Source organism: Mycolicibacter arupensis, assembly GCF_002086515.1.
Lineage (GTDB): Bacteria > Actinomycetota > Actinomycetes > Mycobacteriales > Mycobacteriaceae > Mycobacterium > Mycobacterium arupense.
Genome location: NZ_MVHH01000029.1, coordinates 1 through 56,105 on the forward strand (window position 1 = coordinate 1; position 56,105 = coordinate 56,105).

The 56,105-nt window shown below is 66.9% G+C and carries 51 protein-coding genes and 1 tRNA gene; 15 read left to right on the top strand and 37 right to left on the bottom strand.

The annotated features are described in order from the left end of the window. Positions 1–276 precede the first annotated feature (276 nt). Positions 277–1,530 (bottom strand): UDP-N-acetylglucosamine 1-carboxyvinyltransferase, encoded by a 1,254-nt coding sequence (murA, locus tag BST15_RS13760; protein WP_046188801.1) that lies wholly within the window; start codon positions 1,528–1,530, stop codon positions 277–279. A gap of 100 nt (positions 1,531–1,630) precedes the next feature. Here murA and BST15_RS13765 point away from each other — a divergent pair, with 100 nt between their 5' ends. Further along, positions 1,631–2,221 (top strand): cob(I)yrinic acid a,c-diamide adenosyltransferase, encoded by a 591-nt coding sequence (locus tag BST15_RS13765; RefSeq protein WP_046188802.1) that lies wholly within the window; start codon positions 1,631–1,633, stop codon positions 2,219–2,221. A 24-nt stretch (positions 2,222–2,245) separates the two neighbouring features. On the opposite strand, the gene BST15_RS13770 is transcribed toward BST15_RS13765, so the two are convergent. From BST15_RS13770 to argS, 21 genes are all read right to left on the bottom strand, one after another. Beyond that, entirely contained in the window at positions 2,246–2,689 is a 444-nt protein-coding gene (locus BST15_RS13770; protein ID WP_046188803.1) for a DUF2550 domain-containing protein, read from the bottom strand. A gap of 13 nt (positions 2,690–2,702) precedes the next feature. Then, positions 2,703–3,068, bottom strand: a complete 366-nt coding sequence (locus BST15_RS13775; RefSeq protein ID WP_046188804.1) for a F0F1 ATP synthase subunit epsilon — start codon at positions 3,066–3,068, stop codon at positions 2,703–2,705. A gap of 34 nt (positions 3,069–3,102) precedes the next feature. Further along, complete coding sequence (gene atpD, locus BST15_RS13780) at positions 3,103–4,533, bottom strand: F0F1 ATP synthase subunit beta (RefSeq protein WP_046188805.1); 1,431 nt, start codon at positions 4,531–4,533, stop codon at positions 3,103–3,105. A 34-nt stretch (positions 4,534–4,567) separates the two neighbouring features. Next, a complete protein-coding gene (locus BST15_RS13785) occupies positions 4,568–5,491 on the bottom strand; it encodes a F0F1 ATP synthase subunit gamma (RefSeq protein WP_046188806.1) in 924 nt (307 codons plus the stop codon). 7 nt (positions 5,492–5,498) lie between these two features. After that, complete coding sequence (atpA, locus tag BST15_RS13790; RefSeq protein ID WP_046188807.1) at positions 5,499–7,148, bottom strand: F0F1 ATP synthase subunit alpha; 1,650 nt, start codon at positions 7,146–7,148, stop codon at positions 5,499–5,501. 69 nt (positions 7,149–7,217) lie between these two features. Beyond that, on the bottom strand, positions 7,218–8,555 hold the full coding sequence (locus BST15_RS13795) for a F0F1 ATP synthase subunit B/delta (protein WP_046188808.1): 1,338 nt from the start codon (positions 8,553–8,555) through the stop codon (positions 7,218–7,220). An 8-nt stretch (positions 8,556–8,563) separates the two neighbouring features. Continuing rightward, the gene (locus BST15_RS13800) at positions 8,564–9,085 is read right to left on the bottom strand and encodes a F0F1 ATP synthase subunit B (protein WP_046188809.1); all 522 of its coding nucleotides are present in this window, start codon (positions 9,083–9,085) and stop codon (positions 8,564–8,566) included. Between the two features lie 9 nt (positions 9,086–9,094). After that, complete coding sequence (locus BST15_RS13805; protein ID WP_019735417.1) at positions 9,095–9,355, bottom strand: F0F1 ATP synthase subunit C; 261 nt, start codon at positions 9,353–9,355, stop codon at positions 9,095–9,097. 61 nt (positions 9,356–9,416) lie between these two features. After that, positions 9,417–10,172: a F0F1 ATP synthase subunit A gene (gene atpB / locus BST15_RS13810; RefSeq protein WP_046188810.1), complete on the bottom strand. Its 756-nt coding sequence runs from the start codon at positions 10,170–10,172 to the stop codon at positions 9,417–9,419. Beyond that, entirely contained in the window at positions 10,165–10,611 is a 447-nt protein-coding gene (locus BST15_RS13815; protein ID WP_046188811.1) for an ATP synthase subunit I, read from the bottom strand. The genes atpB and BST15_RS13815 overlap by 8 nt, the downstream gene beginning before the upstream one ends. Before the next feature lie 121 nt (positions 10,612–10,732). Next, positions 10,733–11,911 carry a glycosyltransferase family 4 protein gene (locus BST15_RS13820; protein ID WP_046686394.1) on the bottom strand — a complete coding sequence of 393 codons (1,179 nt, stop codon included), beginning with the start codon at positions 11,909–11,911 and terminating at the stop codon, positions 10,733–10,735. Then, complete coding sequence (locus tag BST15_RS13825) at positions 11,908–12,567, bottom strand: L-threonylcarbamoyladenylate synthase (protein ID WP_046188812.1); 660 nt, start codon at positions 12,565–12,567, stop codon at positions 11,908–11,910. Before BST15_RS13825 ends, BST15_RS13820 begins: the two co-directional genes overlap by 4 nt. After that, complete coding sequence (gene prmC, locus BST15_RS13830; protein ID WP_046188842.1) at positions 12,564–13,436, bottom strand: peptide chain release factor N(5)-glutamine methyltransferase; 873 nt, start codon at positions 13,434–13,436, stop codon at positions 12,564–12,566. The genes BST15_RS13825 and prmC overlap by 4 nt, the downstream gene beginning before the upstream one ends. 32 nt (positions 13,437–13,468) lie before the next feature. Further along, positions 13,469–14,545: a peptide chain release factor 1 gene (prfA, locus tag BST15_RS13835; protein WP_046188813.1), complete on the bottom strand. Its 1,077-nt coding sequence runs from the start codon at positions 14,543–14,545 to the stop codon at positions 13,469–13,471. Positions 14,546–14,617: 72 nt separating this feature from the next. Then, positions 14,618–14,851, bottom strand: a complete 234-nt coding sequence (rpmE, locus tag BST15_RS13840) for a 50S ribosomal protein L31 (protein WP_046188814.1) — start codon at positions 14,849–14,851, stop codon at positions 14,618–14,620. Positions 14,852–15,074: 223 nt separating this feature from the next. Beyond that, positions 15,075–17,111, bottom strand: coding sequence for a transcription termination factor Rho (rho, locus tag BST15_RS13845; RefSeq protein ID WP_046188815.1), 2,037 nt, complete (start codon positions 17,109–17,111; stop codon positions 15,075–15,077). A 266-nt stretch (positions 17,112–17,377) separates the two neighbouring features. Continuing rightward, positions 17,378–18,325: a homoserine kinase gene (gene thrB, locus BST15_RS13850; protein WP_046188816.1), complete on the bottom strand. Its 948-nt coding sequence runs from the start codon at positions 18,323–18,325 to the stop codon at positions 17,378–17,380. Beyond that, entirely contained in the window at positions 18,325–19,407 is a 1,083-nt protein-coding gene (gene thrC, locus BST15_RS13855) for a threonine synthase (protein ID WP_046188817.1), read from the bottom strand. The genes thrB and thrC overlap by 1 nt, the downstream gene beginning before the upstream one ends. After that, positions 19,404–20,738: a homoserine dehydrogenase gene (locus BST15_RS13860; RefSeq protein WP_409366512.1), complete on the bottom strand. Its 1,335-nt coding sequence runs from the start codon at positions 20,736–20,738 to the stop codon at positions 19,404–19,406. Before BST15_RS13860 ends, thrC begins: the two co-directional genes overlap by 4 nt. Continuing rightward, positions 20,738–22,168: a diaminopimelate decarboxylase gene (gene lysA / locus BST15_RS13865; RefSeq protein ID WP_046188818.1), complete on the bottom strand. Its 1,431-nt coding sequence runs from the start codon at positions 22,166–22,168 to the stop codon at positions 20,738–20,740. Before lysA ends, BST15_RS13860 begins: the two co-directional genes overlap by 1 nt. Continuing rightward, entirely contained in the window at positions 22,165–23,811 is a 1,647-nt protein-coding gene (argS, locus tag BST15_RS13870; RefSeq protein ID WP_046188819.1) for an arginine--tRNA ligase, read from the bottom strand. Before argS ends, lysA begins: the two co-directional genes overlap by 4 nt. Before the next feature lie 112 nt (positions 23,812–23,923). On the opposite strand from argS, the gene BST15_RS13875 reads away from it, so the two are divergent. From BST15_RS13875 to BST15_RS13890, 5 genes are all read left to right on the top strand, one after another. Next, positions 23,924–23,996, top strand: a tRNA-Arg gene (locus tag BST15_RS13875). Positions 23,997–24,291: 295 nt separating this feature from the next. Further along, positions 24,292–24,696: a DUF732 domain-containing protein gene (locus BST15_RS13880; RefSeq protein WP_046188820.1), complete on the top strand. Its 405-nt coding sequence runs from the start codon at positions 24,292–24,294 to the stop codon at positions 24,694–24,696. Positions 24,697–24,782: 86 nt separating this feature from the next. Then, positions 24,783–25,142 (top strand): hypothetical protein, encoded by a 360-nt coding sequence (locus BST15_RS21790; protein ID WP_131701190.1) that lies wholly within the window; start codon positions 24,783–24,785, stop codon positions 25,140–25,142. A 6-nt stretch (positions 25,143–25,148) separates the two neighbouring features. Beyond that, positions 25,149–26,546 carry a hypothetical protein gene (locus tag BST15_RS13885; RefSeq protein WP_052751426.1) on the top strand — a complete coding sequence of 466 codons (1,398 nt, stop codon included), beginning with the start codon at positions 25,149–25,151 and terminating at the stop codon, positions 26,544–26,546. A 191-nt stretch (positions 26,547–26,737) separates the two neighbouring features. After that, entirely contained in the window at positions 26,738–27,238 is a 501-nt protein-coding gene (locus tag BST15_RS13890) for a hypothetical protein (protein ID WP_052751425.1), read from the top strand. A 128-nt stretch (positions 27,239–27,366) separates the two neighbouring features. Here the strand turns inward: BST15_RS13890 and BST15_RS13895 are convergent, their stop codons facing one another. Further along, the gene (locus BST15_RS13895) at positions 27,367–29,316 is read right to left on the bottom strand and encodes a M48 family metallopeptidase (RefSeq protein WP_046188821.1); all 1,950 of its coding nucleotides are present in this window, start codon (positions 29,314–29,316) and stop codon (positions 27,367–27,369) included. A 13-nt stretch (positions 29,317–29,329) separates the two neighbouring features. Further along, positions 29,330–29,878 (bottom strand): LemA family protein, encoded by a 549-nt coding sequence (locus BST15_RS13900; protein WP_234708254.1) that lies wholly within the window; start codon positions 29,876–29,878, stop codon positions 29,330–29,332. Between the two features lie 242 nt (positions 29,879–30,120). Here BST15_RS13900 and BST15_RS13905 point away from each other — a divergent pair, with 242 nt between their 5' ends. Further along, a complete protein-coding gene (locus BST15_RS13905; protein WP_046188823.1) occupies positions 30,121–31,038 on the top strand; it encodes an LLM class F420-dependent oxidoreductase in 918 nt (305 codons plus the stop codon). A gap of 3 nt (positions 31,039–31,041) precedes the next feature. Here BST15_RS13905 and BST15_RS13910 read toward each other — a convergent pair whose 3' ends face one another. The 7 genes from BST15_RS13910 to BST15_RS13940 form a co-directional block, all read right to left on the bottom strand. Then, positions 31,042–32,481: a DUF4185 domain-containing protein gene (locus tag BST15_RS13910; RefSeq protein ID WP_046188824.1), complete on the bottom strand. Its 1,440-nt coding sequence runs from the start codon at positions 32,479–32,481 to the stop codon at positions 31,042–31,044. A 131-nt stretch (positions 32,482–32,612) separates the two neighbouring features. Continuing rightward, positions 32,613–33,503 (bottom strand): LLM class flavin-dependent oxidoreductase, encoded by an 891-nt coding sequence (locus BST15_RS13915; RefSeq protein ID WP_046188846.1) that lies wholly within the window; start codon positions 33,501–33,503, stop codon positions 32,613–32,615. Between the two features lie 56 nt (positions 33,504–33,559). Further along, complete coding sequence (locus BST15_RS13920) at positions 33,560–34,036, bottom strand: Rrf2 family transcriptional regulator (RefSeq protein WP_046188825.1); 477 nt, start codon at positions 34,034–34,036, stop codon at positions 33,560–33,562. A gap of 25 nt (positions 34,037–34,061) precedes the next feature. Further along, positions 34,062–34,790, bottom strand: a complete 729-nt coding sequence (locus tag BST15_RS13925; RefSeq protein WP_046188826.1) for a 3'(2'),5'-bisphosphate nucleotidase CysQ — start codon at positions 34,788–34,790, stop codon at positions 34,062–34,064. Beyond that, positions 34,787–36,640, bottom strand: a complete 1,854-nt coding sequence (gene cysC, locus BST15_RS13930; protein ID WP_046188827.1) for an adenylyl-sulfate kinase — start codon at positions 36,638–36,640, stop codon at positions 34,787–34,789. Before cysC ends, BST15_RS13925 begins: the two co-directional genes overlap by 4 nt. Next, positions 36,640–37,578: a sulfate adenylyltransferase subunit CysD gene (gene cysD, locus BST15_RS13935; RefSeq protein ID WP_046188828.1), complete on the bottom strand. Its 939-nt coding sequence runs from the start codon at positions 37,576–37,578 to the stop codon at positions 36,640–36,642. The genes cysC and cysD overlap by 1 nt, the downstream gene beginning before the upstream one ends. A 218-nt stretch (positions 37,579–37,796) precedes the next feature. Beyond that, a complete protein-coding gene (locus BST15_RS13940; protein WP_046188829.1) occupies positions 37,797–38,288 on the bottom strand; it encodes a beta-class carbonic anhydrase in 492 nt (163 codons plus the stop codon). Positions 38,289–38,450: 162 nt separating this feature from the next. On the opposite strand from BST15_RS13940, the gene BST15_RS13945 reads away from it, so the two are divergent. The 4 genes from BST15_RS13945 to BST15_RS13960 all read left to right on the top strand — a co-directional run bounded on the left by BST15_RS13945 (position 38,451) and on the right by BST15_RS13960 (position 43,862). Next, a complete protein-coding gene (locus BST15_RS13945) occupies positions 38,451–39,428 on the top strand; it encodes an ABC transporter permease (protein ID WP_046188830.1) in 978 nt (325 codons plus the stop codon). Continuing rightward, a complete protein-coding gene (locus BST15_RS13950) occupies positions 39,425–40,303 on the top strand; it encodes an ABC transporter permease (protein WP_046188831.1) in 879 nt (292 codons plus the stop codon). The genes BST15_RS13945 and BST15_RS13950 overlap by 4 nt, the downstream gene beginning before the upstream one ends. Then, on the top strand, positions 40,300–42,129 hold the full coding sequence (locus BST15_RS13955; protein WP_046188832.1) for a dipeptide ABC transporter ATP-binding protein: 1,830 nt from the start codon (positions 40,300–40,302) through the stop codon (positions 42,127–42,129). Before BST15_RS13950 ends, BST15_RS13955 begins: the two co-directional genes overlap by 4 nt. Positions 42,130–42,215: 86 nt before the next feature. Further along, the gene (locus BST15_RS13960; protein WP_046188847.1) at positions 42,216–43,862 is read left to right on the top strand and encodes an ABC transporter family substrate-binding protein; all 1,647 of its coding nucleotides are present in this window, start codon (positions 42,216–42,218) and stop codon (positions 43,860–43,862) included. 26 nt (positions 43,863–43,888) lie between these two features. Here BST15_RS13960 and BST15_RS13965 read toward each other — a convergent pair whose 3' ends face one another. Together BST15_RS13965 and BST15_RS13970 are read right to left on the bottom strand one after the other, a co-directional pair. Continuing rightward, positions 43,889–46,504 (bottom strand): AAA family ATPase, encoded by a 2,616-nt coding sequence (locus tag BST15_RS13965; protein ID WP_083071004.1) that lies wholly within the window; start codon positions 46,502–46,504, stop codon positions 43,889–43,891. Then, complete coding sequence (locus BST15_RS13970; RefSeq protein WP_046188834.1) at positions 46,501–47,646, bottom strand: metallophosphoesterase family protein; 1,146 nt, start codon at positions 47,644–47,646, stop codon at positions 46,501–46,503. Before BST15_RS13970 ends, BST15_RS13965 begins: the two co-directional genes overlap by 4 nt. Before the next feature lie 184 nt (positions 47,647–47,830). Here BST15_RS13970 and BST15_RS13975 point away from each other — a divergent pair, with 184 nt between their 5' ends. Then, entirely contained in the window at positions 47,831–48,331 is a 501-nt protein-coding gene (locus BST15_RS13975) for a SixA phosphatase family protein (RefSeq protein ID WP_046188835.1), read from the top strand. A gap of 106 nt (positions 48,332–48,437) precedes the next feature. On the opposite strand, the gene BST15_RS13980 is transcribed toward BST15_RS13975, so the two are convergent. Further along, positions 48,438–49,613, bottom strand: a complete 1,176-nt coding sequence (locus BST15_RS13980; protein WP_046188836.1) for an acyl-CoA dehydrogenase family protein — start codon at positions 49,611–49,613, stop codon at positions 48,438–48,440. Between the two features lie 139 nt (positions 49,614–49,752). Here BST15_RS13980 and BST15_RS13985 point away from each other — a divergent pair, with 139 nt between their 5' ends. After that, a complete protein-coding gene (locus BST15_RS13985) occupies positions 49,753–50,289 on the top strand; it encodes a TetR/AcrR family transcriptional regulator (protein ID WP_046188837.1) in 537 nt (178 codons plus the stop codon). A gap of 172 nt (positions 50,290–50,461) precedes the next feature. Here the strand turns inward: BST15_RS13985 and BST15_RS13990 are convergent, their stop codons facing one another. The 3 genes from BST15_RS13990 to BST15_RS14000 form a co-directional block, all read right to left on the bottom strand. After that, positions 50,462–50,968: a MarR family winged helix-turn-helix transcriptional regulator gene (locus BST15_RS13990; protein WP_046188848.1), complete on the bottom strand. Its 507-nt coding sequence runs from the start codon at positions 50,966–50,968 to the stop codon at positions 50,462–50,464. A 215-nt stretch (positions 50,969–51,183) separates the two neighbouring features. Continuing rightward, on the bottom strand, positions 51,184–51,729 hold the full coding sequence (locus BST15_RS13995; protein ID WP_046188838.1) for a DUF3558 domain-containing protein: 546 nt from the start codon (positions 51,727–51,729) through the stop codon (positions 51,184–51,186). Beyond that, positions 51,726–52,226, bottom strand: coding sequence for a DUF3558 domain-containing protein (locus tag BST15_RS14000; protein ID WP_046188849.1), 501 nt, complete (start codon positions 52,224–52,226; stop codon positions 51,726–51,728). Before BST15_RS14000 ends, BST15_RS13995 begins: the two co-directional genes overlap by 4 nt. A gap of 172 nt (positions 52,227–52,398) precedes the next feature. Between BST15_RS14000 and BST15_RS14005 the strand changes: the two genes are divergently transcribed. Together BST15_RS14005 and BST15_RS14010 are read left to right on the top strand one after the other, a co-directional pair. Next, the gene (locus tag BST15_RS14005) at positions 52,399–54,141 is read left to right on the top strand and encodes an ABC transporter ATP-binding protein (protein WP_046188839.1); all 1,743 of its coding nucleotides are present in this window, start codon (positions 52,399–52,401) and stop codon (positions 54,139–54,141) included. Beyond that, the gene (locus BST15_RS14010; protein WP_046188840.1) at positions 54,138–56,006 is read left to right on the top strand and encodes an ABC transporter ATP-binding protein; all 1,869 of its coding nucleotides are present in this window, start codon (positions 54,138–54,140) and stop codon (positions 56,004–56,006) included. The genes BST15_RS14005 and BST15_RS14010 overlap by 4 nt, the downstream gene beginning before the upstream one ends. Positions 56,007–56,105 lie beyond the last annotated feature (99 nt).

Consider the following 56,105-nt stretch of genomic DNA (forward strand, 5'->3'; position numbering starts at 1 on the left):
AACAACAACAAAAAATTTCACCAAACACACTATTGAGTTCTCAAACAACACGCCTGCCTGGCTTCAGGCAACCCCGCCACTATACTCTTGAGTTGACGCTGAGTCAACTCCGAGTTTTTCGGGGCTTCCAGAAGGAGTTCCAGTCTTGCTACCTGGCTTCAGGCAGCCCCGCTACTATACTCTTTGGCTGACTTGAAGTCAACTCCGAGTTTTTCGGGGCTTCCAGAAGGAGTTCCAGGCTGCTGGCTGTTCCGCTCTGCGGCCCGCCTGCTCGACCTATATTACACGTTCTATCTCAGCACCCAAATCGCCTAGATACTCAACGAACAACGGGTACCCGCGATCGATGTGGAAAACGTCGTGGACCTCGGTCTCTCCGTCTGCGACCAGGCCCGCAAGGACCAGCCCGGCGCCGGCACGGATATCGGAGGCCCACACCGGTGCACTCGACAGCTGCGGCAAACCACGAATCACCGCGTGGTGGCCGTCGGTTCGAGCATCGGCCCCCAGCCGGATCATCTCTTCGACGAACCGGAACCTGGCTTCGAAGACGTTCTCGGTGATCATCGAGGTGCCGTCGGCGACGGCCGCGAGGCCGATCGCCATCGGCTGCAGATCGGTCGGAAATCCTGGAAACGGCAGGGTCGCGACGTTGACGGCCTTGGGCCGCTCGTACTGGACGACTCGGAAACCGTTATCGGACTGTGTCACGGTGGCCCCGGCGTCGTGCAGCTTGTGCAGGACAAGCTGCAGGTGCGACGGGTCCACACCAGTGACTGAGATGTCGCCGCGGGTCATCACCGCGGCGATCGCCCACGTAGCGGCGACGATCCGATCGCCGATCACTTCGTGTTCGGTGGGATGCAGGCGCGGTACACCCGTGATCTTCAGGGTCGGAGTGCCCGCACCCTCGACCTGCGCCCCCATCTGATTGAGCATCGTGCACAGGTCCGCGACGTCGGGCTCACGTGCCGCGTTGTGGATTGTGGTGACGCCTTCGGCCAAGACCGCGGCCATCAAGATGTTCTCGGTGGCTCCGACCGAGGGAAACTCCAGCTGGATCTCCGCGCCCCGCAGCTTGTCGGCATGTGCCACCACACACCCGTGCTCGATGTTGCAGGTGGCACCCAACTGGCGCAGGCCGGCCTGGTGCATATCCAGGGGTCGCGAGCCGATCGCATCGCCGCCCGGCAGCGCGACCTTCGCCCGCAGGCAGCGGCCCACCAGCGGCCCGAGCACACACACCGAGGCCCGGAACTGCCGCACCGCGGCGAAATCCGCGTCGTACTTGGGCTCATCCGGCGAGGTGATGCGCACCGTGGTGCCGTCGAGCTCGACGTTGGCGCCCAAACCGCGCAACACCTCGGCCATGAGGGGAACGTCGAGGATGTCCGGGCAATTGGTGATCGTGCTGGTCCCCTCGGCCAACAAGGCCGCGGCCATCAGCTTCAGGACGCTGTTCTTCGCCCCACCGACGGCGACCTCACCGGACAACCGGCTGCCCCCGGTCACAACAAAACGCTCTCCCACTCGGGTCAGTGTAGTGACGACAGGGGGGTGATCCCGACCAATCGCGACTCCGGTGAACTCCGGCCTCCCCCGGGCCTCGCTCGGAGCTAATCTAGGACCTATGTCCGTACACATCACTCGCGTCTACACCCGTACCGGCGACGACGGAACGACCGGCCTCAGCGACTTCTCCCGCGTGCCCAAGACCGATGCCCGGCTGGTGGCCTACGCCGACGTCGAGGAAGCCAACGCGGCCATCGGCGTCGCGGTGGCGCTCGGCAAGCCCGCTGATTCCGTGCGCGCCACCCTGCTGCAGATCCAGAACGACCTGTTCGACACGGGCGCGGACCTGGCTACGCCGGTTGCCGAGAACCCCGAGTACCCGCCTCTGCGGATCACCGCGGAATACGTCACCCGGGTGGAAGCACTGTGTGACGAATACAACGCGCAGTTGCCCGCGCTCGACTCGTTCATCCTGCCGGGCGGCTCTGCCCTGTCGGCACTGCTGCATGTCGCCCGCACCGCGGTGCGTCGGGCCGAGCGTTCGGCCTGGGCCGCGCTCGAGGCCTACCCCGATGGGGTCTCGATCGTCCCGGCCAAGTACCTGAATCGGTTGTCGGACTTGATGTTTGTGCTGTGCCGAGTGGCGAACACCGAAGGCGATGTGCTCTGGATGCCCGGTGGCGATCGCACTGACCGTCCCCAAAGCTAGTCCAGGCCAACAGTTTCGGACCGATCAATAACTCTGACGTCGGGTCCGCGGCGACGGACGCGCCTCCAGCCACGACAGGAACGCGGTCCGTGCGCCGCGGTCCATGGCTATCTCGAAGCCCGCTCGCCGGTCCTGAGTGACGTCGCAGAGCTCCAGAACCACGATCTCGTCGGTCATGATGTCGAACTCATCCCCGCGGGGTGCGCGGCGCGATACCACCTCGACACCTCGTCGACTCAGTCTGCGGTCCGGCCACAGCCGGACGCTGGAGAGACGATAGAAGGCGGCCTCTCCGCCTCGATAGCGGACGACACCATGGCGCCAGCCGTGTCCACCGACCGCCGGCAGGTCGCGCATGATCGCCGCCGTGCCTCCTTGCCGCAGCTTCCACAAGCGGTAGCTGAGCGCCACTACGGCGCTGAGGAGAACGACGACGAGCACGACCATGCAGATCATGGGCGTGCTCATCGGTTCACGCCTATTAGTCGATCACACCCAGGGCACGCAGCCGGGCCCGTCCCTGTGCGCTCGTCTTCGGGTCGCTGGACTGGGCCTCGTGCCGTGCGGTCGCCTCGTCGATCTCCGCGGCGAAGTCGACCGCCTCGGCCAGGATGCTGACACCCTCGTCGGTCACCGACAGGAAGCCGCCATGAACGGCCAGCCGCAGCTCGCCCTCCTCGACGCGGTCCACCCGGACCATGGCGTCGTCAACGAGCTCGGCAACCACCGGGATGTGGCCCGGTAGGATGCCGATCTCACCGACGGTGGTCCGAGTGAAGATGAATGTGGCCTTGCCCGACCACACCTTGCGGTCGACCGCGACGATGTCAACGTCAAGCTCTGCCATTACCCACCGCCTTTCGCCGTCACTGGATTCTTGGTCACAGCTTGGCGCCCAGGCTCTCAGCCTTCTTCGCCAGGTCGTCGAGACCACCGATCAGGAAGAACGCCTGCTCGGGCAGGTGGTCAAAGTCGCCCTTGGTCAGCCGGTCGAAGGCCTCGATGGTCTCCTTCAGCGGAACCGTGGAACCGGGCTGTCCGGTGAACTGCTCGGCCGCCATCATGTTCTGGCTCAGGAAACGCTCGATACGCCGCGCCCGGCCGACCAGCTGCTTGTCCTCTTCGGACAGCTCGTCGATACCGAGGATGGCGATGATGTCCTGCAGGTCCTTGTAACGCTGCAGGACCCGGATGACCTCTTGGGCGACGCGGTAGTGCTCGTCGCCGACGATGGCCGGGTCCAGAATGGTCGAGCTGGAGGCCAGCGGGTCCACCGCCGGGAAGATGCCCTTGGAGAACACCGCACGCGAAAGCTCGGTGGTGGCGTCCAAGTGCGCGAACGTGGTTGCCGGCGCCGGGTCGGTGTAGTCGTCAGCGGGCACGTACACGGCCTGCATCGAGGTGATGGAGCGACCGCGGGTCGAGGTGATCCGCTCCTGCAGCTCGCCCATCTCGTCGGCCAGCGTGGGCTGGTAACCGACGGCCGACGGCATACGGCCCAGCAGTGTCGAGACCTCGGAACCGGCCTGGGTGAAACGGAAGATGTTGTCGATGAACAGCAGCACGTCCTGGCCTGCCTCGTCGCGGAACCACTCGGCCATGGTCAGCGCCGACAGGGCGACCCGCATACGCGTGCCCGGCGGCTCGTCCATCTGGCCGAACACCAGGGCGGTGTCCTTGAGGACGTTGGCGTCCTCAAGCTCGACCCACAGGTCGTTGCCCTCACGAGTGCGCTCGCCGACGCCGGCGAACACCGAGGTACCACCGAAGTTGCGGGCAATACGGTTGATCATCTCCTGGATGAGCACGGTCTTACCCACGCCGGCACCACCGAACAGGGCGATCTTGCCGCCACGCACGTACGGGGTGAGCAGGTCGACGACCTTCAGACCGGTCTCGAGCATCTCGGTGCGCGGCTCGAGCTCGTTGAAGGCCGGGGGCTTGCGGTGGATGCCCCAGTGCTCGAAGTCTTCGCCGTAGCCTGGCTTGTCCAGGCAGTTGCCCAGGGCGTTGAACACGTGGCCCTTGACCTCGTGACCCACCGGCACCGAGATCGCCGCACCGGTGTCGGTGACCTCGGTGCCACGCACCAGGCCGTCGGTGGGCTGCATCGAGATGGTGCGAACCAGGTTGTCACCCAGGTGCTGGGCGACCTCGAGGGTCAGCGTCTTGGCCAGCTCCGAGAAGGAGATCTCCGCGTGCAGAGCGTTGAACAGCTCGGGCACCGCGCCCCGGGGGAACTCGACGTCGACGACGGGGCCGGTTACGCGCACCACGCGGCCGGCGGTTGTCTTGTCAGCGGTAACAGTCATTATCTTCTTCGCTTCCTAGTACTTACCGGGGGGCTTACCGAGACGCGTCGGCGAGGGCATTCGCACCGCCGACGATTTCGCTGATTTCCTGGGTGATCTGAGCCTGGCGCTCGCGGTTGGCCTCGAGGGTCAACGCCTTGATCAAGTCGTCGGCGTTGTCGGTCGCCGACTTCATCGCGCGCTGGCGCGAGGCCAGCTCCGAGGCCGCCGAGTCGAGCAGCGCGGCATACACGCGGGTGGTCAGATACCGCGGCAACAGCGAGTCGAACAGGGTGGTGGCATCCGGCTCGAAGGAGTAGAGCGTCTTCGGGCCGGTCTCCTCGCCCACATACTCCACCAGCATCGGGGCGATCCGGCGTGCCTCCGCCGACTGCGACAGCATCGACCGGAAATCGGTGGACACGATGTGCAACTCGTCGACCCCCAGCACCCCGTCCGCGCCGGGGTGAGTGCCGTCGTCGTCGACGCCGGCCAGGAACGCCTCAACCAGGGTCGAGGCGATCGTGGCAGCGTTCTCGTACGTCGGCTGCTCGGAGAAACCGGTCCAGGAGTCGGTGACCTCCCAGTTCCGGAAGGAGTAGTAGGCCAGCGCCTTGCGGCCCACGACGTAGAGCACCGGCTCCTTGCCCTCCGAACGCAGCAGAGCGAACAGCTCCTCTGCCCGGCGGAAGACGTTGGCGTTGTAGCCGCCACACAGACCACGGTCGGACGAGACGACCAGCACACCCGCCCGCCTGGGTTCGCTGCGCTCAACCAGCAACGGGTGGTCCAAGGCCGCCTCGGCGGCCAGGGTGGTCAGCAACCGGGTGATCTCGGCGGCGTACGGCCGTGCCGTTTCGAGGCGGGCCTGCGCCCGGCCGATACGCGAGGTGGCGATCAGCTCCTGGGCCTTGGTGATCTTCTTGATCGACCCGGCAGAGCGGATGCGCCCGCGTAGTTCGCGAAGTGTGGCTGCCATAGCGGCGTTACTTCTTCTTCGCCGGCGCGGGCTTGTGGACCTGCACCGATTCCTTGCCGAGCTTGTCCTCGTCCAGCGCCTCGACGTGCGACTCGGGCACCACCGAGCTGCCGTCAGTGGCGGCGAAGCCCTTCTTGAACTGGTTGATCACTCCGACCAGCTGCTCGTTGGCCTCATCGGAGAGCTTCTTGGACTCGCGGATGCCGGTCAGGATGTCGTTCGCCGAAGCCCGGATGTGGTCCAGGAGCTCGGTCTCGAAGCGGCCCACGTCCTCGACCGGGACCGAGTCCAGGTGTCCTTCGGTACCGAGGAAGATCGAGACCACCTGCTCCTCGACGGGCAACGGTGCGTACTGCGGCTGCTTGAGCAGCTCCACCAGGCGCGCTCCACGCTCAAGCTGAGCCTTCGACGTGGCGTCCAGGTCCGAGGCGAAGGCGGCGAAGGCCTCCAGCTCGCGGTACTGCGACAGGTCCAGACGCAGCGAACCGGCCACTTCCTTCATGGCCTTGATCTGGGCGGCGCCACCGACACGAGACACCGACACACCGACGTTGATGGCCGGCCGAACACCCTGGTTGAACAGGTCGCTCTCCAGGAAGCACTGGCCGTCAGTGATCGAGATGACGTTGGTGGGGATGTAAGCCGAGATGTCGTTGGCCTTGGTCTCGATGATCGGCAGACCGGTCAGCGAACCGCCACCCAGCTCGTCGGAGAGCTTCGCGCAACGCTCCAGCAGGCGCGAGTGCAGGTAGAAGACGTCACCCGGGTATGCCTCGCGGCCCGGCGGGCGGCGCAGCAGCAGCGAGATGGCGCGGTAGGCCTCGGCCTGCTTGGTCAGGTCGTCGAACACGATCAGCACGTGCTTGCCCGCGTACATCCAGTGCTGGGCGATGGCCGAGCCGGTGTAGGGGGCCAACCACTTGAAGCCGGCGGAGTCCGATGCCGGCGCGGCGACGATGGTGGTGTAGTCCATGGCGCCGCCCTCTTCCAGGGCGCGGCGCACGCTGGCGATGGTGGTGCCCTTCTGGCCGATCGCGACGTACACGCAGCGAACCTGCTGGTTCGGGTCGCCGGTCTCCCAGTTCTTGCGCTGGTTGAGGATGGTGTCCACGCACAGGGCGGTCTTACCGGTCTTGCGGTCGCCGATGATCAGCTGGCGCTGGCCGCGGCCGATCGGGGTCATGGCGTCGACGGCCTTGATACCGGTCTGCAGCGGCTCACTGACGCTCTGGCGCTGAACCACCGAGGGCGCCTGCATCTCCAGCGGACGGCGGGTCTCGGCCTCGATCTCGCCGCGTGCGTCGATGGGCTGGCCCAGCGGGTTCACCACGCGGCCCAGGAAGCCGTCGCCGACCGGCACCGAGAGCACCTCGCCGGTGCGCTTGACCTGCTGGCCCTGCTCGATGTTCTCGAAGTTACCCAGGATGACCGCACCGACGTTGTGCTCGTCGAGGTTCAGGGCCACACCCAGCACGCCACCGGGGAACTCGAGAAGTTCCTGGGTCATCACCGAAGGCAGACCCTCGACGTGTGCGATGCCGTCGCCGGCGTCGATGACGGTGCCGACCTCCTCGCGCGCGGTTTCGGCGCTGAAGGAGCTCACGTACTCCTCGATCGCCCCCTGAATGTCGTCAGAGGAGATTGTCAACTCTGCCATGGCTTTTCGTCTTCCTGCCTTCGAGTGGTTATTGGGCTCTGAGACCGGGTAGGTCCGGGTTGGTCTTGATCAGTCGGGCAATTGCGTCTTGGCGGCCGCGAGACGCGACGACAGCGTGCCGTCGATCACCTCGTCGCCGACCGAGATCGTCAACCCGCCCAGCAGTGCCGGGTCGAGGCCGACCTGCACCCGAACCGGGTGGCTGTAGATCCGGCTCAACACGGTGTTCAGCCGGGTGCGCTGGGCTTCACTGAGTTCCGCGGCAGCACCGACCTGCGCCACCAGCTCACCGCGGCGGGCCACGGCGATCTGCGCGAGCTCGGTGATCGCTTGGTGCGCGGACTGACCGCGCAGCAGTCGTACCGTCTGCTCCAGCAGGGCTGCCGTGATCGCGTTGGCGCCGCCGGCACCGCCCACGACATTGCGCAGCAGACCGACCCGGCGTTCGGCGGGGGTAACAGTGTCGCCGAGCAGGATGTCCAGGCGCGGCTGGGCGTCCAGCAGGCGCGAGAACCGGAACAGCTGGTCCTCCACCTCGTCCACAGTGCCCGCGCCCTCGGCCGACAGCAGCAGCGCCTGCCGAGCCACGTGCTCGACTGCGGTCACCACGTCGGCGCCATTGGACCACCGGGCCGAAGCCGCCTCGGTCACCAGCGCCAGGGCCGGAGCACCGATCTTGTCGGCAAACAGCCGCTGCACCAGGCGCACCTTCGGTGAGGCGTCCTCGGTCGGCTCGGTCAGGTGGCGCGTGACCACACTCTCGCGGCCCAGCAGTTCGGCAACCGCAGTCAGGTCACCGGCCAGCGCGGCCAGGCCCTGCTGGTCCAGCCCACCGGCCACCTCACCGAACTTGTCCAGCAGGCCGGCCAGCGCCTGACGGCTGGCCGAGCGCATCCGGACCAGGATCGGGGATTCGACCTCGACGGACTTGGGCGCCATGGCCTCAAGCTCGTCCAGGAATCGGTCCACCGTGGCCGACTGCCGTTGCGGGTCGGCCACGTGGGCGCGAACCAGCTCGGCCGCCCGCTCCACCGACTCAGCACCGAGGCCCGACCGCAGCTCGCGGACGACCTGGGCCCGCATCAGACCGACCTGCTGTCCGCCGGTGGTCTTGACCCGTTCCGCCTCGACCGCGGCCTGCGCACGCAACTGCTCGGCAATGCGCTCGGCATCCGAGCTGGCCTCCGCGGTGACCTGCTGCGCCTCAGCGGCAGCGTTTGCCAGCGCGGTGGAGTGCGCCTGACTGGCTTCAGTCAGGCGAGCGGCGGCTGCTGCCGCCTCCTCCAGCTCCTTGCGCACCGACTCCTGCTGGTCGGCCATCAATTTGCGAACCGGCGGCACCACGAACTTGACCACCAGCCACACGATGATGGCAAAGCCGACCAGCTGCCCGATGAATATCGACATCTCTGTTGCTACCGCCCCGTGCTCGCCGCGGAGAGTGCCTCGACGTCAACGCCGAGGATCCGGCTGGCCAAGGTGGCTGACAACGTCTCCACCCGGGCCTGCAGCTGCTCACTCACCGCATCGCCTTCCTGCTTGAGTTGGTCGTTGGCGGCCTGCAATGTCGAGGCCACCTCCGCCTCTGCCGCCGACCGCTGTTCGTCGATCGCCTTGCGACCCTCGGCCCGAGCTTCGTCTCGTGCCGTGGACGCCGCAAGGCGCGCCGCCGCCATCTGCTTCTCGTAGTCGGCGTCGGCGGCCGCGAACTGCTCGGCGGACTCCCTGTTGTTGGCGAGTGTCTTGGTGATCATGTTCTCGCGCTCCCGCAGCACCTTCATGATCGGCGGCACCACGAAGGTACTGATCACGCCGAGAACGATCACGAAGATCGCGAGTACGACGAAGAAGGTGCCGTCGGGAATGAGGAAGCTCTTCTTCGGGCCTTCCTCAGCTGCCTCGCTCAGGGCGAGGACAACAACGCTCATGTCACCCATCGTGTTGCGTTACTGCTGCGCAGCGATCGGGGTGGCGAAGACGAACAACGCCATGAAGGCCAGGTTGATGAAGTAGGCCGCCTCGACCAGACCAACGGTGATGAAGAACGGGGTGAACAGGCGACCCTGAGCCTCGGGCTGACGAGCGATACCGGCGATCAGAGCGTTACCGGCGATACCGTCACCGATACCGGCGCCGATGGCGCCACCGCCCATGATGAGACCGCCGCCGATGAGGGCACCAAGTCCGATCAGATTGGGATCTGCCATTTCATTCCTCCTTGCTAGCTGGTAGTGCTCTACCAGGTCTGATGTGGTCGTACAGGTGGTTCTAGTGGTGGTCTTCTTCGAGCTCCATGGCCTGACTGAAGTACAGGATGGTCAGCAGCGCGAAGATGAATGCCTGGATGAGTCCGACGAACAGGTCGAAGGTCTTCCAGATCGCGTTGGGGGCCACCATGAAGACCGGTCCCAGCAACGCGATCAGGCTGACCAGGATGCCGCCGGCGAAGATGTTGCCGAACAGACGCAGGGACAGCGAGACCGGCTTGGCGATCTCCTCGACCAGGTTGATCGGCGCCAAGACGGCGACGTGGCCCTTGAGGACCCGCACCGGGTGGCCGATGAAGCCGCGGCGCCAGAAGCCGGCCAGGTGATAGCCGACGAACACGAACATGGCCAGCGCCAGCACGAAGTTGATGTCGGCCGCGGCAGAGGACAGCAGTTCATGGACGCCGTGCTCGTCGCCGTATTGCACCGGCAGCACCGACAGCCAGTTGCAGACCAGGATGAACACAAAGATCGTGACCGCCAGCGGCAGCACGAACGGGGCGATCTTCATCCCGATGGCGCCTTCGATCTGGTTGCGCATCTGAATGGTGATCGCTTCGAAGAACAGCTGCACCCCGCTGGGGACGCCGGTCGAGGTGACCTTGGCGCGCAGGAACAGCGCCAAGGCGATCACGATCACCGCCGCGATCGCGGTGGAGGTGATGGTGTCGATGTTGACCTCACCGACCAGCGGCCATACCGCGGTCTCGTGGTGGCCGACCTCGATGCCACCCTCGGCCAGGATCGACTCAGTCATTTTCCGTCCCTTCAGCGCCGGACTCTGACGCTTGCGCGCGGAGCTTCTTTACCACTGGCAGCATGGTGCTGAGCACCAGAACCACCTCGAACAGGGCCAGTCCGAACAGGACCCCGAGGCCCTCCGGTCGGAACTGGTAAGCAATCGCCAGACCGATCACGCTGATGACCAGCAGACGGGACGCCGAATTCAGCGCCATCTTCTTCTTCAGCGGGTGGTCCGAGGCGGTGATCTTCAGCGCCGACCGGCGGATCAGCAGCGCATTGCCCAACCCGAGCGCCAGACCCAGCCCGAAGAACACTCCGAACATCGGGCGGCCGAACTGGGCGGCGGCGGCGATCGCGGCACCGGTCAACACTGCACAGATCAGCAGCAGCCGAACCGGCTGGAATACCACCGACGGCAACACCAACGGCGCATCCTGCGCTGGTGTCGTCACCGCCTCACCCCAATCTGAGTCTGCTCTGCGTCACTGTCGTCATCGTGAAGTCGCCCGCCGAGCGTATCGGATGCCCGAACGCACTGTGGAACCACCTACAACACCATCCTAGACGGTGCTACTACCGCGCGTCGTAGGGGCCGTCTTCCGGGTCGCCGTCCCGGCGTAGCAACGGGATGAGCGTAACGACAATCGCGATGAGCATCGCACCCAGCATCACCGCGCCGGTGTAGCGCGGGTCGAAGAATATGGTTCCGGCCGCACCGAACGCCACGATCGCCGTCCACAAATAGATCAGCAGCACCACCCGGCGGTCGGAGTGGCCGATCTGCAGCAATCGGTGGTGCAGGTGCATCTTGTCCGGGCTGAAGGGACTCAGTCCGGCACGCGTGCGCCGGATGATCGCCAGCAAAACGTCCAGCGCCGGCACGCACATCACGGCCGCCACCAGCAGGAACGGCGACAACAACGCGAAGACGTCGCGGGCGCCGTAGGCGGTCTGGGAGATGGGGCCGGCCGCGGTGGTGGACGCCGCGGCCAGCATCAGGCCGATCAGCATCGAACCGGAGTCGCCCATGAAGATCTTCGCGGGGCTGAAATTGTGCGGCAGGAATCCCAGACAAGCCCCGGCCAGCACCACCGAGATCAAGGCGGGCGGGTAGAACAGCACGTCGCCGCCGTGGTCCTGCAACACACCCACGGAGAACATGCAGATCGCCAGCGCAGTGATCAGCCCCAACCCCGCGGCGAGCCCATCCAGACCGTCGACGAAGTTCATCGCGTTGACGATCGAGACCGTCAGCGCCAGCGTCAGCAGGATCGACGACACCTGATCCAGCACCACGGTTCCGACGCCGCCGATCGGAATGTAAAGCACGCTCCACGCCACACCCATGGTGACCAGCACGCTGGCCGCGGTGATCTGGCCGGCGAACTTGGTCAGCGCGTCCAGTCCCCACTTGTCATCGAGCAGGCCGATCCCCATGATCACGCCACCGGCCAACACCACAGCGGGCATGCCGGTCGAGTACACGAAGCCGCGCGTCAGGGCCGGTAGCTGTGAGGCCAGGAAGATCCCGGCGACGATGCCGACGTACATGGCCAGCCCGCCCATTCGCGGGGTCGGCTGCACGTGTACGTCGCGCTCACGCGGGTAGGCCACCGCCCCGATCCGGGTGGCCATCCAGCGGACCGGGCCGGTGGTGAAGTAGGTGATGATCGCGGCAGTGAGCCCGACCAGCGCCAACTCACGCAACGGCACACCGGCACCGCGGTCGGCCAGCGCCAGCAAGCTGGTCACGGCGCCCCTGCCAGCACATCCGGGTCCATGCCCAACACCGCCCCGATCTGTTCGGCGGATACCGGTCCGGTTCGGACGATTCTGGGTGCGGGACCGGTCAGATCGACGATCGTCGAGGCCTCCCCCTGCTCGGCTGGGCCTGCGTCGAGGTAGACGGCGACGGACTCCCCCAGCTGCTGTTGCGCCTCGCCGGCCTCGACCGCGGGCGGGCTGCCGGAGACGTTGGCACTGGACACCGCCATGGGGCCCACCGCCTTGAGGACCTCGAGGGCCACCGGGTGCAGCGGCATCCGCACCATAACGGTGCCACGGGCTTCACCCAGATCCCACTGCAGCGACGGCGCCTGCGTGACGATGAGACTGATGGCACCGGGCCAGAATGCCCGGATCAGCTCGCGTGCCGGGTCAGGAACGATGAGCGCCAGTCCGTCGATGGAGTTCCACGATCCGACCAGAACGCCGACCGGCATGTCGCGACCGCGCCGCTTGGCCGCCAGCAACGCAGTGACGCCGGCGGCATTGAAGGCGTCCGCGCCGATGCCGTACACGGTGTCGGTGGGCAGCACCACCAGGCGACCGCCGCGGACGGCGTCGATCGCCGCAGCGATCCCAGCTGCACGCTGCCCGGCATCTGCGCAGTCGAAAACCTCTGTCATGGTTGACCGTTCCTGATCGCTGTCACGAACCGGAGCCGCCCAGTCAGGTCGGGCCGGGACACTGCTTCATCGAAAAGCCCTGTGCCGCAAACGGTGCGAACGGTGACCTCTGACGTGGTGTCGTCGTGCTCGACGACGAACAGAGCGCCCGGGCGCAGCAGCCGCCCGGCAAGGGCGGCCAGCGGCGTGATCACCGACATCCCGTCCACGCCGCCGAACAGTGCACGCTGCGGATCATGCAGGGCCACTTCAGGATCAAGCTCGGCACCCTCGGGAATGTAGGGCGGGTTGCTGACCATCAGGTCCACCTTCCCGTCCCACTCCGACAGCACACCGGCAGCGGTGACGTCGGCCTGGATCAATTCCACTGCCGTGCCCGCACAGTTGCGTCGCGCATACCCCAGCGCCTCTTCGGAGTCCTCGACGGCCAGCACCCGGGCCCCGGGGAAACTCCGGGACAGTGCGATCGCCAGCGCGCCGGAGCCGGTGCAGGCGTCGACGATCACCGCATCAGAGCCGAGTTTTTGAGCCGCGCCATGGTTGACTGCCCACTCCAGCAGGGCCTCCGTCTCCGGCCGCGGGGTGAAGACGCCCGGCCCCACCTCAAGCAGCACGGGACCGAAGGCCGCGGTGCCGATCAGGTGCTGCAGCGGTATTCGCGAGCTGCGCGCGGCGACCAGGTCCCGGTATCGCTGAAAGAACTCGTCTCCGGGTGGGTCCAGCAGGGCAAGCCGGCCGCGTTCGGTGCCGGCGGCATGAGCGGCCAGCTCTTCGGCGTCGTAGCGGGCGGAGTCGATCCCGGCGTCGGCGAACAGCGCCGCGGCGGAGTCGATGGCGTCCCGGAGTTCGATTGTCCGACTCCTTCTCATCGCTTCGCTCTGCAGCGTCGCCGGACGGAGGCTCACGCCGTCCCCTGTAACCGGGTTTCCCTATCGGCGGCTGCCAGCGCGTCGAACATCGGGTCGAGATCCCCATCGAGGACCTGGTCGAGGTTGTGCGCCTTGTAACCGATGCGGTGGTCGGTGATCCGGTTCTCCGGGAAGTTGTAGGTGCGGATGCGCTCGCTGCGGTCCACGGTGCGGATCTGGCTGGCACGGTCGGCGGAGGCGTCGGCCTGCGCCTGCTCCTCGGCCACGGCCTGCAGCCGAGCGGCCAGGACCTGCAGCGCACGCGCCTTGTTCTGCAGCTGCGACCGCTCGTTCTGACAGGTCACGACGATCCCGGTCGGCAGATGGGTGATCCGCACCGCAGAGTCGGTGGTGTTGACCCCCTGGCCGCCCTTGCCCGAGGAGCGATAGACGTCGATGCGCAGATCCGACTCATCGATGGCGACCTCGGCCACCTCTTCGGGTTCGGGGTAGACCAAAACCCCGGCCGCAGAGGTGTGCACGCGACCCTGCGATTCGGTGACCGGGACCCGCTGCACGCGGTGCACGCCGCCCTCGAACTTCATCCGCGACCACACGCCGTCGGCGCTGTCGCCCTTGCTGGCGATGGTCAAGGTGGCGTCCTTGTAGCCGCCGAGGTCCGAGGTGGTCTCGTCGAGGATCGTGACCTTCCAGCCCTGACGCTCGGCGTAGCGGATGTACATCCGGGCCAGATCGGCGGCGAACAGCGCCGACTCTTCACCGCCTTCGCCGGATTTGACCTCCAGCACGATGTCGTCGGCGTCATGCGGATCGCGCGGCGCCAGCATGTCGGTGAGCGCGGTGTCCAGCTCGACGACATGGGTTTCCAGCTCGCGGACCTCGTCGGCGAAAGACGAATCGTCGGCAGCCAGTTCTCGCGCCGCCTCCAAGTCGCCGCGGGCGGCCTCGAGTTTGCGATGAGTGGCCACAATGGGCGCCAACTGCGCAAAGCGCCGCCCGGCTCGGCGCGCCTCAGCCGGATCGTTGTGCAGTTCGGGATCGGACAACTGCGTTTCCAGGGCGGCGTGTTCAGCCAGCAGGGCGTCGATCCCCTGGGTGCTTTGGGTCATCTCACCTCCATCCCCGAACGCACGCCGACGCCCGGATGACGTGCTGGCACGTTCCGGGCGTCGGTGAGGGAACTACTTGTCGGCGGTCGCTGCGCCGGCGTTGCGCTTGCCGTAGCGCTTCTCGAAGCGCGCGACCCGGCCGCCGCTGTCGAGGATCTTCTGCTTGCCGGTGTAGAACGGGTGGCACTGCGAGCAGACCTCGACCACGATGTGGCCGCTCTCCTTGGTGCTGCGGGTGGTGAAGCTGTTGCCACAACCGCAGACCACGGTGGTCTCGCCGTAGGCAGGGTGAATGCCAGTTTTCATGATGTCCTCTTCATTCGTTGGCCGCCGGGTCGCCCGCCTTCGAAGTGGAGGCGAACGTGAACCGGAACCTGAGGTGGTTGATTATGCCAGCTGCGCTGTCGCCCCCCAAAACGCCGGGAGCGGCGTTCGCATTCCTGGGGGCTGAGCCTGAGCTTGCAGCCACGGCTGTGGAAGCGGTAGCGGCCACAGCCCTGACGGCAATCTCGACGCTGGACAACCTCGGTCAGTCGTTGTCCATTCCCGGCGTGGTCTTGGAGACCTGCACCAGGAACTCGTAGTTGTTCTTGGTCTTGCGCAGCTGGCTCATCAACAGGTCGATGGCCTGGTGCGAGTCCAGCCCCGACAGCAGGCGGCGCAGCTTGTGCACGATCGCGAACTCATCCGGCGAGAGCAGCAGCTCGTCCTTACGGGTGCCGGACGGGTTGACGTCCACGGCCGGGAACACCCGGCGTTCGGCGATCTTGCGGTCCAGCTTGAGCTCGGCGTTACCGGTGCCCTTGAACTCCTCGAAGATCACCGTGTCGCCGGTGGAACCGGTCTCCACCATCGCGGTGGCGATGATGGTCAGCGAGCCGCCGTTCTCGATGTTGCGGGCCGCGCCCAGGAACCGCTTGGGCGGATACAGCGCGGTGGAGTCCACACCACCGGACAGGATGCGGCCCGACGCCGGCGAGGCGTTGTTGTAGGCACGACCCAGTCGGGTGATCGAGTCCAGCAGCACGACAACGTCCTTGCCCTGCTCCACCAGACGCTTGGCCCGCTCGATGGCCAGCTCGGCGGCCTGGGTGTGGTCCGACGGCGGCCGGTCGAAGGTCGAGGCAATGACCTCGCCCTTGACCGAACGCTGCATGTCGGTGACCTCTTCAGGGCGCTCATCGACCAGCACCACCATCAGGTGGCATTCGGGGTTGTTGCGGGTGATCGCGTTGGCGATGTCCTGCATGATCGTGGTCTTACCGGCCTTGGGCGGCGACACGATCAGCGCGCGCTGTCCCTTGCCGATCGGCATGATCAGGTCGATGACGCGGGTGGTCAGCTTGTCCCCCGAGGTCTCCAAGCGCAGCCGCTGGTTCGGGTACAGCGGGGTCAGCTTGGTGAAGTCCGGACGATTCCGGGCCTCCTCAACCGGTCCGCCGTTGACCGAGTCCAGCCGCACCAGCGGGTTGAACTTCTGCCGCTGGTTGGGCTGGTCGCCGTCGCGGGCCACCCGCACCGCGCCGGTCACCGCGTCGCCGCGGCGCAGGCCGTTCTTGCGGACCATGTTCATCGAGACGTAGACGTCGTTGGGTCCGGCCAGGTAGCCCGACGTGCGCACGAACGCGTAGTTGTCCAGCACGTCGAGGATGCCGGCGACCGGCTGGACGACGTCGTCTTCACGCAGCTCGGCGTCGCCACCGGCCCCGCCGCCCTCGCCGCCGCGCTCGCCACGGCGACGCCGGTCACGGAAACGCCGGCCGCGGCGGCCACCGCGGCCTTCGTCGTCGTCGCCTCCGCGGTTGCCCTGCTCGCCGCCTTGGTCGTCGTTCTTGGACTGAGCGGACTCGTCGGCCTTGCCGTCATTCTTGGCGCCGTCACGCTCACGGCGTCCGCCGGACTGCTCGCCCTTGTCCGCCTTCTCGGCCTTCTCGGCCTTGTCAGCCTTGTCTGTCTTCTCGGCCTTGTCTTCGGCTCGGTCCTGTTTGCCGGACTCACCCTGGGGGGCATCCTCGGCGGGGTTGTCCTGCCCGGCCGCCTTGTCGGACTCGGCCGACTTGTCGGACTCCGCACCATTGGCCGCGGGGGCGCCGGTCGAACGGCTGGCGCCACGGCGTTCACGACGACGAGGTGCTCCCTGGGCCTCTGATGCGTCGGCCTGGGCCGTCTCGGCACCGTTGGTGGCGCCGTTGGTGGCCGGCTCGGCGGCGGGCTGAGCGGCCGGCGCGTCGCTGCCACCGCTGTTAACCTCGCGGATGGCGGCGATCAGTTCGCTCTTGCGCATCCCCGAGGAACCCTTGACGCCCACGCGGTTGGCCAGGGCCCGCAGCTCAGGCAGCACCATCGACGACAGGGCCGCATCGGTGGCGGCTGCGCCGTTGTCGGGCGCGGGGGCGGGTGCGGACTCGGTGACGACCGGGGCCGGGGTTGCTTCTTCCGGGGCGGACGGCGCGGCGTCACTACCGCCGGCAGCCACGTCCGTGCTGGTCTCGGGAGTGCTCGGGGGGGTCGACAGCGATTCCTGGTCGGTGCTGCCTTCAGCCGCGAAGAGGTCCGTTTCGGTCACGGATTTCCTTTCTTCCCTCGTCGGTTCTCTCACGCGAGGGGCTTGGTTGCAATCAGCGGACTCGCCGAGTGCGTGTCACCGTCGACTGTTTTAACGGTGTTACCCGAATAGACGGCGTCATAACGCAAACCGTCAACTTCGGGAAGAATTTGGTGGCATCCCGTTTGACATTGCAGTCTGATTCAGGTGCTAATGCCGCGAATGCGGGACGGGACCGAGGATAGCCCGCTTCTGTGCTCGACGCAACAGACGGCGCCCGGCGCGCCTTAACCGGCGACCGCAACTCCGGAGTTCCACTTGACCGCGTTGCCGGCCGGCATCTGCGTGACGTTGAACACCTGCGCCTCCGGTGACGCGAGCACCTCGGGCGGCAATTGGGTCGCGGTGGTCAGCGCGATCACCGCAGGTCCGGCACCCGAAAGCACCGCGGCGATCCCGTGGCGGCGCAGCAGCTGCAGGAATGCCGCCGACTCCGGCTGCGCGGCGCCACGCTGCGGCTGGTGCAGCACGTCCTCGGTGGCAGCCATCAGCAGATCGGGCCGCTCGGTCAGTGCCACCACCAGCAGGGCAGCCCGGCTCAGGTTGAAGCGGGCGTCGCGGTGGCTGACCTGCTCGGGCAACAGCGCACGAGTCTCGGCGGTCGACGAACGCAGCTGCGGGATCGCCGGAAACAGGCGGATATCGGGGTGCAGGCGCAGGGGTGCAGCGGAGTACTCGACACCACCCTTGCCGTCATCGGCGGTCCAGGAGACCACCGCGCCGCCCAGCACCGCGGCAGCCGCGTTATCGGGATGTCCCTCGAACTCCGAAGACAGCTGGATCAACTGCGACTCGGTCAGCACCGGCCGATCCACCTGCGCGACAAGACCATTCACCACTGCCAACCCACCGACCACGGCGGCGGCCGACGAGCCGAGGCCACGCTGATGCGGAATGGCGTTGCGGCAGCGCACCACCATTCCGGGCGCTTCCACCCCGGCCTCCTGCAGCCCCCGCAGGATGCCTTGAACCACAAGGTGATCCGAGGTAAGCGGTACCTGACCGGCACCCTCTCCCTCGACATGCACCACCAGGCCGGACTCGACAGTCTCGACGATCACCTCGTCGTAGAGTCCAAGAGCCAGACCCAGGCTGTCGAAGCCGGGACCCAGGTTGGCGCTCGACGCCGCAACCGCGACGCTGGCCGTCAACCCGGTGGGCAACAGCTGGACCACTAGGCCAGCCCCAATTCGGCAACCACTACGGCCGCGTCGACGGGCACGGCCCTCACCTCGGGCATGCCCTTGAGCGCGGTGTCGGGGTCTTTGAGACCGTTGCCGGTCACGGTGCACACCACCGTCGAACCGCGCGGCACCCAGCCGTCCTCCACCGACTTGAGCAGTCCGGCAATGCTGGCCGCCGAGGCCGGCTCGACGAACACGCCTTCGGACTGCGCCACCAGGTGATAGGCGGCCAGGATCTCGTCGTCGGTGGCGGCTAGGAACCGTCCGCCCGAATCCACCTGCGCCTCGACGGCCTGGGTCCAGGACGCCGGCGAGCCGATGCGGATCGCGGTGGCGATGGTCTCGGGGTTCTTGACCGGCTCGCCGAGCACCAGGGGCGCCGCGCCGGCGGCCTGGGTGCCGAGCATCTTCGGCAGCTTCTCGGTCAGACCGTCGGCGAAGTACTCCCGGTAGCCCTTCCAGTACGCGGTGATGTTGCCGGCGTTACCGACCGGCAGCGAGTGGATGTCCGGTGCGGTGCCCAACGCGTCGACGATCTCGAATGCCGCGGTCTTCTGCCCCTCGATACGCACCGGGTTCACCGAGTTCACCAGCGAGATGGTCGGGAAGTCGGTGGCCATCTTGCGGGCCAGTTCCAGGCAGTCGTCGAAGTTGCCGTCGATCTGGATGATCTTGGCGCCGTGCATGACCGCCTGGGCGAGCTTGCCCATGGCGATCTTGCCCTGCGGGATCAGCACCGCACAGGTGATGCCGGCACGCGCGGCGTAAGCCGCCGCCGAGGCCGAGGTGTTGCCGGTCGAGGCGCACAGCACCGCCTGCTGGCCGCGGGCCACCGCGTCGGTGACCGCCATCGTCATCCCGCGGTCCTTGAACGAACCGGTCGGGTTGAGCCCCTCGACTTTGAGGTGCACCGTGCAGCCGGTCTGCTCGGAGATGCGCTTGGCGTGGATCAGCGGGGTGCCGCCTTCGTGCAGCGTGACCGGAGTCCAGTCATCGCCGATCGGAAGCCGATCGCGGTAGGCGTTGATCAGGCCGGGCCAGGGGCGGTGGATCGGTGTCCGGGTGGAGCTCACTGGTCTGTTCCTTCCAGGCGTAGCACGCTGGCGATCCGCTGGACTGCGTCCAGCTCAGCCAGTGCTGCAACGGTTTTCGACAATGCCGCGTCGGCGGCCCGGTGGGTGACCACCACGATGCGCGCACCGATTAGGTGACCTTCACCGTCGGCCACGCCCTCTTGACGCACCTCGGCGATGCTCACCCCGTGGGCGGCGAACTCCGCCGCCACGGTAGACAGCACGCCGGGCTTGTCGGCGACGTCCATGCTCACGTAGTAGCGGGTCTGCACGTCGCCGATCGGCGCGATGGCCAATTCGGCGTACTTGGACTCGCGCGGCCCACGCCCACCCTGGACCCGATTGCGGGCCGCCATCACCAGGTCACCGGTGACCGCCGATGCGGTGGGGGCACCCCCGGCGCCCTGGCCGTAGAACATCAGCCGGCCGGCGGCCTCAGCCTCGACCACCACCGCGTTGAACGCTCCGTTGACCGTGGCCAACGGGTGGGTCAGCGGCACCAAAGCCGGATATACCCGGGCCGAAACCCGCTGCTGCCCATCACTTCCGGTGATGCGCTCGCAGATGGCCAGCAATTTGATGGTGCAGCCCAATGCGCGCGCCGAGGTGAAGTCCACCGGGCTGATCCCGGTGATGCCCTCGCGATAGACGTCATCGGCCGTCACCCGGGTGTGGAAGGCGATCGAGGCCAGAATGGCGGCCTTGGCCGCGGCGTCATAGCCCTCGACATCGGCGGTCGGGTCGGCCTCGGCGTAGCCCAGCGCACTCGCGTCGGCCAGCGCGCTGGTGTAGTCGGCTCCGGTGGAGTCCATTTCGGACAGGATGTAGTTGGTGGTGCCGTTGACGATGCCGGCCACCCGCAGCACGGTGTCACCGGCCAGCGACTGGATCAGCGGCCGAATCACCGGGATGGCACCGGCGACGCTGGCCTCGAAGTACATGTCCACCCGCGCGTTCTCGGCTGCCTCGGCCAGCTCGCCGGTGGACCGCGACAGCAGCGCCTTGTTGGCGGTGACGACGGACTTGCCGTGCGCAATCGCCGTCAGGATCGCCTTGCGGGCCGGTTCGACCGGACCCATCAACTCGACAACGATGTCGACGTCGCTGCGCGACACCAGAGCGTCGATGTCGTCGGTGAGCAATTCCTGCGGCACGCCGCGATCGGCGGCCACCCGGCGCACCCCGACACCACGCAGCACCAGTGGCGCACCGATGCGTGCGGCCAGGTCATCAGCGCTGGACTCAAGAATGCGGACCACTTCGGCGCCGACGTTGCCCAAGCCGAGAACGGCGACCCCGACGGGGGCTCCGGACACCTGCGAAACGGACACTAGCTACCCACCTCCAGGCTGATCAGGTCTTCGACGGTCTCCCGGCGCAGCATAAGGCGCGCTTTCCCATCGCGTACCGCCACCACCGCCGGGCGGGTGAGCAGGTTGTACCGGCTCGACATCGAGTAACAGTAGGCGCCGGTGGCGGCCACAGCGATCAGGTCGCCGGGAACCATGCCGTGGGGCACCCAGGTGTCGCGGACGATGATGTCGCCGCTCTCGCAGTGCTTGCCGACGATGCGCGCCAGCTCCGGGAGGGCGTCGGAATCGTCCAGGGTGCGCGAGACCAGCCGCACGTCGTAGTGCGCGTCGTACAGCGCCGGACGGATGTTGTCGCTCATTCCACCGTCGACGCTGACGTAGCGACGGTGCGCGGTGGCGCTGACGGCGACGTCTTTGACGGTGCCCACCTCATAGAGCGTCACCGTGCCCGGCCCGGCGATGGCGCGGCCGGGCTCGACCACTAACTGGGGCGTGGGCAGGCCGACGGCGGCGGATTCATCGCGCACGATCGCGGCGAGCTTGCCGGCCAGCTCGGCCATCGGCGGCGGGTCATCTTGCGGCAGATACGAGATGCCCAGTCCCCCACCCAGGTCGATGACGGAGAGCTGCGCGGTCTTCTCGACACCGAATTCGGCGACCACATCACGGAGCAGCCCGATCACCCGGCGGGCGGCCAGCTCGAAGCCGGCGACGTCGAAGATCTGCGATCCGATGTGGCTGTGCAGACCGATCAGGCGCAGGTGCTCGGTGGCGAACACCCGCCGGATGGCCTCGATCGCCGCACCGCTGGCCAGTGACAGCCCGAACTTCTGATCTTCGTGGGCGGTCGAGATGAACTCGTGGGTGTGGGCCTCTACACCCACGGTGACGCGCACCAGTACGTCTTGCACGACGCCGGCCTCCGCGGCAACGGCGTTGAGCCGGTCGATCTCGATCAGCGAGTCGAGCACGATGTGCCCGACCCCGGCGTTGACCGCAGTGGTCAGCTCGGCAACCGATTTGTTGTTGCCATGCAGGGTGATTCGCTCAGCCGGGAACCCGGCGTGCAGCGCGACCGCAAGCTCACCACCGGTTGCGACGTCCAGGCACAGGCCCTCCTGGTCGATCCAGCGCGCGATCTCACTGCACAGGAAGGCCTTGGCGGCGTAGTGCACGTTGTCGCCGCCACCGAACGCGGCGGCGATCTCGCGGCAGCGTCCCCGGAAGTCGTCCTCGTCGATGATGAACAGCGGGGTGCCGAACTCGGCGGCCAGATCGGTGACTTTCACCCCGGCGATGCTGGTGACACCGTCGGCATCACGAACTGTGTTGCGCGGCCAGACGTTCGGCGCGAGCTGCAGCAGCTGCTGCGGGGTCTGGGGCCGCGGCGGCAGGCCGTCGTGCTGGATCTCTTCGGCGTGCCGGGGACCGGCGGGGTGGACGTTCACATGCGCTCCGGTGCGCTCACGCCGAGGATGTCCAGCCCATTGGCTATCACCTGGCGGGTGGCCTGACACAACGCAAGCCGCGCGGCGTGCAGATCGCCCGGCTCCTCATCGCCCTGGGGCAGCACTCGGCAGCTGTCGTAGAACCGGTGGTAGTCACCGGCCAGGTCTTCGAGGTACCGGCACACTCGGTGCGGTTCACGCAGTGCAGCAGCGGTTTCCAGCACCCGGGGGAACTCGCCCAGGTTGCGGATCAGCGCGCCTTCCTTCTCGTGGTCCAGCAACCCCAGGTTGGCGGTGGCGGGCTCCAGTCCCAGGTCGGCGGCGTTGCGGGCCAGCGCGCACAGCCGGGCGTGCGCGTATTGCACGTAGTAGACCGGGTTCTCGTTGCTCGCCGAGGACCACAGCTCCAGGTCGATGTCGATGGGGCTGTCCACCGAGGAGCGGGTCAGGCTGTAGCGGGCGGCGTCCACGCCGATGGCCTCGACCAAGTCATCGAGGGTGATGACGGTGCCGGCGCGCTTGCTCATCTTGACCGGCTGACCGTCACGGACCAGGTTGACCATCTGGCCGATCAGCACCTCGACGGTAGCCGGGTCGTCACCGAAGGCAGCCGCGGCGGCCTTGAGCCGGGCGATGTACCCGTGGTGGTCGGCGCCGAGCATGTAGATGCACAGGTTGAAGCCGCGCTCGCGCTTGTCCAGGTAGTAGGCCAAGTCGCCGGCGATGTAGGCGGGCTTGCCGTCGCTCTTGATGACGACACGGTCCTTGTCGTCTCCGTAGGAGCTGGTGCGCAGCCAGGTGGCGCCATCTTTTTCGTAAATGTTCCCGTTGGCGCGCAATCGCTCGATGGCCTGCTCGACGCGGCCCGAGGTGTGCATGGAGTCTTCGTGGGTGAACACGTCGAAGTCGGTGCCGAACTCGTGCAGTGACTTCTTGATGTGGGTGAACATCAGGTCGACGCCGATCTCGCGGAACGTCTCCTGCGCGTCCGGACCGGTCAGGGCGTCGGGGGCCTTGGCCTGGATCTGGGCCGCGATGTCGGTGATGTAGGCCCCGGCGTAGCCGTCTTCGGGGGCCGGCTCGCCCTTGGCGGCGGCGATCAGCGAGTTGGCGAAGCGGTCGATCTGGGCACCGTGGTCGTTGAAGTAGTACTCGCGGGTGACCGAGGCCCCCTGCGTGCTCAGCAGCCGGCCCAGCGCGTCGCCGACCGCGGCCCAGCGGGTGCCGCCGATGTGGATGGGGCCGGTGGGGTTGGCCGAGACGAACTCCAAGTTGACATTGAGCCCGTCGAACTCCCGGGAGTGGCCGTACCCGGCGCCCGCGGTGATGATGTTGGCGACCACGGCGCCCTGCGCCGAGGCCTCGATGCGCAGGTTCACAAAGCCCGGTCCGGCGATCTCGGCGGCGGCGATGCCATCGGCCTGCGTCAGCGCCTGCGCCAGCCATCCGGCCAGCTCACGCGGGTTGACGCCCACCTTCTTGCCCAGCTGCAGAGCCAGGTTGGTGGCGTAGTCACCGTGTTCGGGGTTGCGCGGCCGCTCGACCGTCACCGTCGCGGGCAACGCGGCGGGGTCCAGGTCGTGCTCGGCCAGCACCGCGGCGGCGGTGGTCTTGAGCAATTCGGCCAGATCGGCAGGGGTCACGAGGCCCCATCTTATGGTCTGACGTGGTCAGGCCCCGAATCCGTCCGGTTCGGGGGTCCGGGCAATGATGCGCTACTCTGTCAAAGCCCACACGGCGCCGCATCACGCGAGCGCCCCCGTAGCTCAGGGGATAGAGCGTCTGCCTCCGGAGCAGAAGGCCGCAGGTTCGAATCCTGCCGGGGGCACTTAGCTAAATTCTCCGCCTTGACGTTCAGGCGACTGTGACCTTTCGCTGGAGCAGCCACGAAAAGGCCGCCTACCCGTCTGCAACAGCCCACGGCTCGTCACATCGACGATTCCCAGAAGTAACCCGTAGGCCCCTTTACAGGGAGTGGACGCCACCGATTTGGCAGAGTGCACCGGGGGGCGTATCTGAACTCCGTTTCTCAGGCCGTTAGTACACTTCCTGGCAGCGGGCTGCGCACGATCTGTACGCTCACGCGATTCGGCACGCATAGACGACGCAGACGGAAGACGTGTGTGGCCAGCATCATCAAACACGCTGGAGCGGTGGCAGCGGTGGTATCAGCGATCAGTTGTTGTGCGTCGTTGGCGGTGCTAGCCGCCCCTACCGCGTCGGCCGACAACGACTCCTATCTCGCCGCGATGGACGCGCTTGGCGCGACTTCTGCAAAGGGCGACGACGGACTGCTGCGCACGGGCAAGTCTGCGTGCTCGATGTTGGCTCCGAGCGCCGGCCTGATGTTCGGCCGTAATCCAAACTGGGTCGCGCAGGTGATTTGGGAACAGAACCCCAGGCTCGAACGCAACGGGGCCGCCCTTCTCGTGAACGCCGCCATCGACAACTTGTGCCCCGGCGTGAACCCCCTCGGGTACGCGACGGTTGACGGTCCCGGCGATCAACCTCCACCAGCAACCCCCTAAAGGGCATTGAGGCCAAGAGAGCTTCGGCCTCGGCCCTGCCCTCGTACTGAATTTCGCAAACCGCGGTTCACTTATACGCTCTCTCCATGACCACTCCCGTGTTGCGGGTCTCCCCGGTCAGCCTTCGCGAGCTGGCGCAGCGCTGTTCAGCGCTGTCTGGTCATGTCCCACCGGCTTTGCCGACAACGGCAGGGCCTCGGTGGCAGTCCAGCGGCGCTGCCTCCAACACTGTCCACACCGGCGCCAGCGCAGCGGCTGCCGCGATGCGCACACGAATGACCGCCAACTCGACAAAGCTCGCCACCGCGGCCGACGAGTATGCGGCGATGGACAACGACGGTTCCGCCGCCCTGGCAGCGGTCCCCCAGCGTGATGCTGGCCCCCCGCCCTTGGTCCCGCTCTCCGGCACCGACGGCGGCGCGGGTGCGGCCGGGACGGGAAGGTAGCTCGCGATGACCTATCCGACGCTGACCGAGATCGAGGACGCCGACTGGGAATTCCTCACCACCAACGCAACCGCCTGGACCTGCCTCGCTGACACCTGGGAAGCCTCGTTCACCGAGGTCCGCGAGGCCTCAAAGACCCCTGGCGGGACCCCCTGGACCGGCGCCGGAGCTGAGGCCTTTCAACACCGCACCGCCGCCGATGTGGTCACCGTCCACGGCCCCGCGGACATGCTGCGCCGCGCCGCCGATATCGCCGCCCGCGCCGCACAGGCCCAACAAGGCAACAAGGCTGCTGTACTCGAAGCCATCGGCCTCGCCGAACGCGACGAATACCGCGTCGGCGACGACTACTCCGTCACCGACACCTGGGCCTACTACACTTCAGCGGCCGAGCAGGAGGCACGCGAGTTCGCGGCTGAGCGGCATCGGGCGTTCATCAGATCTCGGGCCGACAATCTGGTCCATCACGAGCAGGAAATAGCCCGCCAACTCGGCACCGCCACCGCTGGACTGCACACCTTCAGCTTCGGCGAAGACGGCGCTGACGGCGGGGCAGGCGGCAACGGGCGTCCGCATGTTCCGGCGCCAGTCGCACCCGACCCGTCCGATGCCGCGCGGCAGCGCGATCAGGCGATTGCCGATGATCCCGCTGCCGACCCCACGGCCCGCCGGCTGGCGCAGGAACGTCTCGATGATTTGCGGAATTCGGAGTTCATCGGCCCGCTACCAGCCGATCCAATTCTCGGCGGCGACGCGCGCACCCGCGCCCAAGCCAGACGGCAGTTTCAGGCTTTCCTGGAATCTGGTCAGGCTTATCCAGACCGACCACCGCTGACACCCGATGAAGCAACCCGAATGCTTGATAGGTGCGAATCCCAGGCTCGGGAATTGGTGCTTGGCAGCTTCGCCAGTCAGTTGAAATCGGCGGGGGTCTCGCCGGCCGGTGTCCGGCAAGCGCTCGATGAGGTGCACAGCGGCAAGTCACCCCGGCAGCTGATCCACGACGCGGGCTCTGGCATATCGGGCGGGGTCGGCGGCTTGGGCAGCGGCCTGGGTTCACAGGCGAACGCCCTACCCCAGGGCAAGCATTGGGGCGACGCTCAAGTGTGGTCGAAGGCGGATGTCGATGCCCTCAAGACGCTGGGTAAACGGCTGTCCGTGGCTGGTATCGCGCTGGATGGCGCGGTGACCATCAGCGACATCATGAACGGAGCTCCCGGCCGTGAAGAGTTTGCCAGACTCGGAGGGCGCAGTGCTGGCGCTTGGCTAGGAGGATTCGCCGCAGGGGCAGCCTGGGGTTCGTGGGTGGGGCCGGAGGGCACCGTGATCGTGGGACTTATCGGTTCTGTTGCTGGCGGGCTTGGCGGAGATAAAGTCGTGCAAATGATGATGGGTCAGGGATGATAGCCAATCTTTCTTTCGGATTAATCCTTCTGTGCTACCTAACAGGATTTCTACTCACGTTTTCAAAAACCAGCACCAGTTCCCAGCGACGCATCTACTGGATTTGCACCTGCGCAACAGGAGTATTTGGCGCCCTAGCAACCTATCCGACGTCGAACAACGCAGCAATACTGGCACTTTTAAGTCCGGCCGTGATGATAGGTGCAGCATATGTTGGCACTTCGTACATCAAGATCAGCGGCAAGATCTACTCGCTCACGATCACGGACCCTGACCCCGAGGATGCACCCGCGACAACTGACTCCACACAGCAGGAGATGGACCTCCACCCCGACTCCTACAGCGGGATCCTCACCGCCACAACCATGTGGTGGGGCCTCGTCGTACTCAACGCGATCGGCACCGGAAATGTGTATTTCGCCGCCACAGGAAAAGGCGAGATCTGGGTCGGCGTCATGAGTGGCTCGTTCTCCGCACTGCTGACCATCGTCACCGCGTACGGCGACGCCAGCTGGCGCTACCCGATCGCACGCGGACAATACGTCCAGTTCGTCGTCAACACAGTCATCACCGCCGGTGTTTTCTACTTCCTGTACGTGGCCGCCTACTACGCCGGCCGGCGCCACCCCATCCGACGCAAACAGTCCATGGAATATCGAGTACACCCCCGCCACAGGGAGCTGGACAGCTGATACCGCCGCATTGGCCGCTGCTCTGCTCCAGCGAGCAGCGAGGAACCCCGCGGTGGTTCCTCGATAGCTGCTAATCCCTGCCCAGCGGGTCGGTGGTGGGTCCGCTCGGCTTGCTTCACCGACGACAGTCAGCCCAACAGCGCCGGCAGGGGAACGTGCATCAAGCAGCATGCCGCACGGAGTAATTCAGCTTCCGACGCTGTCACGATGCCGTCGTGCAGCACCGATTCCACCATCGCTTCAACGAGCGCCTGCTTCGCCTTCGGGTCCAAGGAGTCGAGGGCGGCCCAGCCTTCGTCGAGGGTCTGCTGCCAGCTCAAGCGGCGTGGGTTCTCGGGCCTGGCGGTATCACCGTAAAGTCGTTGCAGCGCAATGTCCAAAGTCTGTGCAGCCGCGTTTTGGTCGGCGCCCCCGGCGACCGCGAGAGTCGCCAGCAGGGTCGTCACCACCGGACGCACACCGGTGAGCGAATCGCTGCCCACCTTGCTTCTGCGAGCTGGGTCGTTGGTATCGAGTAGGTACACCCAGACAAGGCGGGTCAGGCAGTATTCGAACATCGTCACCTTCTCGTCGGCGACGGCGAGCGCATTGAGCACCGCGATGAGCGCGTCCTGTTCGGCACGAGAGTGGGTGGCGATCTGCGGCAAGGCAAGCGCGACGACCGGGAGCCGAAGTTCGCGCGGCAGCGCGCGCATCCGGTCGGCGAGCTTGGCGGCTTCCCGCGCCTGCGTCGGCCCCAGAAGCTCGGTCACCGAGGCAAGCTGGCGGGCGTGCAGCCCCCCGCTCGACGGCGCCAGGAGCAACGCGATAACGGCCGCGGGGGCCGTGGTGGGCTGGCTGGCCAGCGCGCGAACATCGTCAGGGATCCGCGCATGCAGAGCCGCGCCGTACTTGAGGTCAGCCGGAGTGAAGGTGCCTGCGCGAGCCACGACTTGCTCGGGGCTGGTGCGCCAGCCGGCATTGGGGACTTGCTCTGGCGCGGAGCCCTGACGGCCGAGCGCCGTTGCGGCAGGGGCGAAACCCGCGGCGACGTCCTCGGCCAGGCCATCGGGTGCCTGATTGGCGTACCGCTGCTGTAGTTCGGCGATTTCGCCGGGGTCGAAAGTGGGGTTGAGTGCCCTGATCCGGTCCGTGAGTGGCGGATGCGTCGCGAACAACGACGCGAACGACCGTCGCGCGCCCTCTCCGAACAGCATGTGACTGACCTCGGCCGCATTGCGTGAGTTGCTCAACCGCGAACCGGTCGGTACGCCGCCGATCTTCTTCAGTGCGCCTTCGAGGCCGTCGGTCTGGCGCGTGAACTGCACCGCCGACGCGTCGGCCAGCCACTCGCGTTGCCGTGCGACCGCAGCCTTGATCACGTTGGCGAAGAACACGCCGACGTAGCCGAGCACCATCATCGCGAACGCGAACGCCACGAGGGGAAGCGCGCGTTTGCCGTCACTCCCGCGCCCGCCGAGCTGCAGCATGCGCAAACCGATCATTCCGATCAGCAGGATTCCGCTGAGCAGTCCGATGAGTCGGATGTTCAGCCGCATATCACCGTTGAGGATGTGGCTGAACTCGTGAGCGATGACACCCTGTAATTCATCACGGTTGAGTTGTGCCAGGGCGCCACCTGTCACCGCGATCGCAGCATCGGCAGGTGTGAAACCGGCTGCGAAAGCGTTGATTCCGGGTTCACCCGGCATGACGAACAGCCGTGGCGCAGGCACGCCGGACGCCAGCGACATCTCCTCGACGACGTTGACGTACCTACGCAACTGTGGGTCGGTCGTCGTCGGGTCCACGGGAACCGCGCCAACGGCAGCGGCGACAGCAACGCCCCCCTGGCGCAGCGAGATTGTCTTGAACAACGTTCCACCTGCGATGACCACGAGCGTGATCGCGGTGACGACGATGACGATCGCCAGAATCGATGACGCATCGATCCCGCCGTAATCCTTGGAGAGATAGAGCATCGCAATCACCGCGGCGGCATCGATCGCCGCGACCAACGCCATCACCGCGGCCCCGAAGAGCAGGACCAGCTTCAGCGTGGTTCCCTTGGCGGCCCGCTGATGCTCGAAGAAGTTCATGGCCGCCGGTCGGTCAGAACTGAACCTTCGGCGCGTCCCGCATCTCCGGGTGCTCCGGCGGGATCTCGAGCAGGGCGGCCGGAGCAAAGTTGAACATGCCGGCATAGACATTGCCGGGGAACGTCTCACGCCGGTTGTTGTAGCTCATCACCGCGTCGTTGTAGGCCTGGCGGGCGAACGCGACCTTGTTTTCCGTGGAGGTCAGTTCCTCCGACAGTTGCATCATGTTCTGGTTTGCCTTGAGGTCGGGATACTGCTCGACCACCAGGTTGAGCCGGCTCAGCGCGCCGTTGAGTGCCTGCTGCCCCTGCGCCAACTGCTGCATCGCCGCCGGGTCACCGGGATTGGCCTGGGCGGCGGCAAGGCCGTTCATCGCGGCGCCACGCGCATTGATGACGGCCTCCAGGGTCTGGCGCTCATGCGCCATGTACGCCTTGGCGGTTTCGATCAGGTTGGGAATGAGGTCGAAGCGACGCCGCAACTGAACATCGATCTGGGCGAAGGCGTTCTTGTACGCGTTGCGCGCCCGAACCAGCCCGTTGTAGCCCGCGATCACGAGCACCGTGAGGAGCAGAAATATGGCTACGACGACGATGATTCCTGTGGTGAGCCCCATGAGGCATACCTCCAAAGAGTCGGCCTTGCCGCAGTTTGTGCGGTTTGCGGCGAAGCGTAACCGCTACAAAGGCCACCGCAGGCCCGTTCGGAGGCTTCTCCGGAACTGGAGGCACGACGATCCGCAATCCCAGTTCGCGCACAGCGCAAATCGCCCCGGGGCCTGCCAGCCGAACTAAGGTCGACTAAGTGACGATTCGCCTTGGCTACCAGATCCCTAACTTCTCCTACGGCACCGGCGTTGCGGAGCTGTTCCCCACCGTCATCGCCCAGGCCCGCGAGGCCGAGGCCGCCGGGTTTGACGCGGTCTTTCTGATGGATCACTTCTATCAACTGCCCATGCTGGGCTCCCCCGACCAGCCGATGTTGGAGGCCTACACGGCTCTGGGGGCGCTGGCGACCGCCACCGAACGCCTGCAGCTGGGCACGCTGGTCACCGGCAACAGCTACCGCAATCCGACGTTGCTGGCCAAGATCATCACCACGCTGGACGTGGTCAGCGCCGGGCGCGCCATCCTGGGTATCGGCACCGGGTGGTTCGAGCTCGAACACGACCAGTTGGGCTTTGAGTTCGGCACTTTCACCGACCGGTTCAACCGCCTGGGCGAGGCGCTGCAGATCATCCTGCCGATGCTCAAGGGCGAGCGGCCCACCTTCGACGGCACCTGGTACCACACCCAAGATGCCCTGGCCGAGCCGCGATTCCGCGACCACATTCCCCTGCTGATCGGCGGCAGCGGCGAGAAGAAGACCATTCCGCTGGCAGCCCGCCACTTCGACCACCTCAACCTCATCACTGGATTCGACGAGGTCCGCGCGAAGATGGACGTGGTGCGGCGCAGCTGCGAGCAGGTCGACCGCGACCCGGCCACCTTGGAGACCAGCATGCTGCTCACGGTGGTGCCCGACGCCAATGCCAGCGTCGATCAGCTGCCCGCGGAACTGTCGCAACGCATGGTGGTCGGCAGCCCGGAGTCGATCGCCGAGCAGATCAAGACCAAGGTGCTCGATGCCGGGGTCAGTGGCGTGATCTTCAACATCCCTGCCTACCGTCCCGGGGTGATCGCCGAGACCGGGGCGGCGTTGCGCGCCGTGCTCGACGCCTGAACCTCAGCCCAACACCGTGTGCATCAGCATCACGTCGTAGGCGTTCCACAGCGACAGCGTGAAGTACACGTCCTTGCCCGTGGACCAGGGATGCACATACGGCGCGTAGATGCCGCCGGGAATCTGGCCGGTGGGGATCAGCGTCTGCTCCCCGCTCCACGGGCCCTGCGGTGTCGGCGCGGTGCGGGCCACCACGTCATTGCCGCCGTTGCCATACAGCGCCAGGTACTGGCGCAGGTAGGTGTTGTACTGCACCGACATCTCGCCCACCGGGCCGGGAATCACCGGGGTGGCCGCGGCCGGGTTGGCCGGCACCCAGGATCCACTGTCCCCGTTCCAGTATTGGTACTTCGTGAGGTCGGGGATGGATCGCTCGGGCACCCGCGACAGATAGGCCGAGCCGCCGCGACCGGACGGGGTTCCATAGGAGTACAGGTAGCCGTCGTTGCCGCGCAGGAACGCGCCCATCTGGAACTTCTCATTACCGGGGACGAACTGCGCCCGGGGCACGTTCTCCTGCGAGGTCGAGCGCACCGTGCCCGGGTAAACGCCCCACGTCTCGCCGTTGTCGTTTGAGACCGCGATCGCCGAGTAGTTGGTGGACCATTCGCCGTCGCGGCCCCACTGCTTGATGGACATGAAGTTCATGTACTGGTTGCCGGCGATTCCGATGGCGGCGGTGGGGATCATGCCCTCCTGATGCTGCGCCAGTTGCACCGCGGGCAGGACCTGCTTAGAAAAATTCGCTTGCCGCAGAGGCGAACCCGAGTACTTGTTGCCCACGACGCCGGGCGCCACCGTGATCCCGTCGGCCAGGTTGTTGTCATTGCTGCGGAACAGCACATTCTGTCGCCATTGCTTGCCCTGGATGCGGCAGTAGCCGAAAGTGTCGCCGAACGCGTAAAGGACCTGACGATTAGCGGGATCACCGTTGTCCCAGGGGATTCCGAGGTCAGTTCCGGAGACGCCGAAGCGCTGCAGGGTTTGATTGGGGCTGTTGGGCCCGGTCATCCACTCCACCAGCGACGTCTGGGCTCCAGCGATGGCACCACCGGGATCGGCCGTCGACAAACCCGGATCCGCACCGGGGATCGGGACGGGCTGAGCCGGCTGGGCGACGTTGGGAACCGCTTGTCCGGCGGGATTCGGCACCGGCGGCACCACCGCGGCCTGCTGCTTGATGGTTCCGTTGGGGTTGATCAGAGCGGCGATCAACGGGCCGAGTTTGGGCAGCGGCGCTTGATCATTGGTGCCACGCGGGCGCCGCCCCGACGGCAGCTGGCCGGCCCCGGTGGTCGGAGAACCCGGCGGCGGGTCGATGTTGGCCTCGGGGGCATTGCAGGTAGCCGCCATGGCCGGCGGCGCGAACTCGGTGGCAGCGACCAGCCCGAGAACCACAGCGGGCACCATTGCCGCCGAAACGATTCGACGCGTCGCCGACATGTCCCAACCTTTCCCAGGACCCGATCCCGGGCCTCCCACCACTGCGACGATAGTGATTTGTGGGACTGCTGTGACCGCTGAGAGAACGATAGAGACGCATCCGTGACGGTGTCGCAACCGGCGAATCGGGGCTAGCCGGCGGTACCGAACTCCGCCACCACATCGGCCACACTGCGCAGTTGACCCAGGTCGGAGCTGGTCGGGATCAGATGGATCTCGTCGGTGCCGACCGCAGCAAACCGGCGCAGAACCTCGGCCAGCTCGTCCTCACTGCCGGCCCACCCGGTGCTCGGTGCCATCGCCTCGACATATTCGGCGGGAATCCAGTTCATGTAGCGCAGCAAATGCCGACGCACCTGGTCGCGGGCGGTATCGGGGTCACCGAGGGCGAACCAGAACGACGTGGCCAGATGCGGCGTGCCCCGCCCCGCCTGGCGCCAGGCATCCCGGCCAACGTCGAACAGTTCGTTCTGCTTGGCCACGTCGAGGTCCATGGTGATGCCGGCCAGGCCTTCCGCCCAGGTCGCCGCGCTGCGCAGGGTTTTGGGTCCGATGGTGCCGACCAGCAACGGCGGCCCACCCGGTTGCACCGGGGCAGGTCCCACCGGCAGTACCGCCTCGGTGATCTTCTCCCCCGCCCAGACCCGTCGCATGATCGCCACCGCGGCGGCCAACTCGCCCATCTTCTGCGTCGCCGGATCGGCGCCGACGGCGCGGTAGTCCTCGTCACGCCCACCGATTCCAAGCCCCACGGTCAGCCGGCCAGCACTGAGCACATCGGCGGTGGCCAGCGCCTTGGCCAGCAGGACGGGGTCGTGCAGTTGCGGGACGATCACCGTGGTCACCAGACGCACCCGCTCGGTCCACGCCGACAGCGCACCCAGCAGGGTCAGGCTGTCGGGATTGGTGAAGGCGATCCGCTCGCCCCAGCACAACGAGGAGAACGGTCCGTCGTCGATTGCGCGCGCCCAGTCTCGCAGCAGCGCCGCGTCGAGGTCTGGCTCCATCACCGGCATGGTCATTCCCACCTGCATGACGGCGATTGTGGCACGGGGCGGCGCGTCCTGGACCGCCGCATCTACCCCGGCGAATGACCTCGCTGGCGTTCCTGCGTGCGGTAATCGGTGGCAAGTTCGGCGACGTGAGTGGGCAGCTCGCCCGAGGCAACGTCGGCCAGGCTGGTCTCTTCCAGTACCGAGCGCATGCTGGCCCGCAACGCCCGCCACACGTCGGTCAACGCGGCCGTGGGGCCGGAATAGGGCAGGTCGCCCATGCCGATATCGCGAACGCTGGCCAGCGGACCGTCGATGCAGCGCAGCACATCGGCGACGCTGATCGCCGTGGCCGCCCGGGCCAACTCATAGCCGCCGTCACGTCCGCGCTGACTGCGCACCAGCCGATCGGTGCGCAGATCGGACAGGATGTCGACGAGAAACTGGGCCGGAATGCCCTGCGCGGCCGCGATCTCATCGGTCTTGATCAGCGCGCCGGGTTCGGCGGTGGCCAGTTGGACCATCGCTCGCACCGCGTACTCCGCCTTGGCCGACATGCGCATTGCGAGCATTCTTCCATCCGGTGGATCACCCGATGGCCGCGAGCACCTCTTGCGCGTACTCGGGGCGACACACCACCAGATCGGGCAGCAGTGGGTCCGGCCGGTTGTAGACCAACGGTGAACCGTCGATCCGCGAGGTATGCAGGCCGGCGGCCCGGGCCACCGCAACCGGCGCGGCCGAGTCCCACTCGTACTGCCCGCCGGCGTGCACGTAGACATCGGCGATGCCCTGCACCACCGCGGCGACCTTCACACCGGCCGAGCCCATCGGCACCAGCACCCCGTCCAGTCGCTCACGGACTGCTTCGGCGACCGCGGGCGGGCGGCTGCGCGACACCGCGATACGCGGCGCCGCATCGTGAGATGGTGGCGCGGCCACCGCCGGGGTTGCCAGCGTGCTGCCCCGTGCGGGCAGGGCCACTGCCCCGGCCGTCAGCTCACCGGACTGCCACAGCGCCACGTGCACGGCCCAGTCGTCGCGGCCGAGTTCGCTGAACTCGCGGGTGCCGTCCAGCGGATCCACGATCCACACCCGCTCGGCACTGAGCCGAACCGGGTTGTCGGCGCCCTCTTCGGACAGCACTGCGTCCTGGGGACGCTCGGCGGCCAGCGCGGCCATCAGGAAATCGTGCGACCGCTGGTCGCCGGCTGCTTTGCGCTCCGCTTCGCTGGCATCGGCCAGTTCCTCGCGGACCCGCAGCAGCAGCCGGCCCGCCTCGGTGGCCAGCTGTGCGGCCAGCTGGTGATCGTTCACTTTCGGTTGTCGATCGCCGCGATGACCTGGCGGGCCTGCTCCTCGATGCTGTTCTCCGAGCTCAACCGCACGTCGGGATTCCGCGGCCGCTGATACGGGCTGTCGATACCGGTGAAGTGCGTGATCAAGCCCGCGCGAGCCTTGGCGTAGAGCCCCTTGGGATCACGCTGCTCGCATTCCTCCAAGGAGGTGTCGCAGAAGACCTCGACAAAGTCGAAACCGGCGTCGGTGTGCACCTGGCGAGCCAATTGGCGGTGCTCGATCAGGGGGCTGATCGCCGGCACCAACACGATCTGACCGGAGTCGGCGAGCAAGGTGGCCACGTGCGCCAGCCGACGCAGGTTCTCGGCGCGGTCAGCCATCGAGAAGCCCAGGTCGGCGTTGAGGCCGTGCCGCAGGTTGTCACCGTCGAGAACGTATGCGGGCGTGCCGCGTTCGAGCAGCAACTGCTCCACCTTCATAGCCACCGACGACTTGCCCGCACCGGACAGTCCGGTCAGCCACACGGTGCGACCCTTGGACAACCGGTCGGTGGCGGCAACCAGCGATTCGTGACGCACCGTGTTGGGGCTGGCGGTGCGCGGCGAGACGTCGCGCAGCACCATGCCGGCGGCGACGGTTCCGTTGGTGGCCTGGTCGATCAGGATGAACGAACCGGTGGCGCCGTTGCGGCTGAATTCGTCGAGCATCAGCGGAGTCTGGGCACGCAGCGAGACGCGACCCAGCTCATTGATCTTCAATTCCGTCGCATCCTTGTCACGATGCAAGGTGTTGACGTCGAGGCGGTAGTCCAACTCCATGACCTTCACCCGGGTGGTGCGGGTGGTGTGCTTGATCACGTAGTCGTTGCCGGGCCGCAGCGCCGCACCGTCGGCCATCCAACACACGGTGGCGTCGAAGTCCTGCACGACGCGCGGCTGGTTGTTGGTGCGGACGATCATGTCGCCGCGGGAGATGTCGATGTCATCGGCAAGGCTCACCGAGACCGCCATCGGCGGGAAGGCTTCGGCCACCACACCGGTGGGACCTTCGATGACCTCAACGCGGCTGGGCTTGCCCGAGGGCAGCACCACGACATCGTCACCGGGACGCAGCACGCCGCTGGCCACCGTGCCGGCATAGCTGCGGTGATCGGCGTGCTCGTGGGTCTGCGGGCGGATCACGTACTGCACCGGGAACCGCACGTCGACCAGGTTGCGGTCGCCGGCAATGTAGACCTCTTCGAGGTGCGACAGCAGGGCCGGGCCGTCGTAGAACGGCGTCTTGTCGGACTTGGTCACCACGTTGTCGCCGAGCAGCGCCGAGATCGGGATGGTGGTCACGTCATGGACGTCCAGTCGGGTCGCGAACGAGTGGAAGTCGTCGCGGATCGCCTCGAACTTCTCAGCGTCCCAGCCGATCAGGTCCATCTTGTTGACGGCCAGCACGATGTGCCGGATCCCCAACAGGGAGGCCAGGAAGGTGTGCCGGCGGGACTGCTCCTGCAGGCCGTGCCGTGCGTCAACCAGTACGATCGCCAGCTGCGCGGTGGAGGCACCGGTCACCATGTTGCGGGTGTACTGAATGTGCCCCGGGGTGTCGGCGATGATGAATTTCCGCTTGGGCGTTGCGAAGTAGCGGTAGGCGACGTCGATCGTGATGCCCTGCTCACGCTCGGCGCGCAGGCCGTCGGTGACCAGCGCCAAGTCGGTGTAGTCATTGCCGCGTTCGCGCGACGTGCGCTCGACCGAGGCCAGCTGATCTTCCATGACGGCCTTGGAGTCGAACAACAGCCGCCCGATCAGTGTGGACTTGCCGTCGTCGACCGAGCCCGCCGTGGCGATTCGAAGCAGCGTGGTTGCCGCACCCATCAGAAATACCCCTGCCTCTTGCGGTCTTCCATGCCTGCCTCTGAGATCCGGTCGTCGGCGCGAGTCGCCCCGCGCTCGGTCAGCCGTGACACCGCGGTCTCATCAATCACCTCGTCGACGGTGGACGCCGTGGACTCCACGCAACCGGTGCAGGTGACGTCGCCGACCGTGCGGAACCGGACCGAGGTCTCGAAGACCTCTTCGCCGTCGACGGGCCGCAGGAACTCGTGTTCGGCCAGCAGCATCCCGTCACGCCGGAAGACCCGGCGCTGATGAGCGAAATAGATTGAGGGCAAGGTGATTTCCTCGGCCCCGATGTAGGACCAGATGTCGAACTCGGTCCAGTTCGACAGCGGGAAAGCCCGGATGTGCTCGCCCTTGCGGTGCCGCCCGTTGTAGAGGTTCCACAGCTCCGGCCGCTGCACCTTGGGGTCCCACTGGCCGAACTCGTCACGGAAGCTGAACACCCGCTCCTTGGCCCGCGCCTTCTCCTCGTCGCGGCGGGCGCCACCGAATGCGGCGTCGAACTTGTTCTCGCGGATGGCCCGCAGCAGGGTGACGGTCTGCAGCGGGTTGCGCGAGGGCCCGTCGTCGACCACGCGGCCGGCGTCGATGTCTTCCTGCACCGACGCGACCACCAGGCGGACACCGTTTCGGGCCACCAGCTCGTCGCGCGCGGCGATGACCTCGTCGAAGTTGTGTCCGGTGTCGACGTGCATCACCGGGAACGGCAACCGTCCCGGCAGGAACGCCTTGACCGCCAGATGCAGCATGACGATGGAGTCCTTGCCGCCGGAGAACAGCAGCACCGGACGCTCGAACTCGGCCGCCACCTCCCGGATGATGTGGATGGCCTCGGCCTCCAGGGTGCGCAGATGCGTGAGCTGATAGTGCCCGGCCGTGGTGGCCTCGGGGGGCGCGGTGACGTTACTGGTCATGACTTCCTTGCCAGAGATACCCGATAATCTTGGTGAGACTTACCATATTTACTGGTTATAGCCGGCTATGCAACCAGCCGCACGGCGTCGCTGTCAACATGACGCGCGCGCCCGGGCGCCCTCCTCGCGCGAGCGTGCGTGTCGGCACGCCGACACGCCGCCCCCGAGCGGACATCTGCGCACCCTCATCGGGGGTGGGCGCCTTCCCCGGAGGGCAGCTACAGCGTGACCTCGTCAAGCTTTCCGGTAGCGACGTCGAAGACGAACCCCCGCAACGAGGTGGTCGCCGTGATGAACGGGCTGGCCTTGATACGCCGCAACGACTGCCGAACGTCCTCGACCGGGTCCGGGAACGCCTCGGCCGACCAGGTCGGGCGGATGCCCGTTTCCTCCAGGATGGAGCGCTTGAAGTCGTCGTCGGTGAAGGTCAGCATGCCGCAGTCGGTGTGGTGGATCAGGATGATCTCCCGGGTGCCCAACAGTCGCTGGCTGATCGCCAGGGAGCGGATGGCGTCCTCGGAGACGACCCCACCGGCGTTGCGGATGGTGTGCGCTTCGCCCTCGTTGAGACCGAGCACGCGGTAGACGTCGAGGCGGGCATCCATGCAGGCGACGATCGCGACATGCTTGCTCGGCGGCATGGGCAGCGGACCCTTGAAGGTCTTCGCGTATTCAGCGTTGTTTGCCAAGAACTCATCGGTGACGGTCACCAAGCTTCTCCCTCTGTCGCAGTCCAGCGGAGCCTAGTGAACGAAGCCGCACAATTCACGGGTAAAAATCACGCAATATCCTCATCCGACGGCTCCTGACCCGCCGCGAGCGTGCAGGGATGCACAGGATGTCCCGGGGCGGCACCCTCTACCCTTTTGGCCATGACGCGGTTTCTGGCCGGCCGGGCGCTGAACTACCTGGTGCTGCTGGGTCTCGCCTCGTTCCTGACGTTCTGCCTGACGTCGTTGGCCTTCGCGCCGCTGGACAGCCTCATGCAACGCAACCCGCGCCCACCGCAGGCCGTGATCGACGCCAAGGCCGCCGAACTGGGCCTGGACAAGCCGATTCCGCTGAGGTACGCGCACTGGGCCACCCACGCCGTGCGCGGCGACTTCGGCGTCACCGTCACCGGGCAACCGGTCTCTGCTGAACTGGGCCGGCGGGTGGGCGTCAGCCTGCGCCTGCTGATCGTCGGTTCACTGGCCGGCACCGCGATCGGCGTGGTGGCCGGGGCATGGGGGGCGGTGCGCCAGTACCGGCTGTCGGACCGGGTAATCACCATGGCGGCGCTCCTGGTGCTCTCGGTCCCCACGTTCGTCCTGGCCAACCTGGTGATCCTGAGCGCGTTGCGGGTCAACTGGGCACTGGGCGCCCAACTGTTCGACTACACCGGCGAGACCTCCCCCGGGCTGGTCACCGGCTTCTGGCCCGGCCTGGCCGACCGGCTGCAACATCTGGTGTTGCCGTCGCTGACCTTGGCGCTGGGCGCGGCCGCCAGTTTCAGCCGCTACCAGCGCAACGCGATGCTCGATGTGCTCGGCCAGGACTTCATCCGCACCGCACGCGCCAAGGGCCTGACGCGGCGGCGCGCCCTGTTCAAGCACGGGCTGCGCACGGCGCTGATCCCGATGGCGACGCTGTTCGCCTACGGGGTGGCAGGCCTGGTCACCGGCGCGGTGTTCGTCGAGAAGATCTTCGGGTGGCACGGCATGGGCGAATGGGTGGTGCAGGGCGTGGCGACCCAAGACACCAACATCGTCGCGGCCATCACGGTGTTCTCCGGCGCGGTGGTGCTGCTGGCCGGGCTGCTCTCCGACGTCATCTACGCGATCCTCGATCCGCGGGTGCGCGTGTCATGACCGACATCGAATTCGCCTCACGGCGCACCCTGGTGCTGCGCCGGTTCCTGCGCAGCCGCACGGCGGTGGGTGCACTGGTGCTGTTGGCGGCGATGTTCGTCGGCTGCTACGCCCTGCCGGGCCTGTTGCCCTACTCCTACACAGACCTGGACTATGATGCGCTGCTGGTTCCGCCGGGCACCCGGCACTGGTTGGGCACCAACGGCTTAGGCCAAGATCTGCTGGCCCAGATCCTGCGCGGCATGCAGAAGTCAATGCTGATCGGGGTGTGTGTGGCGCTGATCTCGACCGTGATCGCCGCGACAGTGGGCGCCATCTCGGGGTATTTCGGCGGCTGGCGTGACCGGGTGCTGATGTGGCTGGTCGACCTGCTGCTGGTGGTGCCGGCGTTCATCCTGATCGCGATCATCACCCCGCGCACCAAGAACAGCGGCAACATCGCCCTGTTGGTGTTGCTGCTGGCCGGATTCAGCTGGATGATCAGCGCCCGGATGGTACGGGGGCTGACCATGAGCCTGCGGGAACGCGAATTCATCCGTGCCGCACGCTATATGGGCGTCTCCAGCCGGCGGATCATCCTCGACCATGTGGTGCCCAACGTGGCGTCCATCCTGATCATCGACACCGCGCTCAACGTCGCGATGGCGATCCTGGCCGAAACCGGCTTGAGCTACCTGGGTTTCGGCATCCAGCCGCCCGACGTATCGCTGGGCACCCTGATCGCCGACGGCACCGCCTCGGCCATCACCTTCCCGTGGGTTTTCCTCTTCCCGGCCGGGGTGCTGATCACCATCCTGGTCTGCGCCAACCTCGCCGGGGACGGTCTGCGCGACGCCCTGGACCCCGACGCCGCCACCCTGCGGGGCCACCGGTGAGCCCGCTGCTGGAAGTCGCCGACCTGGCCGTGACATTCGGCTCCGGCCCCGACGCTGTGCGTGCGGTACGTGGCGTCAGCTACCACGTCGACGCCGGCGAAGTGGTGGCGATGGTGGGTGAGTCGGGCTCCGGAAAATCCGCGGCGGCCATGGCCGTGATGGGACTGCTGCCCGAGCATGCTCAGGTGTCCGGTTCAGTACGGCTACACGGCACGCAGCTGATCGGGCTGGGCGATGCCGCCATGTCGAAGTTCCGCGGCGCCTCAATCGGGATGGTGTTCCAGGACCCGATGTCGGCACTGACGCCGGTCTACACCGTGGGCGACCAGATCGCCGAGGCCATCGAGGTGCACCAGCCCCGGGTGGGCCGCGCCACGGCACGTCAGCGTGCGGTCGAGCTGCTGGAGCTGGTCGGGATCAATCGGCCCGAGCAGCGGGCACGGGCATTTCCGCACGAGCTCTCCGGCGGGGAGCGCCAACGGGTGGTGATCGCGATCGCGATCGCCTGTGACCCCGATCTGCTGATCTGCGACGAACCCACCACCGCCCTGGACGTCACCGTGCAGGCCCAGATCCTCGAAGTCCTCAAGACCGCGCGCGACGTGACGGGGGCGGGGGTGCTGATCATCACCCACGACCTGGGCGTGGTCGCCGAATTCGCCGACCGAGCCCTGGTGATGTACGCCGGACGGGTGGTGGAGGCCGCCCCGGTGGAGGTCCTCTACCGCGATCGGCGGATGCCCTACACCGTCGGCCTGCTGGGTTCGGTGCCGCGCCTGGACGCGCCGCAGGGCACCCGACTGGTGCCGATACCGGGCGCCCCACCGTCGCTGAGCAGGGGCGATGCGGGCTGCCCCTTCGCCCCCCGCTGCCCGCTGGCCGCCGACGACTGCCTGGTGGGCGAGCCGGAACTGCTGGATCTCGGCGCCGGGCATTCCGCCGCCTGCATCCACACCGACCAGGTGGCCGGGCGCAGCGCCGCCGACATCTATCGGGTGAGCACCCAGGTGGCAGACGTGGCCTGCGGTGAGGCCCCCACCGTGCTGCGGGTTCGCGACCTGGTGAAGACCTTCCCGCTGACCAAGGGAATGCTGCGTCGGCGGGCCGGCGAGGTACGCGCCGTCTCCCAGGTGAGTTTCGATGTGCACCAGGGCCGCACGCTGGCGATCGTCGGCGAATCCGGTTCGGGCAAATCCACCACCTTGCACCAGATCCTGGAGCTGGCCCCGCCGCAGTCCGGGTCGATCGAGGTGCTGGGATCCGATGTCGCCGCTTTGACACGCAACGGCAGACGTGCCCTGCGGCGTGACCTGCAGGTGGTGTTCCAGGACCCGGTGGCTTCCCTGGATCCCCGACTCCCGGTCTTCGATCTGCTGGCCGAACCGCTGCGCGCCAACGGTTTCGACAGAGCCGCCATCCATGCCCGCGTCGCGGAATTACTGGAGCTGGTCGGGCTGCGACGCGGCGACGCGCTGCGTTACCCCTCGGAGTTCTCCGGCGGGCAAAAGCAGCGGATCGGCATCGCCCGCGCCTTGGCGTTGCAGCCGAAGATTCTGGCGCTCGATGAGCCGGTCTCCGCCCTGGATGTATCGATCCAGGCCGGGATCATCAACCTGCTGCTGGATCTTCAGCAGCAGCTCGGGCTGTCGTATCTGTTTGTGTCGCATGATCTGTCGGTGGTCAAACACCTGGCGCACCGGGTAGCGGTGATGTTCGCCGGGGAAATCGTCGAGCAGGGCGACGCCGATCAGGTGTTCGGCAATCCACAACACGACTACACCCGGCGCCTGTTGGCCTCGGTCCCGCAACCGGTGGTGAACTCATGACCCGTGCGTTGACTCTGCGCTCACCAGGCAGTTTCGCGAGAAGGTCGCCTGGTGGGCGCAGAGTCAACGGGGTGGTGGCCGGGCTCATGGCGCTGGGCGTGGCGCTGGGCGTGGCGCTCAGCGGATGCACGGCCGTCGATATCACCGCACCCGAGGGCGCCGCCGCGGTCGGCACTGCCAACGACATCAACCCGCAGGACCCGGCGAAACTGCGCGACGGCGGCAACCTGCGGCTGTCGATGACGCAGTTCCCACCCAACTTCAACCCGCTGCACATCGATGGCAACCTCGCCGAGAACGCCGCCATGCTCAAAGCCACCATGCCGCGGGCCTTCACCATCGCCGCGGACGGCTCGGCGACGGTGGACACCGACTACTTCACCAGCGTGGAGCTGACCGGCACCAACCCACAGGTGGTCACCTACACCATCAACCCGAAGGCGGTCTGGAGCGATGGCACGCCGCTGAGCTGGAAAGACATCGCCAGCCAAATCCACGCCACCAGTGGGGCCGACAACAGGTACGCGATCGCGACCACCAACGGCGCAGAACGCGTCGCTTCGGTCACCCGGGGCGTCGACGACCGCCAGGCCGTGATGCGCTTCGCCAAGCCCTATGCGGAATGGCGTGGCATGTTCGCGGGCAACTCGATGCTGCTACCGGCCAGCATGACGTCGGATCCGGACACCTTCAACAAAGCTCAGCTGAGCAGACCTGGTCCGTCGGCCGGGCCGTTCGTGCTCTCGACCCTGGATCGCACCAGCCAGCGCATCACGTTGACGCGCAACCACGCCTGGTGGGGCAGGCCGGCGAAACTGGACACCATCACCTATCTGGTGCTCGACGAGGCCGCCCGGATGCCGGCGTTGCAGAACCACACCATCGACGCCACCGGGGTAGCCACCCTGGACCAGTTGACGATCGCGCGGCGCACCGAGGGCATCGCGATCCGCCGCGCGCCGACCCCGGCCTGGAGCCACTTCACCTTCAACGGAGCACCCGGCGCTCTGCTGTCCGACAAAGCTTTGCGACTGGCGGTGATGCGCGGCATCGACCGGGCCACCATCGCCCGAGTCACCCAGCGTGGCCTGACCGCGGACCCGGTTCCGCTGAACAACCACATCTATGTCGCCGGCCAGGAGGGCTACCAGGACAACAGCTCGGTGGTGGCCTACGACCCCGAGCGTGCGGCGCGGGAACTCGATGAACTCGGCTGGACGCTGCATGGCAAGTTCCGGGAGAAGGACGGCCGCCCCTTGGTGATCCGGCACCTGTTCTACGACGCGTCCAGCACTCGGCAATACGCCCAGGTGGCTCAGCACAACCTGGCCCAGATCGGGGTCAAGCTGCAGTTGGACGCCAAAGCCGGCGGCGGCTTCTTCACCGACTATGTCAACGTCGGCGACTTCGACATCGCTCAATTCAGTTGGGTCGGTGATGCATTCCCGCTGGCGGGGCTGAACCAGATCTCCGCCTCGTACGGCGAGGCAAACTTCGGCAAGATCGGCAGCCCGGCGATCGACGCCAAGATCGAAGAGACCTTGGAGGCGCTCGACCCGGCGGTGGCGCGGGCCCGGGCCAATGAGGTGGACACGCTGTTGTGGGCCGAAGGTTTCAGCCTGCCGCTGATTCAGACCACGGGCAACGTGGCCGTACGCAGTTCCCTGGCCAACTTCGGGGCCCCGGGGCTGGCAGATCTGGACTACACCGTGATCGGGTTCATGAAGGACTGATCCCCTGGCCTTCAGCCTCTATCCGCTCAGGCGGTCAAGTCGATGCGGTGCGCGTTGCTGACGCTGCGATAGCGATCGGGGCTGCAGGTCAACACGATCACCTGCCCCTGTGAGCCGACCGCGTCGAACACCGCGCCCATCTTCGCCAGTCGGTCGGGGTCGGTGAAGCCGAGCGCATCGTCGATCACCACCGGGACGCTGTCCTCCGTGGCCACCAACGCCGCCCCGGCCAGCCGGGTCAGGATGCCCAGCTGTTCCTTGGCCCCGCCGGACAGCGACTCGTAGGGAACCGTGCGCCCACCGAGGGTGCGGGTGCAGATCTTCAGGTCGGTGTCGACGTCCACCTCGAAGTCGGCGCCGAACACGTGTGTGCCCAGCCGCTGAATTTCGGCGCGGAACGGCGCGACGTAGCGCCGACGGGTGTCGTCGCGGTGGCGGATCATCGTCGACCGCAGCAGCGCTGCCGCGCGGGCCCGGCGCCCGATCCGATCGTGTTCAGCCGCGGTGTGTTCCCGCGCGGTCTGCGCCGCGTCGAGCTGGCCGCGCCGCCCCTGGGTGCCGAACACGGTGAGCTCGACCTCCACCTCGTGCAGCGCTCGGGACGTCTCACCGTGCCGGACCCGCAGCTCCTGCGCCGCGGCCTGCGCCGCGGCGAGTTCGGCGTCGATCGCCTCGGTGGCGGCGGCGCCCAGCTGCTCGGACAGCTCGCTCACCCGCTGTTCGGCACTGCGCAAGGCCTGCGCGTGGGAATCGGCGGCGGCCGCCAGCTCGTCATCGCTGAGCGTCGACCGCTGTGCGGCCAGGCGCTGGTTGGCCGCCTCCAGCTCAATGCGCTGCGCTGCCACCTTCTCGCGCAACAGCGTCAACCGGGTGGCGCCCGCGGCCCGACGGGCCGTGGCCTCCTGGGCGGCGCGGCGCCGCGCTTCGCAATCGGTGGTGGCCTGGGCCAGCAGCGCCTCGGCCTCGTCACGGTTCGCGCGCGCCCGCTCCGATGTGGTCTCGGTGGAGATCTCGCCGTGCTCATCGCGTAGTCGCGTCAGCCGGGCGCGCAAGGCCTCGATCTCGTCGGCACCGCGCAGCGCTGCCAGCGCGGCGGCCAACTGGTCGCGGCAGCCCTGCAGTTCGCGGCGCCGCTGGTCAGCGTGGCGAGCCTGCGCCAGATCAGGCACCCCTGCCGCCGCCAGCGCGTCGGCAAGGTCGGCTTGTGCCGCAGCATGTTTGACGCTGGCCTCCCGCGCACTGTCCCCGGGGCGGACACTCACCCGCAGCACTCCGGGCAGCTCAACCTCGAGTCCGCCGGTCACGCTGGCCGACCAGCTCTGGCCGGCGGGCAGCGCCGTGGATTCGCCGGCGATCACCAGATCGATGTCCGCGGCCGCGGCGAGTTCCAAGGTCGCCGAGATCGCGGCCAGCGACGCCTCAGCCCGTTCGCACGCCGACGACGCCTCTTCGACCCGCCGCAGCATCGGCTCGGTCACGGTGATGCGCGCCAGTTCGGCCGCTGCCTCGGCGAGCTGACCTTCGGCGCCCTTCAGCCGGGAAATCCGGTCAGCGAGCCGGTCGGCCTCGTCGCGAGCGGCGAGTTGATCGACGACGCGGCGCGCGGATGCGGCACGTTGTGTGGCAACGTCAACGGTGTGCGCGGCAACGGCCGCTGCGGCGTCGGCGGCGGCGGCTTCGGTGTCAACGGCGGCCTGCGCCTGGGCGACGCCGTCGATTTCCTTGTCCAGCAGGATGATCGCGGCTGCCCGGGAGTCGATTTCATCGCGCTGCCGCTGCCGCTCGGTTTGGGCGGTGCCGGTCGCGGCGGCGGTGGCTTTGGCCGCGGTGGCCACCAACTGCGCATCCCGAAGCTGACCGCGCAACTCCGCGATCGCCGCACCGGCGGCCTGCGCCGCGCCGTACCGGCCGTCCGCGGCGGCCTGCTCCTCGGCCAGTGAGGCCAACTGCTCGGACAGCTCGGCGTGCCGGTGCACCCGGTCGTCCACTTCGGCGAGCTGCTCGGCGCATCGCGCCACCTCGGCGTCGGCGGCGGCCAGCGCGGCGATGGCGCCGGCCCACTCCCCGGTGGGACGCCCGGTTCCGGTGAAATAGCGCCCGTACTCGGCATCGATTCGCTCGATGAGAACGGGTTCGGTTCCACTGAGGGTGCCGGTGTCGCCGGCGGCGACGTCCAGAGCCCGTGACAGCGCATCGCATCCCGATAAGTCCACCGCCGCCGTCGACGATGCCTGCAGCACCCGTTGGGCCTGCCACAGGCCGGTGTCCATGGTCTCGTCCAGCATGGCGCGCACCCGCTCGTGCGCCTCGTCACCGGTGAGCTGCTCACGGCGCGGCTCGGAGATGGTCAGTTGGGTCCGGGGCGCCTTGTGGAAGCGCTTGTGATAGACGAAACGGTAAGGGCCGGTACTGATCTCGGCGGTGACCTCGGCACCGACATCGGCGTAAGTGGGCTTGACCTGTTTGACGTCTTTTTTGGCGGAACGGTCCTTGGCCTCCAGCAGCAGGTCCAGCGCCTCGATCATCGACGACTTGCCGATCTCGTTGGCGCCGGAAACCACCACCACGCCGTGGTCGGGAAAGTCGATCTCCCGATGCGCCACGCCGCGGTAGTTGGTCAGTACCAACCGGTGCAGTCTCATGCCACGCCCCGGTCGACCAGGCGCAACAGCAAGGCCAGCGCGGCGTGGGCGTCGTCGGCGGCACCGGCATCGGCATCGCGGGCGGTGGCGACAAGTTCCTCGACCGCGTCGGCGGCGAAACCGCCGATTCCGAGGTCGGAGAATTCACCGTCGGCGGGAACGACCACCAGGTGGGTATGACGTTTCCAGGTGCCCACCCAGGCGAACAGGCGGGAGTAGCGGTCCAGGCAGGCGTCGAGGGCGGCCCGGTCGGTGACGCTGAGCGAGCCTGTCAGGGCCAGCTGGACCACCGTGCGTTCCTTGTGCGGCAGCTGGTCGAGGTTGATGTCCAAGTCGGTGACGTCACGGCTGGTTTCCAGCTGGCGGTGCAGTGTCAGGAAACGCCATCGGCCGATGTGACGGGAGTCCACGTTGACCGATCCATCGGCCTCGTCGATATCGACCACCAGCACGTGGCCGGGGTCGGCTTCGATGTCGTCGAAGTTGGTGACTTCCGGCGAACCGGAGTACCAGATACGGCCCGTCTCCCCCACCTGCGTGCGGGAGTGCTTGTCGCCCAGGGCAACGTAGTGGATCGCCCCGCGGGCGAGGGCGTCTTGCAGACCGGCCAGGCGAAGGAGAGCCGGGTTGCCGGGGTCGGGGTCCAGTGCGTCAACACCGCCGTGGGCGACCAGGATCCGGAGGGTGCCATCGGCCGGCAGTTCCTCGAGCGCGGCCGCCGCCAGGTCGGTGGTGGGGCGCTTGGACCGCCACGGCGCGGCCACGATCTCCAGGCCCGGGCGCACCTGGTGCACGCCCTCGGTGTCGAGCACGATCACGTTGTCGGGGCACTCCGCGGTGAACAGCGCACTGGTATAGACCGACGCGGCATCGAGAGGGTCGTGGTTTCCCGGCAGCAGGTAGACAGGGATCCCGATGGTGCGCATGGCTTCCAGGGATTGGCTGATGACTTCGGGGGCCAGTTGGTTGTCCTCGAACACGTCGCCTGCGACCACCACGAACTCAGCACCGGTCTGCGTCGCCAACTCCCCCAGTCCGGCCACCGCGTCACGCCGGGCGGCCGAATAGCGTGGCTGGGCGTCGCCGGCAAGGAAGTGCCGGGTCATGCCGAGCTGCCAATCGGCGGTGTGCACGAAACGCATGTCGGATCTGTCCCTTTCCGCCGGGCCGTCGGCCGGGCATCGCGAGTGTATGGCCGCTCACCGACAAGCCTGCGGACCTCGATCGGCACGTCCGGGAGCCTCAACCACCGACTTCAACACGTGCGTCACATCCGACACTTCAGCACCGCAAATGCGGGCAGTGGCGCTGCCATAACCTTGCTGGATGAGCACCTACCGCACGCTGATCCTGCTTCGGCACGCCAAGTCGGACTACCCGCCCGGGGCGGCTGACCACGAGCGCCCGCTGGCCCCACGCGGCATCCGCGAGGCGGGACTGGCCGGCGAGTGGCTGCGTGCCCACGCGCCGGCCATCGATGCGGTGCTGTGTTCGACCGCCACCCGTACCCGGCAGACCTACGCGCAGACCGGGCTGACCGCTCCGGTGCGCTACCTCGACGATCTCTACGACGCGATGCCCGGAAACGTGATCGACACGATCAATGGCGTTGCCGCCGACGTCGACACGCTGCTGGTGATCGGTCACGAGCCGGCGATGTCGAGCGTTGCCCTGGGCCTGGCCGGCCACGGTACCGATGCAGCCGTGGCCCAACAGATCTCGGAGAAATATCCGACGTCGGGGATCGCCGTGCTCCATGTCCTCTGCGGCTGGTCGGACCTACAGCTGGGATCGGCCGCGCTGGTCGACTTCTGCGTCCCGAGATGAGCGTGACGCCCCGCCCCTTCTGCTGACGAACGCAGATTGCCGTGAGGGTCGTGGTTCCCTGGAACTCACGACCCTCACGGCATTGTCAGCGATACCGGACCAAACCTCAGATCATCGCCCGCAGGGCCGGCGACCCCTCCACCCCCATCGCGGTCAGGGCGCTGGAGTGATAGATGGTCCCGGGCGTCTGGATGGCGTGCCCCAATCCGACATGGGCGTCGCGCCAGAACCGCTGCAGCGGATTGTTGCGACGGGCGGCGTTGCCCCCGGAGCGGGCGAAGATCGCATCGGCCGCGGCGACGGCGCGCCAGGCACAGCGAATCTGGTTGCGCCGCACCATGGAGCGGTCTTCGAAACTGATCTTTTTGCCCGCGTCGGCGAGGTCGTACATGCGGCTGATGCCATCGAGCAGTTGCACGCGCGAGGCGGCGATATCCGCAGCGGCTTCCGAGATCGCGTAGAGCACGTACGGGTCGTCTTTGATCTTGGTTCCGGTGGCGGCCACTCGGTCACGCTGGTAATCCAGGTGAGCCGCCAGCGCCCCCTCGGTGATTCCGATGAGCGCGGCGGTGATCCCCAGCGGAAACATGGTCCAGAAGGGCAGCTTGTAGACCGTCTCGGTGCGCCCGGCAGCTTCGGCCGCGGGAGCTCCGGAGGCGACGTGCTCGAAGTCGATGGTGCGGTAGTCCGGTATGAAGGCGCCGTTGACGATGACGTCCTTGCTGCCGGTGCCCGACAGGCCGATGACGTCCCAGGAGTCGTCGACGATGGTGTAGTCGGCACGCGGCAGAACCACGTGCAGCACGCGCGGCGGCACACCGTCGGCCCCGCCGACGCGCGCCCCCAGGAAGATCCAGCTGCAGTGATCGGTGCCTGAGGAGAAATTCCACCGCCCGGTCAGTCGGTAGCCCCCTTCGACGGGTGTCGCTACGCCCTGTGCGGCATACGGCGAGGCGATCCAGGTGTCGGGATCCTCGGCCCAGATCTCGGCTTGCAGGCGACGGTCCATCAGCGCCATCTCCCACGGGTGCACTCCCCCGACGCCGCACACCCAGCCGGTAGAGCCGCAGTGCTTGGCCACCGCCATGACGGCTTCGGCGAAGTCGCGGGGGTGCGCGGCGTAGCCACCGAAGTCCGTCGGCTGCAGCATCCGCATCACACCGGCCTGGCGGATCAGGGCCACTGACTGGTCGGAGAGCTTGCCGAGGCGCTCACTGTCCTCGGCGGTGCCTGCGAGCTGGGCGGCGATCTGCTCGACGCGTTCGACAACTTCGTGCGCCATTACCGGCACCTCCTGAGTAGACCGCGACGACGGGGTGTCGCGCGCTGGTGTGGGTACCGTACCCTCGATTTGACCAAATGGTCAATCCATATGGTCAAACCATTTGTGCAATCAGGGCGCAGGTGGCTAACCTGCACTGATGGGCAACCGCGAGGATCTATTGGAGGGCGCCAAGCGCTGCCTCGTCGAGCGCGGCTGGGCGAACACGACGGTGCGCGACATCGCCGCGGCAGCCGGCGTCAGCCATGCCGCCATCGGCTATCACTTCGGCAGCCGCGAACGGCTGCTGGTTCAGGCACTGCTTGAGGAGCTCGACGAACTCGACGCCCGCATGTCCGCCGATGGCCAACCGGCATCGGCAGTGGATCGCTGGCAGGCGGTGCTGGAGTCCTTCACCACCGACAAAGCCTTGTGGACCTCACACCTGGAAGCGATCGTGCAGGCCCAGCGCAACGACGAACTGCGCGCCCGCCTGGCCGAAGGCCAGCACCGCGCACGTTCCGAGATGGGCGGCTCCGTCGCACTGGCCGTGGTCCTGGGCATGATGATTCAGTCACTCATCGACCCCGACAGCGCGCCCACAGCGACGGAAGCGGTCGCCGAGCTACGGGCATTGGGCGGCGACGGCGGGCGCGCCGCGGTCGCCGAACACGTGACAAGAAATACTCAGGCATAGCATTTACCCGAGTCCGGATTGTTTCTCTTGAGCACCATGAACCAGGCCCAAAGCGCGTACGGCAACGCGGGCATTTGCCTTTCGCGGCATGCGTCAAACAAGTCGGCAGCATAAATTAGATACCGCCCGTTGCGTAATTTATACGACTTCCGGGCGGCCGAGATTACCCGCGTCAACGGGCGACGCGAAGCCTGCGCCGGGTAGAAATCGTGCTCAGAGATTCGTTGATTCGTTGACAACTGTCGACCAGGTTGAGCATCTGCTCGCGCCCGAGTTGGTCGAGGTAATGGGCGCGAACACCCTGGGCGTAGGTCTCCATGACCGCATGCAGACGCTTATGCCCCTCGCTGGTGATCCGGGGAAGAATGCCCCGCGGGTCGCCCCGAGTGGGACTTCTGGTGATCCAGCCTTGCGCCTCGAGGCGACGGATCTGAGTAGACAACTGCCCTTGCGATACCCGCAGCGCTTCAGCCAGGGCGCACAGTCGGTGCTCCCGGCGATTCGGCTGGCTGAGCAACTCCAATAAGAGCACATCGCGAATCGAGAGATCATGCGCCCCTTTGAGGCAGATATTCACCGCTGCAACAAGGTTGAGCGAACAATCCAGGAACTGCGTCCAGCAGTGCTGCTCAATACCATTGAGCCCGGGCAGCGCCGGCATCGCCTGAAGATCATGCATCTCGTCCACGGCCTGCGATGTTATCGAATAACGACTCACAAAAACGGCGAACGCGTGTCAATTCCGGCATCCCGCCGAGAATCTCCCGGCACGAGAATCACCGCCGTAAAACTGCCGCGGCGAGTCAGTGCAGTTCAGAACGACAATCCCGCGGCCGAAAAGCGGCCGCGACACCGAAAAATGTCGTTCAAAAGGAAACTAACCAGCGTCGTTCGTCAGGAGTTGGTCGCGAGCGTCAGTTCCATCAGCTTGACCGCTTGCTCACACGCGTCGATCCCCGGCGCCTGCGGATTCACCCACCAGCCGACGACACCGGCGGCGTCACTGGCGACCCCGCACGAGCCATTCGGGTCAGACGGCCGCATCACGATCGAAGGCACACCCACGATGGACTTGGTCTCGATCTGGTACTTCAAGAACTCGGCGACCTTGCGCTCGTTGTCCAGGCTGCCCTGTTCGAACCAGAACCGGGTGATGTCGATCAGCCCGGCCGGGTTGGCAGCCTGCCACCGGCAGATGGCACCCACGAAGGTGCTCTGGATGTCGAGCGGGTCCGCTCCCACCGTCTTGGCGAGGATGTCGGTGGTCAGCACCTCGCACTCCTTGAGCAGGTTGGGGTACTGCCGCTGGGAGTTGTCGTTGCGCTTGGTGTCACCCGCGCCGGCCTTGACGGCGGTGCCACCCACCTCACGCGAGCAACCCGTCAAACTGGTCAACACCGCCAGCGCGGCGACCGCGCCGGCCACAACCCGCCGGCTCATTTCGAGTTCGCAATCGACTGGCGAGTCAGCTCTTTGGCGACGTCGCACGGATCCGGGAACGGCTTCTGGGCGAAGCTCACCGACCACTCGATGAAGTCATCTTTGAACTGGATACCGACCTCACACAGATTGTCGCCCATGGTTGGGGCGGTGCCGATCGCGATGAAACCGCTGTGGCCGTCGATGTTGATGTCCTCCACGGAAGTCCGCGACACCTCTTCGGTCTTGCGCTCACGACCGATGGGGCTGCCGCGATACCAGGAGAAGGAGAAGTGCGGCCCCATGATCCCGCCGCGCAGCAGCCACTGGCAGCCGACCGAGTTCTGCGCGGTGCTGACCAAGCCCGCCACCCGGGTCAGGTTCGCCATAGTCTCGTCGCTGATCCCGCCGCACACCGGAAACGACGGCCCATGATTGCTCTGCTCGGCCGTCGGAGCCGCGGACTGGGTACCGGACTGAGCTTCGGGCGCGCCGGAGTCGGAACACCCACCGACCATAGGAATCACAGCAGCGGCCGCCAGGGCCGGGACCGTCAGTTTGAGCCGCACACGATGCACTGTAGCGGCACCACCGCCGCTCAACCACGCGACAGCGGTGACCAGTCTGTTTGTGTCGCCGCGTGTCGGGACAGCAACGCCACCGCCGTACGGGTATGCGACAGTAGGCCCCATGCTTCTGGCGCTGCTGCGCTGCTACCTCAAGCCCTACCGCCGGCAGGTCGCGGCGGTGATGGCGCTGCAACTGATCAGCACGCTCGCGTCGCTGTATCTGCCGACCGTCAACGCCACGATCATCGACGACGGCGTGGTGCGCGGCGACACCGCGATCATCATCCGCCTCGGCGCAGTGATGCTCTGCGTCACCGGCCTACAACTGCTGTGCGCCATGGCGGCGGTCTACTTCGGCGCACGCACCGGAACCGGCTTCGGACGCGATCTGCGCCGGGCGGTGTTCGCCCAGGTGATCGGGTTCTCCGAACGCGAGACCGCCCGCTTCGGCACTCCGACCCTGTTGACCCGCACCACCAACGATGTCCGCCAGATCCAGCTGGTCGTGCAGTTGGGCGCCAGCACGCTGGTCGCCGCGCCGATCATGAGCGTCGGCGGAGTCTTGATGGCGGTACACCAGGACGCGGGGCTGGCCTGGCTGCTGGCGGTCAGCGTGCCACTGCTGGCCCTGGCCAATTATCTGATCGTGTCGCGGATGCTGCCGCTGTTTCGCCGCATGCAGATGCTGATCGACAACATCAGCCGGGTGCTGCGCGACCAGCTCACCGGCATCCGGGTGATCCGCGCCTTCGCCCGCGAACCCTACGAGCGAAACCGGTTCAGCCAGGCCAACGCAGCCCTGTCGGACGCCTCACTGACGGTCGGAAAACTCCAGGTGTTGATGCTGCCGACCACCACGCTGATCATCAATGTCTCCAGCGTGGCTCTGATCTGGTTCGGTGCCTTGCGTATCGACGCTGGAGCGATGCAGGTGGGCTCGCTGATCGCGTTCCTGTCCTACTTCATGCAGATCCTGATGTCGGTGCTCATGGCCACCATGGTGCTGGCAATCCTGCCGCGCGCCTCGGTCTGTGCCGAGCGGATCACCGACGTGCTGTCCACCGAGCCGACCATCGGCCCGCCTGCGCAGCCACTGAGACCGTCAGCGCGTACCGGCGAGGTCGCGCTCAGTGGCGTCGGCTTCCGCTATCCCGGCGCCGACCGCTCGGTATTGCAGGAGGTGTCGCTGACCGCGCGCCCCGGCACCACCACGGCGGTGGTGGGCTCCACCGGGTCGGGCAAATCGACGCTGATGTCGCTGATCTGCCGACTACGCGACGTGACCGCGGGAGCGGTGCACGTCGACGGCGTGGATGTGCGTGACCGCGACCCCGAGGAGTTGTGGTCGGGTATCGGGCTCGTGCCTCAGCGCGGTTACCTGTTCTCCGGCACGGTGGCCGACAACCTGCGCTACGGCGCTCCGGCGGGGACGACGGTCAGTGACGAGCAGATGTGGGAGGCGCTGCGGGTGGCCGCCGCCGACGACTTCGTGGCGGCCCACCCGAACGGACTGCAGATGCCGGTGGCCCAGGGCGGGATCAACCTGTCCGGCGGGCAGCGCCAACGGCTGGCCATCGCACGGGCGGTGATCCGGCGGCCCGCGATCTATCTGTTCGACGATGCGTTCTCGGCCCTGGACACCCGCACCGACGCCGCCGTGCGCGGTGCACTACGTGACGTGGCCGCCGAGGCGACGGTGATCATCGTGGCTCAGCGCATCTCGACTGTCCTTGAGGCAGATCAGGTGGTCGTCCTCGATGACGGACAGGTGGTGGGCACCGGCACCCACCAGCAGTTACTGGCCGAGTGCCCCACCTACGCCGAGTTCGCCGAATCCCAGTCGGTGATGGCGGGTGGTTCATGACGGCACCGGCACCGGCGGCGCGCGCCGGGAACTTCTGGCCCACCGCACTGCGCCTGGCGCGCCGGATGGGCCCCCAGCGCCGTCTCGTCGCGGCGGTCATCAGCCTCTCGGTGGGCGGTATCGCCTTGGGTGTGGCGGGACCGCGCATCCTCGGTCACGCCACCGATCTGGTGTTCAACGGGATCATCGGCCGCGCTCTGCCGGCCGGGATCAGCAAGCAGCAGGCCGTCGACGCCGCCCGCGCCGCGGGCCGGGGAACCTACGCCGAAATGCTGTCGCGCATGAATGTCGTTCCCGGAGTGGGCATTGACTTCGGCGCGGTGGCACGCACTCTGGCGCTGGCGATGGGCCTTTACCTCATTGCGGCCCTGATGATCTGGACGCAGGCCCGGCTGCTCAACGTGATCCTGCAGCGCACCATGCGGGCGTTGCGCAGCGACGTCGAAGACAAGGTGCACCGGCTGCCCCTGCGCTACTTCGACACCCAGCGGCGCGGCGAGCTGCTGAGCCGGCTCACCAACGATGTCGACAACACCGCCACCTCGGTGTCGATGACGGTCAGCCAACTCTTCTCCTCAGTTCTGACGGTGCTGGTGGTGCTGGCGATGATGCTGCACATCTCGCCGCTGTTGGCCGCGATCACCGTGGCCGGCGTGCCGGTGACGCTGCTGGCCGTCCGGTCGATCACCCGTCGCTCCCAACGGCTGTTCGCCGCGCAGTGGGCGGCCACCGGAAAACTGGGCGCGCACCTGGAGGAGACCTACAGCGGCTTCACCCTGGTACGCACCTTCGGTCATCGTGACTGGGCGCAGCAACGATTCGACGAGTGCAATGACGAGTTGTACCGGGCCGGGTTCGGAGCCCAGTTCTTCTCTGGGCTGATCGCGCCTGCGACCGGACTGATCGCCAACCTCGGCTATGTCGCGGTAGCGGTAGTAGGCGGGATCCAAGTGGCCACCGGACAGATCACCCTGGGCAGCATTCAGGCGTTCATCGCCTACGTCCGCCAGTTCAATCAGCCGCTGGGAAATCTGGCGTCCATGTTCAACGCGCTGCAGTCCGGGGCGGCCAGCGCCGAGCGGGTGTTCGCCTTCCTCGACGAGCCCGAAGAACCGCCAGCCCCGTCTCGGCCACTTCAGGCGACCGGCGGTCGAGTCGAGTTTCGCGACGTCAGCTTCGGCTACCGGCCCGGCGTGCCGGTGATCGAGGACCTGTCGTTGGACGTCACGCCGGGCAGCACGGTGGCGATCGTCGGGCCGACCGGCGCCGGCAAGACCACCCTGGTCAACCTGCTGATGCGCTTCTACGACGTAGATCGCGGGCAGATCCTGATCGACGGCACCGACATCTCAAGCGTGGACCGGGGCACACTGCGATCCACCATCGGCATGGTGCTGCAGGACACCTGGCTGTTCACCGGAACGATCGCCGACAACATCGGATACGGCCGTCCCGACGCCACCGACGACGAGATCGTCGAGGCGGCCCGCGCCGCGCATGTCGACCCCTTCGTGCGCACATTGCCGGACGGCTACGCCACCCGGGTCAATGACGACGGCGGAGCCATCAGCGCCGGCGAGAAACAGCTGATCACGATCGCGCGGGCATTTCTGGCTCGCCCGCAGCTGCTGATCCTCGACGAGGCCACCAGTTCGGTGGACACCCGCACCGAGCTGTTGATCCAGCGAGCGATGCGGGAATTACGCAGGGGCCGGACCAGTTTCATCATCGCCCACCGGCTGTCGACCATCCGCGACGCGGACCTGATCCTGGTGATGCAGGCAGGCCGGATCGTGGAGCAGGGCATCCACACCGAGCTGCTGGCTCGCCGCGGGGCCTACTGGACGCTGGCCGAAAGCAGCTGAGCTCACGGCCCGTCGTCGTCTTCGCTTTCCCGCAGCAGTTTTTCGGGGTGGTGGTAGTGGTTGGTGCGGGGTTGGCCGTGGTCGAGGTGGGGTGGGGGC

What these genes read in the sequence shown, in the direction of transcription:
- BST15_RS13885 (WP_052751426.1), top strand. Translation starts at nt 25,149, where the DNA reads ATGACCTATCCGACGCTGACCGAGATCGAGGACGCCGACTGGGAATTC.
- BST15_RS13970 (WP_046188834.1), bottom strand. Translation starts at nt 47,646, where the DNA reads ATGCGTTTCGTGCACACCGCCGATTGGCAGCTCGGCATGACCCGGCAC.
- BST15_RS13795 (WP_046188808.1), bottom strand. Translation starts at nt 8,555, where the DNA reads ATGTCGATATTCATCGGGCAGCTGGTCGGCTTTGCCATCATCGTGTGG.
- BST15_RS21790 (WP_131701190.1), top strand. Translation starts at nt 24,783, where the DNA reads ATGACCACTCCCGTGTTGCGGGTCTCCCCGGTCAGCCTTCGCGAGCTG.
- cysC (WP_046188827.1), bottom strand. Translation starts at nt 36,640, where the DNA reads ATGGGTGCGGCAACCACGCTGCTTCGAATCGCCACGGCGGGCTCGGTC.
- BST15_RS13895 (WP_046188821.1), bottom strand. Translation starts at nt 29,316, where the DNA reads ATGAACTTCTTCGAGCATCAGCGGGCCGCCAAGGGAACCACGCTGAAG.
- BST15_RS13975 (WP_046188835.1), top strand. Translation starts at nt 47,831, where the DNA reads ATGAGCACCTACCGCACGCTGATCCTGCTTCGGCACGCCAAGTCGGAC.
- BST15_RS13950 (WP_046188831.1), top strand. Translation starts at nt 39,425, where the DNA reads ATGACCGACATCGAATTCGCCTCACGGCGCACCCTGGTGCTGCGCCGG.
- BST15_RS13910 (WP_046188824.1), bottom strand. Translation starts at nt 32,481, where the DNA reads ATGTCGGCGACGCGTCGAATCGTTTCGGCGGCAATGGTGCCCGCTGTG.
- BST15_RS13990 (WP_046188848.1), bottom strand. Translation starts at nt 50,968, where the DNA reads ATGCATGATCTTCAGGCGATGCCGGCGCTGCCCGGGCTCAATGGTATT.
- atpD (WP_046188805.1), bottom strand. Translation starts at nt 4,533, where the DNA reads ATGACTGTTACCGCTGACAAGACAACCGCCGGCCGCGTGGTGCGCGTA.
- BST15_RS13915 (WP_046188846.1), bottom strand. Translation starts at nt 33,503, where the DNA reads ATGACCATGCCGGTGATGGAGCCAGACCTCGACGCGGCGCTGCTGCGA.
- BST15_RS13980 (WP_046188836.1), bottom strand. Translation starts at nt 49,613, where the DNA reads ATGGCGCACGAAGTTGTCGAACGCGTCGAGCAGATCGCCGCCCAGCTC.
- prfA (WP_046188813.1), bottom strand. Translation starts at nt 14,545, where the DNA reads ATGACCCAAAGCACCCAGGGGATCGACGCCCTGCTGGCTGAACACGCC.
- BST15_RS14000 (WP_046188849.1), bottom strand. Translation starts at nt 52,226, where the DNA reads ATGGTCGGTGGGTGTTCCGACTCCGGCGCGCCCGAAGCTCAGTCCGGT.
- BST15_RS13775 (WP_046188804.1), bottom strand. Translation starts at nt 3,068, where the DNA reads ATGGCAGAGCTTGACGTTGACATCGTCGCGGTCGACCGCAAGGTGTGG.
- BST15_RS13960 (WP_046188847.1), top strand. Translation starts at nt 42,216, where the DNA reads ATGGCGCTGGGCGTGGCGCTGGGCGTGGCGCTCAGCGGATGCACGGCC.
- BST15_RS13785 (WP_046188806.1), bottom strand. Translation starts at nt 5,491, where the DNA reads ATGGCAGCCACACTTCGCGAACTACGCGGGCGCATCCGCTCTGCCGGG.
- atpB (WP_046188810.1), bottom strand. Translation starts at nt 10,172, where the DNA reads ATGACTGAGTCGATCCTGGCCGAGGGTGGCATCGAGGTCGGCCACCAC.
- BST15_RS13995 (WP_046188838.1), bottom strand. Translation starts at nt 51,729, where the DNA reads ATGAGCCGGCGGGTTGTGGCCGGCGCGGTCGCCGCGCTGGCGGTGTTG.
- BST15_RS14005 (WP_046188839.1), top strand. Translation starts at nt 52,399, where the DNA reads ATGCTTCTGGCGCTGCTGCGCTGCTACCTCAAGCCCTACCGCCGGCAG.
- prmC (WP_046188842.1), bottom strand. Translation starts at nt 13,436, where the DNA reads ATGAGAAGGAGTCGGACAATCGAACTCCGGGACGCCATCGACTCCGCC.
- BST15_RS13765 (WP_046188802.1), top strand. Translation starts at nt 1,631, where the DNA reads ATGTCCGTACACATCACTCGCGTCTACACCCGTACCGGCGACGACGGA.
- atpA (WP_046188807.1), bottom strand. Translation starts at nt 7,148, where the DNA reads ATGGCAGAGTTGACAATCTCCTCTGACGACATTCAGGGGGCGATCGAG.
- BST15_RS13770 (WP_046188803.1), bottom strand. Translation starts at nt 2,689, where the DNA reads ATGAGCACGCCCATGATCTGCATGGTCGTGCTCGTCGTCGTTCTCCTC.
- BST15_RS13965 (WP_083071004.1), bottom strand. Translation starts at nt 46,504, where the DNA reads ATGAGACTGCACCGGTTGGTACTGACCAACTACCGCGGCGTGGCGCAT.
- BST15_RS13985 (WP_046188837.1), top strand. Translation starts at nt 49,753, where the DNA reads ATGGGCAACCGCGAGGATCTATTGGAGGGCGCCAAGCGCTGCCTCGTC.
- BST15_RS13945 (WP_046188830.1), top strand. Translation starts at nt 38,451, where the DNA reads ATGACGCGGTTTCTGGCCGGCCGGGCGCTGAACTACCTGGTGCTGCTG.
- rpmE (WP_046188814.1), bottom strand. Translation starts at nt 14,851, where the DNA reads ATGAAAACTGGCATTCACCCTGCCTACGGCGAGACCACCGTGGTCTGC.
- cysD (WP_046188828.1), bottom strand. Translation starts at nt 37,578, where the DNA reads ATGACCAGTAACGTCACCGCGCCCCCCGAGGCCACCACGGCCGGGCAC.
- BST15_RS13825 (WP_046188812.1), bottom strand. Translation starts at nt 12,567, where the DNA reads ATGACAGAGGTTTTCGACTGCGCAGATGCCGGGCAGCGTGCAGCTGGG.
- BST15_RS13920 (WP_046188825.1), bottom strand. Translation starts at nt 34,036, where the DNA reads ATGCGCATGTCGGCCAAGGCGGAGTACGCGGTGCGAGCGATGGTCCAA.
- BST15_RS14010 (WP_046188840.1), top strand. Translation starts at nt 54,138, where the DNA reads ATGACGGCACCGGCACCGGCGGCGCGCGCCGGGAACTTCTGGCCCACC.
- BST15_RS13800 (WP_046188809.1), bottom strand. Translation starts at nt 9,085, where the DNA reads ATGGGTGACATGAGCGTTGTTGTCCTCGCCCTGAGCGAGGCAGCTGAG.
- BST15_RS13805 (WP_019735417.1), bottom strand. Translation starts at nt 9,355, where the DNA reads ATGGCAGATCCCAATCTGATCGGACTTGGTGCCCTCATCGGCGGCGGT.